We start from the raw sequence: 57671 nt of genomic DNA on the forward strand, positions 1-57671 counted from the left end.
GCAAGGTCATCGAAAAAAATCCTCCCTACTTCACCGTAGACGTATCCGGGATTGGTTTTATCGTACAAGGACCGTTTTCTATTTTTGACAAGATAATCGAGAACGAAGAAATTAATATTTACACAAAATGTCTTTTCAAAGAGGAAGAAGCATTTGTCTATGGTTTTCTCACTAAAGACCAGCTCGACATCTTTAACACACTGACCTCGGTGCCAGGATTGGGACCAAAATGTGCACTGAACCTGCTTTCCAAATTCACACCCGAGGAAATCACTCAGGCGATAGAGACCGAATCACTGGAAATGCTATCATCGGTTCCGAAGATCGGCAAGAAGCTGGCAAGCAAGATAATCCTTGAGCTGAAGGGTAAGATCACGCTGACTTCGAAACCAACTCAGTTTGACCAGGCCGTCAATGCCCTTTGTTCCCTTGGTCTCACGCGCATGGAAGCTGTACAAAGGGTAAAAGACCTGCCTAACGACCTGAGCCTCGAGGAACTGGTCAAGCGTGCATTGAGGACATGATATGCCGAAAATGACCACCAATCGATTATTGGAAGGCGAAGAAGTCTATGAGATAGCCTTAAGGCCCAAACGCATCAGTGAGTTCGTCGGACAGAAATCCATCATCGACAATCTGAAGGTATTCATCCAGGCCGCAAAGAAACGACGTGAACCTCTTGAACATATCTTGCTCTTCGGGCCGCCCGGTTTGGGGAAAACGACGCTGGCGCATATCATCGCGCGTGAAATGGATGCGAATATATATCCGACCTCCGGACCGATAATGGAGCGTCCCTTTGACCTTGCCGGTGTATTGAGCAATCTCAATGATACCGATGTCCTTTTTATCGACGAGGTGCATCGTATCAACAAAGCGGTAGAAGAATACTTGTATCCGGCCCTGGAGAGCTTCTGTCTCGATGTGATGCAGGACAAGGGTATCGGCGCTCAGGTGTTGCGGCTGAAACTCAACCGCTTCACTCTCATCGGTGCCACCACCCGATCGGGTCTCCTTACTTCGCCCTTGCGTTCAAGGTTCGGTATTACATTCCGTCTCGACTATTACCCGGCTGAGGATTTACGGCATATCGTGCTTCGCTCGGCACAACTTCTCGCGGTCAAGATCAAAGACAATGCCGCCATGGAAATAGCGGGCCGCTCTAGGGGCACCCCGCGCATCGCAAACCGTCTTCTGCGCAGGATCAGGGACTTTGCTCAGGTCGAAGGCAAGGAAGAGATCGACCTTCAGATCTGCGAATATGCACTGGAAAAGCTCGAAGTGGATAAACGGGGGCTCGATGAAATGGATAAAAAAATAATCCGGACGATAATTGAAAAATTCCAGGGCGGGCCGGTTGGTATCAGCAGTCTTTCCGTAGCTGTGGGCGAAGACTCCCAGACGATCGAAGAAGTCTTCGAACCTTTTCTTATAATGGAGGGGTTCATAAAGAGAACTTCAAGGGGACGCGAGGCAACCCAGCTCGCATACGAGCACTTCAACATAAAGCAGAACCACGGGTCACTCTTCAAATAGACGGTTACGGCATACGGTTTCGTACTTCGGTATCGAATCGTCGTTTGCCACCGACCAACGTGAAATGCTTCATTCCCGCTTGACTGAAACAATCAATCCGAATATAATCAGCCATGATTAAGAAGTTGTCGATGGTTGCTACCATGTTCCTCCTCGCTGCGAATATTGCATCGGCTAATCACACGCGTATGTCTGCGTTGATGGCCGGGGACTATATTGACGACATCATCCACATAGACCTGTATCCGCATCGTCTGCTTGCATACGCTAACAATCTCTATCTCGACATCGGACCAGATAATAGAGATTTCGGTGCTTTTGTCACGCCGAACGAGAAATACGGAGCCCTGGGTCTCTGGCAGAATCCGGTCGCGGAAAACGGTTTCAATATAGGCTATGCGGTCAGCCTGTACAAATTCGACCTCGGCTTCTCTTTTTCTCCGAACAAAGATAATCTCAGGCTGGGATTCGGCATCGGTCGTGATCTTTTCGACCAGAGCATCGAAGTTTCATTTCTAACTCTTGAGGGGACAGCCGAAGACCGGCACACCTTCCGCGTCCGCTATTCACGGCGCATGGGTGATTTCAATATCATACCAAGATATACGCTGGATTACGTGTCGGATCCACTGGATTACAAGAAACACAGGCTCGGCATAATGTTTCAACGGATGATCCTTAATGAAGGCTTTGTCTATGTGGGTGCCGAGTACGACTTTACGCGCGGCGATCTCGAAATCGACTCCACACATGTTCATGCCGGCGTCGAATTGAGACTGAATCGATATCTGGTACTCAGATGCGGCGTCGCCGAGCATTTCGAAGACGGTTTCGAAAATGGCACCTGGTACATCGAGCCGGGCATCGGTCTGCGGATACGCGATTTCAGTATCGACTTTCATCTTAACGAAGAAAGGCTCTTTGACAAAGAACAGACTTTTTTCAAATCCTTTGGATTGGATTTTTTCTTCGGGAGATTTTAACGGAGCATGTTACGACGGTCGGTTGCAAAAAATGATAAGATGTCGTAGTCGCGCGTCGTTGATAGCATCCGTTATGTTCCTGATGTATCATAGCCTGTTTTGATCATTGTGGCTTTGAAATTCGGGTTTGTTTAGTATTTCGATATTCGAATTTCGGATTTGATTCTGGCTATCGGTCATCGTAAACGGTCAGCCATTACGAATCGTACGGGGGTGTAGCTCAGGTGGGAGAGCGGTGCGTTTGCAACGCACAGGCCAGCGGTTCGAGTCCGCTCACCTCCATTTTCTTTCAGAAAATAGATTTAGAAGGATGTAGCCAGATACAAACAGATAGTGACCCGTTCATGCAGTGCACGTGTCTTCAAATTTCCAGATATGAAATTCGAATTTCTAAACAATTTCAAAATGTGAAAAATGAGACCGTCGGTTAGAGTCTTTTGAATACTCTCAGGAAATTGCCGGAGAAGATCTGCTGTATGTCTTTCTTCTTGTATCCTTTTGCCAGAAGCGCTTTTTCAATGCGTCTTATGCTTCCGGGTCCGGGGATCACCGGATCATTGATACCATCAAAATCGCTGCCTATGGCAGCATATTTGACTCCGTATTTTTCACACAGATAGTCGAGATGATCGACAATACCGAATTTACCCAAATGGTATTTGGAGAAATTCACCCCGACGACACCCCCGCATTCACATATAGCCTTTATGGCCGGGTCTGCAATGTTCCGCAGAAAAGAAGAGTTCAACGCCCTCACACAGGAATGAGATGCGATTACCAAGTTTTCACATATTTCACAGACGTCGAGCACGGTGCGCGTGGAAGCATGGGACATATCCAGGATCACATTGTACTTGCGCAAGTTCTTGATGTATGCGCGACCTTTCTTTGTCAGTCCTTTCCTGTCATACTCCAGCGCGGAATGAGCTAACCCGTTTGAATTATTCCAGGTCAATGTAAAAACCCTTACCCCTAATCCATAAAGCGCTTCCACCTGTTGGAAAATATTGTCGTAGATATGACCTCCCTCGACACCCAAAAGGATATTCGCTCGATGCGAGGACATTTCACTGTATGTTCTTACAGGATGCAGCTTTTTCCTACCCTTCAAATAATCAACCGTTGAGGCGAGCATGTTGACCGCTTCTATGAATGGATATTTCGACTTCGGGTACACAAAATGCGCGAATACTGCACCGGCATAACCTTGTTCATAGAGCCGCGAAGGCTTAATATGACGGGTTTTCTTATTTGTCAGATGATACGGCGTATCACAATGTAAATCAAAAACCGCTGATGGACTGAGCTTCATTTCCCTGCCTTCTCCTTGACCAGCATGTCAAATACCGTACCGTCGGGTTTTATTACCTGCAACGTCATTCTTATCCCGTGTATCTGAACCAAACAAAAATGATATGCTGCTTCGCCACACGCAAGCCAATCACGATCTTCGACGTCATAAAGGACAGCGCTGCCGCCGCCGCTGATCACATATATCACTCCATTGATCTCCTCAGTACGTTGATAATTGTGGTCGTGCCCGGCAAACGCAATATCCACATCATATTGTTCAAACAATGAAGACCATGCCTCCCGGATATGAGTGCGATCGCCGTACCTGCCTGCTGAGTATGCAGGGCGGTGAAAAACGACAAAGAGCCAATCAGTAGTTTCGTCTTCGCGAACCGCTGCGAGACGGCAGGCCAGCCATTCCTTCTGGAAACCATCGATATCGCTCTCTGAATTCAGGATAATGAACATGACATTACCGTATCTGACCGAATAGAAGAATTCAGAGTCGGGCAAGGCGAAAAGTGTATCATAGGGCCAGTAGGGTTTCTCATGATTACCCAGTGCCGGAATCAAGAGAGTATGCTGCAGGAGTGTATCTTCGACGTTGAAAAATGTGCGCCAGTTATTTGTGTCATCACCGTCAAGGACGAGATCACCGGTATGTACAAGAAAATCGATGTCGCGAGTAGCAATCCGGTCAATCACTGATTGATGAACTATCGAATCACCGCGCGTATCTCCGAATACGACAAAAGACACGGTGTCGGTATATTCGGGAAACGTTGCGAACTTCTTGATGTCATGATTCGGGAGGACCCGGTAAAAGTATTCGGTGCCGGCATCAAGACCGTCGAGAAGGACGTGATGATGATAACGAACTCCGTCGATTCTCACAGTATCCTCCAAAGCTGCAGTCAATCCGAATGCCACAATCGTGGATTCATAACTTTCCGTGTTCCAGTTGATGAATACCGAATTAGTTGGCGCTGCAGTCGGCGTCAAATAGGGTTTGCTATCGAACGGCTCAAAACCCCAGCCGTAAGAAAGAAATGCATATAATGCAAGTAATAATATTTGTCTCATGAAATCCATTATAGTGATATTTCCAGGAGCGTCAACGGAATCCTTTGCTCGCATTTTGTATGCTGAACTACAATCGCAACGGTGTTACGCTGTTAGTAGTCGGTTAAGTGTTGAGTCAGTCCGGTCTTCAACAGACGATTATCCCGTAGAGTACGACCAGTAGGACGAATGTCGCTATGATCCCAACTCCCACGAAGCGGAAAGGTTTTGGGTACTTCTTCTTCGGGATCAGGCGTCTTACTTTAACTTCCTGTTTTTTCTTTCTGAAATCTAACCCCATTACTTCATGTCTCCTCTTTCAGGAAGGCCCATATTGCCTCGAGCAGGTCCTCCTGTGTTCTTTCGATCTGCTTGCGAGGACACGCGAAATTGTTGAACATGATGGAAAAACAGTAGTACCGTTCATCAATGTTCAGATAACCAGATAGGCATGATACGGCATGCAATGTGCCTGTCTTCGCCCGAAGGAAACCTTTCAATCCATTGAACCGTCCTATCAAGGTGCCTTCTCCAGGACCGGGGAGCAAGTTATAGAAAGTATCGAACAGATCCGAATGGTACATGCGCCGCAATACAAGCGCAATATCGTATGGTGATATGAGGTTATGGCGGGAAAGGCCAGAACCGTCATACCATGCAACAAGACTCGTGTCCACACCGCATCGCCTCAGAAACTCCTTCAAGATTGACACCCCACCCAGAAAACTACCGTCCCGACGGTAGTGTGAACCCAACGTCTTGAGTATCGCCTCCCCAAACAGATTAACGCTCTCCGAATTCAGCTCCTTGATTATCTCTAACATGGGTGGGGACAATACCGAATCAATCACATTGTATGTGGCAACCATTCCGTGACTACTCGCTTCAGTACCCTCTATGCACCTGCCGCTGATACGTATGTTCGACGCAACCAGCCTTTCCTTCAGAAATTCGCCGAAGTACAATGTCGGATTCTTCACCGAGACTTCAATGTCACGCTTGTTCCGGAAACCAATACCGCCGTCAACGTAAATAATGTTCGCCTCGGGCCTTCGGAATATGATAATACTGTCATCACCCATCTTTGTGACCATATTGTTCACCAATTTGACGTACCGCGTGGTTGGCTCGATGGTTACATTTGCGGGCTGTCCTGGTCCTGTCGATTCAATATGGATATTTACCACATTGCGGTTGAGCGAAAGCGCGGAGACTTCGGCTGCATAGCGCGCATCGAGATAGTGCCAGGCCCAACCGACAGGTAATCTCTCATCTGTGAAATATGAATCATCCAGTATGATATTACCCTCTATTTCCGTGATGCCCCGATTCTTTAAAGCATTGACGAATTGTTCGAGATTTTCGAGAGAGAAATTCGGATCGCCGCCGCCGGAGACAAAAACATTGCCCAGCAATTTACTGCCCCGGACGTGGCCGTCTGTGCCGATACGGGTTTTGAACCGAAAATCCTGGCCCAGAAACATAAGGGCAGCTGCACTAGTAACGATCTTTGCGTTGGAAGCCGGCACGAGAAGTTTCTGAGAATTGTTTGCATAGATAACACTATCTCTTTCCAGATCAAGAACGATCATTCCTACATGAGCATGATCTAACCATTGTTGATTCAGAATGCTATCGAAAGCAAGCGACGAAAGTAGAATAAGTAGCATGCTAGCCATGAATATGCGATATCAATACCATTTCCGCATAAGTGTCATCATCAAACACTATTTGGATTATTCGTTGCATTATTTTTTTGCCGTGTCTGATTGTGGCGTGAAAAGACCGGCTTTCTTTACTTTGCAGGCACAACGTTTCAGATTCAAATTTGTGCCGCATTCCGGACATAATCCGAGACAAGCCTCCCTGCATACAGGAGTAATCGGTTGCGAAAGCAAAATCGCCTCTCTGATGCCCACACTCAAATCGATATGCGGTCCTCGATAATATACCCTATCTGCGTCATGTGGGGTCAGTTCAACATTCTCTATGTGCACGTAGGGATCATCGCCTTCAACGTAATCAAGATGCAGTGTAAAATCGAAATCGTTAGAGAATCCAGTTAAACAGCGCATACATACGTACTCTCCATGAAAGACAACGTGAAAATCTGCGTTGATGCCAATCGCGGATTTTTGCAGCGTTACTGTAGCCTGAATGTTGCTGATGTTCATCGACCGGTTGCCCTTGATGTCGAGCTCCTCAGGGTCGAGGTCATGTAATTCATAGAAACTCTCTCGGTCGAGGTCTTTTGTTTTAATGAGGAATTTTGATCTGTCTATGTCTTCAACTCCTTTTTACGGGCTGCTGGGAACAGAACGTTATTAAGTATCAACCGGTACCCGGGTGAATTTCTATGCAAGCCGAGATCGGTCGGTGGATCTCCTACAAAGTGTTGATAGTCCTCGGGATCATGACCGGCTAAATATGTGAAAGTGCCTTTTCCGTAGTCACCGTGCAGATATTTGACTTCCTCCGTGCCAACAACTTCGCCAAGGTTCAGCACGGCGACCTTTATTGTGCTCCTCCTGAATCCCGAGCACTGACCCAGGAACTCTTTGACGAGCGCAGTATGGTTCTGCACCAGCATACTCGGCACTGGATCGAACTTTGCGGAAAATTCGAATAAGGATACGTAAGTATTGGGTCCTCTACGGCTCGATTCCTGCATTACATCGATCGTCGAGTGCTCATAAACCAACGGGTCGAGCACAACCTGAAATTTCTCGAAAGCCAGGCAAAGAGAAAAATCGAGCTTCTTATTAGCCTGTTGATCGAATGGATCACCATCATAAATACCGTGACATATATCCGTTTCTGCTGCGGCCAACGCTATCTCGTAAGTGTCGCAAGCCGAGCACATGGAGAAAACAAAACCACCCTCTGATATATATGCTTTAATGGCGAGCGCTACGGCAAGTTTCATCCTGGAGACTTTGGCAAATCCAAGACGGTGACATATTTCTTCGTTCATGCGTACCTCAGCCTGGTACCATTCGGTCTGACGCTGGCTGCCATAGAACTTACCGTACTGGCCGGTAAAATCCTCATGATGCAAGTGAAGCCAATCATACTTCGGGAGCACTCCATTGAGAACATCATCATCCCACACTTGTTCATAAGGTATTCCCGCGTATTCCAGAGCCAGTGTAACCGCATCGTCCCATGGCTCGAAGTTTTCGGGTATATAAACGGCTATCCTGGGCGCCTTTTCCAGAAGCACGGTCTCCATGTTATTTTCTTCGATGGTCTGATAGATCTCCAGCACATCAGATGCCGACACATGCTCCCAACGTACACTGTTGACCGCACAATCTTTTTCTATGTTCCTGTCGTATTCCATCATGAATGAACCGCCCCTGAAATTAAGCAACCATTCAACATCAAGCCCTTTGCTTATGGCGCGGTAGGCAACTCCATATGCACGTAAATGGTCGGATTGCGATAGATCCATTGGAACCAGCAATTTGTCTGCCTGGAGCGCAGCAAAGATTGTGAATAGTAGAAGACCCCTAAGCATGAACAACTTACTCCTCGTTCTCCTTTATTATAGTCATGATTTCCTTTGGATCCTTGGCATTCCGAAGCATCTCCCTCACCGGATGCTTGCGCAGCAATCTTGAAAGTTTCGCCAAGGCCATGATGTACTCTGATTTCTGGCTCTCAGGCGAAGCAATAAGGAAGATAATATAGGAAGGCTTGCCATCGATAGAGGAAAAATCTATTCCTTTGGGCGACCTGGCAAAGGCTAGAAGCAGATCCTTGACCGCATTCGTTCTTGCATGGGGTATCGCAATACCATCACCTATACCCGTAGATTCGAGGTTTTCCCTTTTTGCCAATGCCTTTATGAATTCCTTACCGTCACTCACCAGCTTACTTTTCACCATATGCGCCACCAATTCATCTATGGCAGCAAGCTTTTCTTTGGCCTTTATCTCCATCATTATTGCCTCTGGTTTGAGATACTCAGAGATTTTTAGTTGCATCAAACCTCCTCTGATTCAATTGCGTTCACCAACACTAAGTAGAGAAACGTGACGCAAAATATCCTAATCATCATAACCCAATCACCGGTATCGTAGATGATACGAATATCTTCTTCGATTCATCTTTCCGCTTGATCAGCAATGCATCAATCTGATAAGTATCAACGTATCGCTTAGTTATGTCAAGCAGACTTCCCTCTTCAAGATGCAATGAAGTCCACACCCCGTTTTCGACCGCCTCATCTTCCACCAGGTACAGTAATTGCCATCCATTCTCTTCGGTCTTGTCGTAAACGACCTTGACCTTTTGATGAGTTAGACTCGCCAGCCGGGATATTCTGTTGGGTTCGATTACGAATAATACGAATAATTTACCGCTCAGATTTTTACACAACTGAACAGCTGCTGATAGAATCGTCTGATCCGTATCACCAGTCAACATTAACAGAAATTTCTTGAATTCCATCTTTTATAGTATATAGCGGGAAACATCTACGTTACGGACTATCTCACCTAATTTCTCATCTACATACACCCTGGTGATCTTTGCTTTCTTGGCTGTTGCAGGCGCATTATACAGAAGGTCTTCAAGAAGTTTGGTCATGACAGTATGTAGACGGCGCGCGCCAATATTCTCCGTAGTCTCATTCACCTTACTGGCGATTTGTGCAATTGTATCGATAGCATCCTCCGAGAATTCCAATTCCACACCATCGCTTGCCAGCAGCGCAATATACTGCTTGATAAGTGAGTTCTCGGGTTCGACAAGAATGCGCCGGAAATCATCCTCAGACAGCGCCGAAAGCTCAACCCGTATGGGAAATCTTCCCTGCAATTCAGGTATCAAATCGGAAGGCTTCTTATTATGAAATGCTCCTGCAGCTATGAATAGTACATGGTTCGTCTTGATCATCCCATACTTGGTCATGACATTCGAACCCTCAACGATTGGCAGCAGATCTCGCTGTACCCCTTCCCTGGAAACATCCGGACCTGCAGTCGTGCCTCCACCAGCGATCTTGTCGATCTCGTCAACAAAGATGATCCCAGAGTTCTCGGCTCTTAGTCTGGCCTCGTTTATCACTTCATCCATATCGATCAACTTCTCTGCTTCTTCACTCTGCAGGTACTTGATCGCCTCACTGACCGGCATTTTCCTCTTCTTTTTCCGCTTCGGCAACCTGCTACCGAACGCCTCTTCAACAGCCATCCCCAGTTCCTCGATACCGCCCTGACCGAAAATCTCTATGATCGGAGCAAATCCCTGCCGTGAAACTTCTATTTCGACGACACGCTCGTCGAGCTTACCGGCATGCAACATCGCACGCATCTTTTCCCTCGTATCAAGGGTCTTTTCGGGCACAGTGACAACCTTATTTGGGTCGGGTCGCGGCAGCGGGGGTATCAGGATATCAAGAACCCTTTCCTCGGCATAGAGTTTTGCCTTATCCTGAACCGACTCCGTCTTCTCCTGCCGCACTATGTTAACTGATATTTCGACAAGATCGCGGACCATTGACTCAACATCACGACCCACATAGCCGACCTCCGTAAAACGCGATGCCTCGACCTTGATAAAAGGCGCGCGTGCCAGCCCGGCTAATCTGCGTGCTATCTCTGTCTTACCTACTCCGGTCGGACCTATGAGTATTATGTTGTTGGGATAAATCTCTTCTTTTATCTTCCCTTCTACTCGTTGACGCCGCCACCTATTTCTCAGGGCAATAGCCACCGCCTTTTTAGCTTCGGATTGACCGATGATGTAGTTGTCCAGTCGGGCGACTATTTCTTCGGGAGTAGGAAAGGCATCATATTTTACTGATATCATCGAAGCCCTTTCCTCCATCAAGGTTAATTATATTGAATATCGCAAAACTGTCAAGATTGGGACAGAGAAGAAATCACGGTGCGATTGTTGACAAATGATGAGATTTTGCATACAATTTTGACATGGAACGGGGATTAAGAAAACTATTACTGTTGCTGCTTTTACTGCAAATGCTCCATGCGATCGACCCAGACGGTGTTTTTCACGACCGCAGTGACCTTTTCTATGTCAATCCACAGGCTGGCGACATCCGACTCAGGGTAACCAGAGGCGCTGTAGAAAGAGTATCTCTTCTTATAGGAGCACAATCTGTTGAGATGAATCTAGCATATCAAGACAAAGAATTTGATTATTATGCGGTTCAGTTGAATGCGTTCGGTTCGACCCTGTCGTACAAGTTCCTCCTCAGAAGCGGCAGTGATTCACTGATGCTCCCGTCCGATGGTTCAATCCGTCCATCTCCAGACGCTTTGTTGACACCGAGTTGGGCCGCCGGAAAGATATACTATTCAATAAATGTAGATGGCTTTCACAATGGTGACCCGCGGAACGATCCCGGTGAGAAAGCCGATTGGGGTACGAAACCCACAGAATGGTCATCCTACGGTGGAGATCTGAAAGGCATCGTTCAGAGAATCGATTACATAAATTCCTTAGGGCCGGACATCATCCTGCTTTCACCTCTGTTCACGGCAGCATCAAATCATAAACTGAATCCTCGCGACTACGCAACCATAGACCCGGCATATGGTGATACAATTGATCTCAAGAACCTCATCGATGCGATTCACGGTATCGGGAAGAAGGTTATTCTTAGTATCGTCTTCACCCATACCGGTAATGACTTCCCTGCCTTCACTGACATCGTTACGAAGGGGAGTGCGTCACGATATGCGGATTGGTATAGAATTCAAACCATGCCGTCAGCTCCGGGTGGTATCAAATACCGTTCATGGCGCGCCGACCCACGCTTCCCATTGTTGAATTTGAGAAATCGACAGCTGCAAAGTTATCTCATTGGCTTCATTGATTATTGGACACATTTCGGATGCGATGGATTCTATATAGGCGAAACAGAGATCGACGAGGGCTTCGCGGGCAGGTTATATGCGCAGATAAAGGAAAAGCATCCCGACTTGTTGATCATATACGGTGATCCCCGCGCCGGGAGTGCGTACGTCGCGGACGGCCATTACGACCGTGGTCTTAGCCAAGTTCTGGTTGACTACTTTGTTAATGATACGATCACTACTGCCGAATTCGATAGCATCATACATCAAATGTTATTCTTCAATCCGACCCAAATTAACCGTAACAGCATCATTGGGATTGTTAGCTACACCAAACGGATCCGGGAAGTTGCTGACAATGCGCTACTCGAACTAATGTATGCTTTTGTCTTTACGTTTTGTGGTTCCCCGCTTATCCTCTACGGCGACGAATTCGGCATGAACGAATGCGCGCCCCTTAACTGGGGCAGTTTCCCCTGGAGTGCAGACCGTCAGGATCGTCACCTCTTTGGCAAAATACAGCATTTCATCAGAATGCGCAGGGAAAATATTGAGCTGAGTAGCCGAAATTTCTTCACTCTGTATATAGACGATGTGAGCAAGGTCTATGCCTATGATCGGGGCGGATTGATCGTTGTCTTGAATTGTGGTTCTGCGCAATCATTTGTTGAACTCCCGGCATGGGATGGAACATATGTAGAGTTGCCGGGTGGCGCCAAATTGACCGCATATTCCCAAACCCTCAAGCTCTCCGTCGAGCCAATGTCTTATCGCATACTGAAGCGTGAGATTTAGACTCTTCACGACATTTAGCCCAAAAGGTGACCAACCAGAAGCAATCAGCCAGCTGACCGATGGCATCAACAAAAACCGAAAATATCAGACCCTGCTGGGCGTAACCGGTTCGGGCAAGACTTTCACGATAGCCAATGTGATAGAACAAATCCAGAGGCCGACGCTGGTGATCTCTCATAACAAAACACTTGCGGCACAGCTTTATGGCGAGTTTAAATCTTTTTTCCCGGAAAATGCAGTCGAGTATTTCATATCTTATTATGACTACTATCAGCCAGAGGCATACGTTCCAGCGAGTGATATGTATATTGAGAAAGATGCTTCAATAAATGAGGAAATCGAACGCCTCCGACTGCGGGCAACATCGTCTCTGCTGACCAGACGTGATGTGATAATCGTTGCATCGGTATCGTGTATCTACAATATCGGTTCACCCGACGAAGTTAAAGAACTCGTGCTAATGATCGATAAGGGAAAAAGAAAAGAAAGAGACGAAATACTGAACATATTAGTGTCAATCCAGTACCGGAGAAATGATGTCGACTTTGCACGCGGTACCTTCCGTGTCCGTGGCGATACGATCGATATTCATCCCGCAGATGAAGAATACGGAGTAAGAATACAAAGCGTGGATGAAGTCGTTGATAGAATCCAAATATTTGACCCCTTAACAGGACATGTCACGGACGATCTTGAGAATATCGTCATATTCCCTGCAAAGCATTTCATCACAACACAGCCACGGATCGAGGAAGCATTAACAAATATCAGAACCGAACTCGAAGAGAGACTTGATAAGTTCAAGAAAGAAAACAAGCTGCTCGAGGCACAGCGCTTGCAGCAACGAACGAATTTCGATATCGAAATGCTCCTCGAACTTGGCTATTGCCCAGGAATCGAGAATTACTCAATGCATTTATCCGGTCGTCGGCCTGGGGAGAGACCTTTTTGTTTGATCGATTACTTCCCTGATGATTTCCTTGTCGTGATCGACGAATCGCATGTCACCATACCACAGATAAACGGAATGTACGAAGGCGATCACTCCCGCAAACTCACTCTGGTCGAACACGGGTTCAGACTGCCATCAGCACTAGAAAATCGACCGCTGAGATTCGATGAATTTGAATCTCTGATCAATCAGGCGATCTGCATATCGGCTACACCCGCAGATTGGGAAATCGCGAAGTCAGGTCATCAGGTCATCGAACAGATCGTTCGTCCAACGGGAATAATAGATCCGGTTGTCAGTGTCAAGCCAGCCAGCAATCAGGTAGATGATTTGCTGAATCAAATCAAAAAGAGAGTAGCACACAAGGAGCGTGTACTGGTGACAACTCTCACAAAAAGAATGGCTGAGGATCTCACCGAGTATTTGCATGAACTGGGACTGCGGGTGCGATACATGCATTCTGAAATAGGCGCCCTGCAGCGCGTAGAAATATTGCGGGGCCTCAGACTGGGCGAGTTCGATATCCTCGTCGGCATAAACCTGCTCAGGGAAGGACTGGATCTGCCTGAAGTCGCACTCGTTGCGATACTTGACGCGGATCGGGAAGGTTTCCTCCGCAGCGAACGGTCATTGATACAAACCGCCGGCCGCGCGGCACGTAACGTGCGCAGCGAGGTCATTATGTATGCCGATGAAATAACCGGGTCGATGCGAAATGCAATAAGGGAGATGGAAAGACGGCGGAGAAAACAAGTCAGATACAATGAGGAACATAACATTACACCCAGAAGTATTGTGAAAAGCCATGATGAAATATTGAGAGCGACCTCGGTGGCTGACCGCATTAGCCAGGAAAAGCGCAGAGAGGAAGGCGGTATGGAAGAACTAGGCCGTCTCTACAAGGACATGGAAGAAGCCGCGTCGCTTCTTGAGTTCGAGCAAGCCGCAGAAATACGAGATAAAATAAAAGCGATAAAGCGTAAAATGGAGATATATGAAAAGAAAAGACGGCAAAACAAGACAGATAGATAGAGAGGCAAAGCAATTTCAGACCATTGTCAAGAGAGCATTGAGAGAGGACATCGGTCGCGGTGATATCACAACGGATGCCATTATCCCGGAAACCGACCGGGCATTGGGTATCATTTTTGCCAAAGAAGAAGGAATACTATGTGGAGTCGACATCGCTCGAACCGTCTTCGAGCAGATCGACAACACGATCGATTTCCAGAAACAGCTGAATGACGGCAGCCAGCTCTCGCCAGGAGTTACGATCGCAATCCTGATCGGCAAAGCCGCCACTTGTTTGACCGGGGAAAGGACGGCGCTGAATTTTCTGCAGCATCTTAGTGGTATTGCCACCGTCACCAGGCAATTTGTCGACCGGGCAAAAGGTACAATCAAGATCCTTGATACAAGAAAAACAACACCCGGCCTGCGCCTCATGCAGAAATATGCAGTACGTGTTGGTGGCGGTTGGAATCATCGTTTTGGTCTATACGACATGGTTATGATCAAAGATAATCATATTCAACTCGCTGGCAGCATCAGTGAAGCAGTGAAACGTGTCCGCGGCAAAAAGAGGAAACAATTCATCGAAGTCGAAGTGCAGACGATCGAAGAACTGAGGGAAGCTATCGACTCAAATGTTGATCGAATAATGCTTGACAACATGCGTGCGGTCCAAATAACCAAAGCCGTTGATCTGATCCGCAGATCTGCACCTGATACTGAAATCGAACTCAGCGGCGGGATCGACCTCCAGAGCATCGGCGAGATTGCCACATCCGGTGCTGATTTTGTCTCCGTTGGTGCGCTGACCCACTCGGCGAAAGCCCTGGACATTGCGCTCAAGATGAAACCCCTTGGCCCCAAGGCCATTTGAATAAAACCTCCCAGGATTTTCTGTATTCACTGATCGACTACGAGAAAGTAGCCGGCTATGATTATGACCTGGATGCCTACAAGGATTTTCTCACTAATTTCGGTTCGCCAGAGCGTGGGCTACACAATGTAATCCTCATCGGTGGAACAAAAGGCAAAGGTTCAACTGCGGCCATAATGAGTGCCTCTCTGCAGAGCAGCGGATACCGGGTTGGTCTGTACACTTCACCTCACCTCAAAGATATCAACGAACGCATCAAAATCAACGGACAAAGCATCGGTAATTCTGAGTTCGACCGACAGTTACGGAGAATCATGCCCGCGGTGAAGAAGAAAAGGGGAGCAAGAAGTTTTTTTGAGGTCCTCACAACAGTGGCTTTTCTGCATTTTCTGGAAAAACGGGTTGATGTCACGGTGCTCGAAGTCGGCCTGGGTGGCCGCCTCGATGCAACGAATGCAACAAACCCACTGCTGTCGGTCATAACAAGGATAGGTTATGACCATACAAATCTGCTTGGCACAAGACTCGGGCAGATCGCTCAAGAAAAAGCAGGTATCATACGCGAGAACGGCACATTGATCACAACGCACCAAAGACCAGCAGCAGCGAAGGTATTGATGAAAGCCGCGAGAGCCAACAAAAGCAGGATAATCTTTGCCCACGAGCAGCACAAAATAGAAGCACTGAGGCAATCTATGGACGGTACTAAGATACGTGTCAGTGGCAAATTAGGCAGTTTCGATTTGTTTCTCCCCCTGGCCGGATCACACCAAATAGAGAACGCCTCGCTCTCCCTGGCTGCATTGTACGAACTCCGAACGCTTGGACTTCAGCTGCATATCGATGCAGTACGCAGTGGCATAGGCAAAACGTCTCTTCATGGCAGATTCGAAGTCGTATCAAAGAATCCTCTGATAATTTTTGACTGCGCTCATAACGAAGACTCATTCAGGGCGCTCGAACAGAATCTCACGGAGTTTAAGATAAAAGATTTCTACCTCGTTTTTGGGAGCAACCGTGACAAGGGCATAAAGTACTGCCTGAAGAGCATTTTTCCAAAAGCAAGAGAAGTATTTCTGGTCAAGGCAGACAATCCACGTGCTATCGAACCAGCGGCCATATCGGCGCAGGCGGGCAAATATCAAAAGAACATAACGATCGGGACTTCGGTAAAAGATGTCCTCAGCTTACTGTCTACGCGTCAAGAAAAGCCGGTAACGATTGTTATCGCTGGCTCCTTCTATCTCTGGCAAAAAAAGTGGATATAATGAAGTCCGGATTGAAGAGAATATTACTCGAGTTCTTTCTTTATCTTATTGTATTCTTCCCTGGTTATTTCACCGCTGGCGTAGCGTTTCTTTAAGATCTCAAGAGACGACTCTTCGCCTCCCTTTTTCATCCATTTATCTCCGCGTGCGACGAAATATATCACCACGCCGATCAAGACCAGTAATAGCAGCCACATAAATACACCTCCGTAACTCCACGGCATGTGATCCCATTCGTCCATCATGTGCCACCCTCTCGGATAGTAGCATGCCGATGACGCCATTAACACAAGTAAAAAGGATATCAATAATTTCATAATTTCCTCCTCATATTTCATCGAAGGCACGCTTCAATTTCGCTTCTACCGTGTCTGCCAGATCATGCAATGCCTCGTTCTGGACTATCGCCATTGCTTCGCTCGGTTTCATTACCCCGATCCACACCTGACCGTCTTTCTCATAAACGATAACATTACACGGTAGCAGCAAACCAATATTCCATTCTGCCGAAATGGCTTCATGTGCCAGTTTGGGGTTACATGCCCCAAGTATCATATATTTCGGGAAATCAATATTCAATTTCTCTTTGAACTTTGCCTGCGCATCGATGGTTGTTAATATCTTAAATCCCTCTTTCTTTAATTCCTTTTCAACTTTTTCAAGAGCATCATCGAATGCAAGATCCGTTGCTTTTACGAAACCATACTTCATACTTGCCTCCCGTATTATTATATACCTCACCTATGCCGCGTCAATGAATTTTCGAAGTGAAACTCCGCCAGCAATGCACCTACTTTGTGCTGAGCCGACCGTCACGAATCCCGACTGTCTCATCAACTGGTGAAATAACAACGATACCATCACCTTTGTAGCCAGTACGCGCGTTCTTAATGATTATATCGCGTATGCTGTCCACCTGGTCATCACTGCATACAATTTCGAGTTTGACCATAGTCGTATAAGTACCCGCGTGCGCCGACGATATTTCAAGATGATGCGGGTCAATCTCATCCCCCATCACGCGGATATCTATTGCTGTCAAGCGCGGAGCACCGATCTCTTTCAACGCATGGATGACCTTGTCAGACATGTAGGTCCGGACATAAGCTTTTATCTGCTTCACATAACCCCCTGATCTCCCGGCACGAACCCGTTGTCAACATTCCGAATACGCGCTCAATCACAACTGCGCCAACCTGGTCATTGCGCTACCCGTCGTTCCTTAATCCACGAATAGAGAACCGGTACCAGAATCAGATTGGCAAAAGTCGCACTCATGAGGCCACCGATTATTGGCGACGCCATGGGCTTGATCACCTCGGCACCGGCAGAAGTGAAGAACATAATAGGCATGAGAGCGAGAACCGTGGTGAGTACTGTCATCAATATTGGTCTGACGCGCAACAGACCACCCTCAATGACCATACCGCGCACCTCCTCCCTATTCAAAGGTCTTTTCCCTTCAAATATGTTCCTAAAAACCGCCATCAACACCACCGCGTTATCCGTGGCAACGCCAAAAAGCGCGATAAATCCTACCCACACGGCCGTCGAGAACTTAAAACCCAGAAGGAAAAGAGGAATTACACCTCCGACAAGCGCAAACGGAAGTCCCAATGCTACGATAAAAACAGAAGACACATCTTTGAAAGCCATGTAGAGTAACAGTAATATTACAGCCAGGCAAATCGGCAGAACGACCGCCAATCTGTTTCTCGCTTCGACCTCAGATTCAAACTGACCACTCCAGCTCATGTAATATCCTGGAGGAATCTCGAGATCCCCGCTGGCGATCTTGTCTTCGACCGCCCTCTGGGCATCTCGGACAAAATCAACGAGACCAACCAAGTCCTGATCGACATTTATGAACACCCTGAAATATGGTACGGTGTTTTCTGATTGTATCATTGCCGGGCCCAGAGTTTTCCTGAAATTCACCAACAGGCCCATGGGTACGTGAGCACCACTCGGAGTCGGTATGAGAAGGTCCGCCAGACTCTCGGGGCTGTCACGAAAATCGCGCATGTACCGCACGCGTACAGGATATCTCTCTCTCCCTTCGACTGTGTGAGTGATATTCATTCCGCCGATTGCCATTGCGATAATATCCTGGACCGTGCCCAGGTTCACGCCGTAGCGCGCGATCTGCTCACGGTTTATCTCGATCTCAAAATAAGGACGATTGCCGATCCTTTCTGCATAAACGCTTGCCGCACCCTTCACCGCAGAAACTATTGCTTCAAGTTCAGTTGCAATCTGTTCAACAACTTTCAGATCAGGACCAAAGACCTTCATGCCAACCGGGGTCTGAATGCCGGTTGCCAGCATGTCGATCCGATTACGTATGGGCTGTGTCATGATCGGACTCACCCCAGGTATTCTCGTCTTCGACTGGATTTCGTTGATCAACTTTTCCCGCGTCATCCCTTTGCGCCACTGGCTTTCCGGCCTGAGATGTATTATTGTTTCGATCATCGTTATCGGTGCAGGATCGGTTGATGTTTCTGCACGGCCGAGTTTGCCTACCACCCATTCCACCTCTTCAGCAAAATCATTTTTTATTATGATATCCTGCTTGCGCATAATTTCCATAACCTGGGTAAGAGATGCCCCCGGCAACAAAACAGGCATAAATAACAAATCGCCTTCGTTCAATGGCGGCATGAATTCCTGCTTGACGAAAAATGATGTGGCCAAACCAACGGACAGGAAGATCAGAAAAAACAGCAGAACTAAACGCTTGTGCTGAAGCGACCATTTGATTACCGGATGGTAAAGTCTTCTAAGCGTTCTCGATACCACATTCTCGTCGGGCAATCGTAACCGGCCGCGTATCAGGTAATATGCGAGTGTCGGCAGAAGACAGACCGCGATCAATGCCGCTCCGACCATGGCAAATGTCTTGGTGTAGGCAAGAGGCCTGAAAAGCCTGCCCGCCTGCCCCGTCAGCACGAATACGGGGATGAAACCGATGATCGTTGTGAGGAGTGCAAAGAAAACAGGACGGCCGACTTCCTTTGCACCATCAACACATAATTCCAGACGCTCGCTCTTACTCAATGAGCTTCGCTTTTGCCGCTCAGCGACCTTCCGGTAAATATTCTCGACCAGTACCGAACCGGCATCGACCATGACGCCGATTGCTATGGCAATGCCCCCAAGCGACATGATGTTGGCATCAATGCCAAAAACGCGCATCAGAATGAACGATATCAGAACACCGAGCGGTAAGACCGCGGAGATTATCATACCCCCAAAGAAATGAAATAGGAAAACAACGATCACGAAAATTGTGATCAGGATTTCCTGCAATAGTGCATCTCTCAGCGTATTGGTTACCCTGCCGATCAGTCCAGTGCGGTCATAAAATGCAACAATGCGCACTCCAGACGGCAACCCCACACTCAACTCCTCTATCTTGTCTTTGACACCTTTGATGACCCGTACTGGATTCTGACCATGGCGCATGACCACGACGCCACCGGTGACCTCGGTGCCAGCTCGATCCAGAGCGCCCCTCCTGAAATCAGGGCCGATAGTCACCACACCAATATCTCGGACATAAACCGGTACGCCTTCATGCGCAGCTATCGCAATATTCTCTATGTCTTCAAGTTTCTTGATGAAACCAACACCCCTGATAATGAATTCGACTCCTCCCGTCTCAAATACCTTTGCTCCCACATCGATATTCGACCTTTTAACCGCATTTATGACTTCAAGTGCAGTGATATGGTAATGTGCTAGCCGGTAGGGGTCGATATCGATTTGATACTGCCTAACATATCCACCAACCGATGCTACTTCTGACACTCCGCTCACTGCGTTCAGGCCGTAGCGGACATACCAGTCTTGAATACTGCGCAATTCGCCAAGGTCATAGGTAGAACTTACCAGCTCTTTGCCATCTTGAGGGCAATGACCGGGATGTGCGTATGATTCTTGCGGATGGTCAGAACAGTAATAGCCATTCTCAACAGTGTACCAGAATATCTGACCCACTGCAGTAACATCAGGGCCAAGGGAAACCTTTGCATCAGCGGGCAGGTCGGTAGTGGCGAAATTCAATCTCTCAAGCACCCTGGTCCGTGCCCAGTAGAAATCCACGCCTTCCCTGAAAATAAGATTAACCATGCCAAAACCGAATGCCGAAGAGGACCTGATGGTCTTAACGCCCGGAGTGCCCATCAATTTTGTGGTTAATGGATACAGAACTTGATCTTCGATATCTTTCGGGCTACGCCCAGTCCATTCCGCATAAACGATGACCTGTAGATCGCCAATATCGGGGATCGCGTCTATAGGCGTGTTACGAAATGATAATACACCCCAGATGAGGATCAGTACAAATGCACCGATGACCAGAAATCTGTTTCTCAGACAAATGTCTATTAGTCTTTCTATCATCTACCCACGAACCTCAATGTTGATGACCCAGTGGTGGCCGCTCATTCTCTTCAACGCCCAGTGCACCACCATACCCGATCGCGGCCAAACCACTCAACCTGCTCTCAGAGTCAACCAGGAAATTTCCGTTGATCACAATCGTCTCATTCTCGGCCAATCCTTCGATCACTGGGTAGTAGTGAACAGGGGCATCTCCAACGTGGGCAACTGTTTTCGGTCCTAAATTTACAGCACGAGGTTGAAACTTCCCGTCGCCGAGATACGCCCACACAACCTGCCGTGTACCACTATTCAAAACGGCCTCCGCGGGTACGGCCAGCACCATTTCCGGATCGTCCGCCATATTCCCGCGGAATGGTGCATTGATCCTGGCTTCTACAAACATACCGGGGGTCAACACAGGTTCAACACGGTCCAGTCGTATTCTGATGGTTGCGGAACGCTTTCGGGAATCAAGAATTTTGCTGATTGATTCTACCCTGCCTTTCAATTCCATCCCGGGAAGCGCACTCGACACCACGACCGCCTCCTGACCTCTTCTGATCCAGGCAATATCGGACTCATATGCATCGGCGTACACCCAACTCGCTACATCCGGGAGGACTAGAGACCTGTCAATATTCCTTGTTCTTTTCAAAACCCTTATCTCATCATCATCCATACCAAGCACTTTGAGCTTATATTCAGAACCCTGGATAAGGCGGGTAGCCCGCTCCATGGCAACTGCATCACCTTCGCCGATCATTTCACTCATATGGAGGGCGTTTACATACTCCTCTTGAGCCGTCACCAACTCAGGATCGAAAGCCACCTTGCCGACCAGGTGTAGTTCACGGTGCAGGTGTTGTCGCTTCACCTGTGCCAAACTGATGCCTGCAAGCTCGATCGCGCGGTCGTCCAGGTGGAGCATGTTACCCGCATCACTTCGTTCATAGACCGGAATCAAAGCCATGCCGCAAATCGGACAAGCCCCCTCTTCATCAGACCTGACCTCCGGATGCATCGTGCATGTCCAGTATTGTACTTCAGAATCCGAGTGCGTTTCAACTTTCTGCATCTGTTCATGTGACATGTTCGTGATATATTTCTCTGGATTCTTAATGAATTGTTCGTCACAACCAGGGCAGCACATATAATACAACTCATCCTTGTATTTAATAACGGGCGTGGATTCATTTATCACGAACGAATCACCAGCCACTATACACAAGGCCTTTGTGCCTATCAGCTTTTTGTCCAACTCCACCTTCTGTGCTTTTTCACCAAAGGAAAGCACAAAAAAGGACGCGCCGACAAGTGCAACGAAGAGGATTACTGCTATGGTCTTTATTGACATGAAACCTCCTTTTTCTAATTTGAGCGTCCTATCACCTGCTCCAGCTCGGCGCTAGCCATAAATAACATCGCCTGAGCCTCTTCATAATCATATTCAGCCTGGACAAGTGATCTTTCACTCTCCAGCACGATCTGAAAATCAATTCTGTTCAGTTCATATGCGGCAAATGCCGACTTCAATGCGGTCTCGGCCTGTGGCAGGACCGAGTTTTTATAAAGATCCACGGCTCGTCGATATTTCTCAACCCGGGTTCTTGCCTCCTTCACATCCAAAAGAATTGCATTTTCGACCATCTCATAGCGTGCCCCGGCGCTGCTCACCAATGAATTTGCCTCCCGTACCATTTCTCTCTGCTTACCCAAGAACCATATGGGCACACTGAAACCTATCATGTACTTACTGTTGCGCATATTATTATCCATTAATTCCTGAGTATATCTGAACGTCAGGTCTGGGAGATAGGTCTGCCTCGCAATAGACAGTGCCAGTTGCGCTTCCTTGCGTTTCAGATCAAATGCCTTCAACCTCGGTTGGTTTTCCCTTGCCATCTCATACAATACGGGCAACGGAAGTGTATCGACTTGTTGAACAGGCTTGGCCAGTACAGGAAGGTTATTGTCGAGGTCGCGGTTGAGCAGCGTGTTCAGATATGACTCGATAATACTGAGGTCATCATTCAATGACATCAGCTGATTCTCGGCTCTTGCCAGTTCGACCTGCGAAATCAATACCTCTGCCTGGGAAGCCTCATTTATTGAATACTTCTGCCTTGCAGCGCTATAGATCTGCTGTAAGAAAGCTATGGACTTCTCCGTGGCCGAAATCCTTCCCTTGAGTAACAGAAAAGTAGCATACGATTCTTTCACACCACTTATCAAAACCTGTTCCCTGTCCTCGTAGAGTAGAGTGGAGTAATCGAATGCGAGCCTTGCCCGATCAGAACGATTGGAAATCTTCGTGGGAAATGGCATTTGCTGAGTCACGCTGAACATCGTCATATTGTCGCTGAATTCAAAAGCTAACAGAGGATCGGGCAGGTAACGCAGCCATGAAATTCCGTATCCAGCTGCCTCAAACTCCGCGCGCATCGCCCCCAGCTCCGGGTTTTCACGCTTTACCTCTTCGATAAGGTCACTCAACGTTAACAGCGAATCAACACCTGCATTTGCCGCCTGCGGCAAATAGCAAAGCGCGACAAATGTTAGGATCAACAATCTCTCCATAATATTATCGGACGTTTCAACTCTCTCCAAGTTACGTGATGCGATTTGAAGCCACGTTTGACCGGTGTGAAAATCGAAAACCGGCGCTCACCGATAGGTCAGATTAAATTTCTCTGTTTTGGTGAGCACCGGTTGGGAGGAACCATTAAGACAACTCCTATGCTTTTATCCCCCTTTGGTCTTATTATACGGACGACGGAAACGGGTAAAAGTTACGCGGAAAATGAATAGATTGGTTTTGGCGGTTTTTTAACTAGAAATGCAGGACCGGTAAGGTGATTCAGGACCCGACCGGGAGCTTGAAATTGTCAGATTCTATGTGATATCTAATACAATCGAGGCAATGACGGTGCTCCATACAACTCAGGAGCGCCTTTTCGATTTCCTCGATATTGCAGTCGCATGCGCATTCCTTCGTTCTCTCGAGCACATCCACCTGAAAGAGATTGCACTCATATATCTGGTCGATCAACCTTTCCCTGCTCTCGGGCCTCAAGTCAACAAGGTGTTCAATTGCATGATCGATCTCATGGAGCATCTCAGACAACAATGCACAATTCAGCGGTACACCGGGCTCCGCGGAAGAGGACAATTCATGTGTACGCCTACCAGCCAAAACAACGTGCAATCTTGCCATACCCTCTGAATCGATAGTAAGCAAGTGCTGGACCTCCTCGGCAAAGCGCTTGACCGGATAAAGAAAATGGCCAGGCAGGCTCTTCGCGCTCAATGATACCGTAGTCATCTCAAACACAAATAGAAAAAGAAAGATTGCTATTGCCCGCACCGGCAACGTCTTAAACGCGAAAAAACCCCGTAAATCCAAGCGTTTCTGACGCATTAAGGGTTTCTGCACTCTGCTCATTGCCGCCCGTACTGCCTCGACATCGGGTTCGGGCGTAGGAATCTCGTCTATTTTCACGGCAAGCTCAAGCAACGGCCTAAGTTCTTCCTCATATTGAGGATATTTACTCAAACAATCGCCAATCGTCTTCCCTTTACATATTTCGGCAATCAATTCATCCAGAACGTCTTCAATTCTCTGCTTCATAGACACCTCTCCTCATGAAATAATCACGTAAGGCCTTCAATGCTCTGAATTGAAGCACCTTTACGGCACCAACCGATTTATGAATAATACTGGCTATCTCACGATTGTCGTGCCCTTCAATGAATTTAAGGATCACGACCTGTCTCTGTTCTTCGGTCAAGTGCTTTAACCCCCTTTTCAACCTTTCTCTGGTCATTATCTGCTTGCTGAAATCATCCGACTTTTTCAAAGCCTGCTCCGGGATATCATTCAAGCTGATCTCAGAACGCACAGCGCGCCGACGATAGAAATCGATTAGGTGATTCCGTGCGATCTGATAGATCCAGGCATGAAAATTGCCCCGTTGTTTCTTTATCGACTGTACTATTTTCATAACAACCTCACTCGTCAAATCCTCAGCGTCTTCCGGACGATCAACTCGGTAGTAGAGGTAGGCATAAATATGGGCGTATACATACGAACATACATCGGACAAAGCCCGTTCCTCACCTCTTTTTGCCCTGCGCACAAGGTCAGCGAGTTCAGGATGACCAATATCCCTTCGTATAAATAAGGACGTATTCCTTTCCATATGGTTACAGGCAAATTATAAACACGTCCGCAAAAATGTCAATTCGTATGTTTATCTAATACATATTGACAATATCCTACTTTTTTAGTAGAATATATCATGCGTCTGACCACCATGACCACATATGCGGTCCAGGCCATGCTCGATCTGGCCGAGAAGCCGACCGGCACAGTTGTTTCATTGCGGGAAATTGCCGGGCGCCAGGGATTAAAAGTGAAATACCTTGAGCAGATATTCATGAAACTCACTCATGCCGGGCTGGTGAAGAGCAAGAAAGGCCCGGGCGGAGGTTATTCACTTCAACGTCCGGTCAACGCAATCAAGATCAGTGAAATAATGGAAGCGGTTGGTGAGTCACGGGCACCGGTGCGATGCCTGGTCCCGGACAACAACAGACATTGCTCCCGGCTTGAACACTGTGCGATCAGGCCTTACTGGAAAAGAATGAAAGAAACAATAGATCAATTCCTTGACTCTTCAACGCTCTATGATATTATTCATGAAAAAAAGAAAATGATATGAATGATTTACCCGAGATCGGCAAGATATCTGCAGAAGCCTTCAACAAACTGATTTTCCCTCATCTTGGCGCGGTCCGTCCCGAAGTGGCGGTTGGTCCCCAGCACGGGGTCGATGTCGGCATCGTTGAGATCGGAAACAGAGCCGTGGCAATAACTACTGACCCGGTTTTCATCGTACGCGAATACGGGTTGGAAAGGGCAGCCTGGTTCGCGATTCACATATTGGCCTCTGACGTGGTAACGTCAGGGTTGCCACCTGCATATCTGGCGATCGATCTTAACCTCCCGCTTTCCGTAACCGAAAAAGAACTGAGCACCATCTGGACGACAATCGATAAAGAATGCAAGAAGATGGGCATGGCAATTGTGTGCGGACATACCGCACGATACGATAACTGCAACTATCCAATGGTGGGCGGTGCCACGGTACTGGCAATTGGCGATGTCGATGATTATGTGACGCCCAGATTCTGCCGGGAGGGCGACCAGATCATCATAACGAAGGGACCGGCAATCGAAGCCGCAGGCATATTCGCGACCATGTTTCCTAAATATCTGACAAAGACTCTGGGTCCGGAATTCTCACAGAAAGCACAGGGTCTGTTCTACAAGATGTCGGTAGTGGATGATGCATTGACCGCTGTAAAGATCGGTGTCCGTGATGCCGGGATCTCGGCAATGCACGATGCAACTGAGTGCGGTGTTTATGGAGGGATATTCGAGATCGCTCAGGCTGCCGCGCTTGGCGCCCGCGTCAATGTCTCACGCATCCTTTTTGAAGACTGCGTCCAGGAGATATGTGACCTGTTCAAAATCGATCCCTACAAATCGATCAGTGAAGGAACCTTAATAATAACTTGCCGCGAGCATAAAGCCGATGCGCTCACCAATAGGCTCAACGAGTCCGGAATAAAAGCATCGATTGTTGGTGAATTAGTATCTGCAAAGCATGGCATCTCGGTAATTGAAGACAATAAAGAAAAAAAATTAGAGCATCCCCGGGTGGATCCTTTCTGGCGCGCATTCCATGATGCCCTACAGAATTACGGTAAACTGGAGAGGTAAATGAGAAATAAGGAGAGGAGGGTGTATCTCGACAACAATGCGACGACTCCCACGGATCCTCGGATCATTGAGAAGATGCTTCCTTACTTCCACGAGATATCAGCTAACCCGTCTTCGATTCACCGCGCGGGTCGTCAGGCTCGAGACGCCGTGGAAGAAGCAAGAGAAAAACTCTCACGCCTCGTGAACTGCAGAACCGAAGAAACGTATTTCACGTCAGGAGGAACCGAAGCTGACAATATGGCAATCAAAGGTACTGTTTTTGCACAAAATGAACGTAATAAGATCATCACTTCCGAGATCGAACACCACGCGGTATTAACAACCTGCGAGTACATGACAAAATTCGGCTACGAAATCATCAAGGTGCCGGTGGACAAGCATGGCATCGTTGATCTGGATTTCTTATCTCGCTCGGTTGATGAAAAAACACTACTTGTCTCTATCATGCACGCTAATAATGAAGTAGGAACGATCGAGCCGGTCAATGAAATAGCCCGGATCGCACACCGGCACGGTGCCATATTCCATACCGATGCAGTGCAGACAGTAGGCAAGATTCCTATCGATATCGACGACCTCGAGATCGACATGTTATCTCTATCCGGCCATAAATTCTATGGTCCCAAGGGAATCGGAGCTCTTATCGTCCGTAGGGGCACAAGGTTCGATCCGCTGCATCATGGCGGCCATCACGAGAGAAACAAACGCGCCGGCACCGAGAACGTGCCAGGCATTGTCGGGCTTGGAAAAGCTTGCGAAATAGCTGTAACAGAAATAACCGGTGAAGAAAAAAGACTCCAAGTACTAAGGGATAATCTATGGGCCGGTATCACTAAAGATATCAAGGAAGTCCTACTGAACGGTCACCCCGAAAAAAGACTGGCCGGCACACTTAATCTCAGCGTCAGGTATATTGAAGGCGAGTCGATGTTGCTCAACCTCGACATGCAGGGCATTTGTGCCTCAAGCGGATCAGCCTGCACTTCGGGCAGCCTCGAAGCATCACACGTGCTACTCGCAATGGGTGTGCCGCACGACCTGGCTCACGGTTCTCTGCGTTTCTCAATGGGGCGATTCAATAGGGACGAAGACATTGATTACGTGATCAAGGTATTCCCGGAGATCGTCAGAAAACTGAGGGCGATCTCTCCGCTTTACAAGAACAACCTTAGCAAGCATTAGCTGGGAGCACATATGCAATATTCACAAAAAGTCATGGACCACTTCATGAATCCACGCAATGTGGGTGAAATAGAAGACGCCGATGGTGTCGGTACGTGCGGCAATCCGGTATGCGGTGACCTCATGACATTCTATATCAAGATTCACCCGCAAACTGATGATCTTGATAAGGCACGGATATCTGAAATACGCTTCAAAACTTTTGGTTGCGGTGCAGCGATCGCGGTCGCTTCAATGGCGAGCGAAATGGCAAAAGGCAAGTCACTCTCAGAAGTCGCTGCGATGTCACGCGATGATGTCGCGAACATGCTTGATGGATTACCGCCAATCAAGATGCACTGTTCAAACATTGGAGTCCAGGCAATTCAGGAAGCAGTGAAGGATTACCTGCAGCAAATAGGCAGGGACGATCTTGCGCGCAGGATTAAGGGCTGCCCTAAGAAAGAACACTGACCTGCCCGTGCTCTTGAACAAAGTGGAATCCACAAATCTGCCCCGTGTGCATCATCATCTAAAGATGCTCCTCATCTGTTCAAGCTGGTTATACCCTGCTGTCTATCACCGGCAACAGTTAGGTCCCCTGGTATTGGTATGAAGACGCGCGGCGAGATCACCCATCTCATCGAAAAGGCGCTCGACCGCGATGAAGAAGCTTGTACAAGGATTCTCAATCTATACAAAGGAAGGATCTTCAGCTACGTGTTTCGCATGGTCCGCAATTATCACGACGCCGAGGATATAACTTTTGAAACGTTTATCAAATGTTTCAATGCTCTGGCATCTTTCGATACGTCCAAGCCTTTTACCACCTGGCTTTTCACAATCGCCCATAATCTTACCATGGACCATTTCAGGAAGCATAAAATAGAATTGGAGTATTGTGATGAGTTTCACCCAAGCAGTGACGATCTACCCAGAGAATATGAAAAAAAGCGAAAGATCGAACAGATCGATCAAGCACTCAGCCAGCTCCCGCCGCTCGACCGTGAATTGATCATCCTCTTTCACAAAGAAGAGAATACATACCAGGAAATCAGCGAGATCATGAAGATACCTGTAACGACGATCAAGACCAGGCTGCATCGGGCACGAAAGAAACTGCACGGGCTCGTCCACAAGAAACCAGAAAAACAGTGAAACTTAACACCCTTTTTTACGTATTACCTAGTGATGAGACATAAAGAGATAGAAAGACTAATCCAACAGAGACTGGACCGTGAACTGAACCCGGATGAAAGCGCCCGTCTGGATAAGCACCTGGCACGTTGTTCTGAATGCGCAGTGTTCTTCCAGGAAATGTCACAGACAGCAAGTCTTGTGCAACAGATTGATGAGATGCACCCGCAAGTTGGTTTCAATGCACGGATACTTGCCCGACTCGGAGCGAAAAGACGATTTGCCTGGTCAAAAGCAGGCATTGCTTTTGCCGGGAGCTGGGTAGCAGCATTGGTATTCTTCATCTACTCCTCGCTACCAGCGCAGATCCTGGGGCGGTTAACGACCTCGTTCCCGTCGATCGTCAGACTATCGGAAAAGGTCGAGCTGGTAATAACTTCGCTGAGCCAGGTTTTGACACCGGTATTTAAGAACGCATTGAGCAGTGCGAACCCGGCCATCGGATTGGTCTTCAGTATTCTGTTCGTATATTTCTTGGGCAAAGCCTTACAAAAGGAGGTAAAATGCAGGGCTTAACAACAATATTGCTAATAGTTACCGCAGCCGTCGGCCAATCCTTGACCGCTAACGCTGATTACATCGGCGCATTAGCGCCAGTCGAGGTGACGGCAACGCGCTACGCAAATGAAGACATGGCCTGGAGCGGCTTAATGCCCGCGGTAGAGGTCACGGCGTCCAGGTACGATAAAGAAGATGTCGCCTGGTCGGGTATGATACCGGACGTTATGTCACTCATAAAAGCATACTGCTGTGAGAACGAGAGCGAATATGGTCATCCAGATGTTGAAGCTGCTCATGCAGCGATACTGGTCAAACAGGTCGATATTCCCGATTTCGAAATGAATATTGAGGTTGCCGACCTGAAGATCTTCGGCGCAATTCCCGGTGCGATCACATTCAGCGGCGATTACCACCTGGTGGCTGGCGATACTATCGACGAGGACGTAACCGTGACCGGTGGCAATGCCAGGATCGACGGTGTCATCATCGGAGAGCTGGCCGTAATGGGTGGAACCGTTGATGTCAATGGAATGATTGATGGTGAAGTCGCAGTACTCGGAGGCAATCTTGACATCACAGGGTTAATCGATGGGGATGCTGCCGTGTTCGGCGGCAATATCAAGAACCGCGGGATCATCGATGGAGAACTACATGTTGTTGGAGGCACTGTTTACCTCGATTCAGGATCTGTGGTCACTGGCGATATCAGTATGGTTGGTGGTACGGTTGAACGTGATGAGAATGCAGTAGTAGAGGGAGACATCGAATCGGTCGAGATCAAAGCTCTGGAAAAAGTCCTGCCCCGCATTAGCCAGGCGTTCAGACTTCCGCGTATGTTACCGGGCAGAAGCGTATTTCCGAGTGCAATATTCCTTGGTATGCTGCTCGTTCTCTATCTATTCAATCTACTGGTGGCGGTGATCTTCCCCAATGCCATAGAAAAAATCGAGGCGAAGATCGAACAGAGCATTTGGGCAGCGATCGGCCTGGGACTCGCGATACAGTTGCTGTTCGTACCGCTTATCGTGCTCTTTGCCATCTCGATAATCGGCATACCGCTTATCATATTGCTCCCCCTGGCAGTTTGTCTGGCAACGCTATTCGGTCTCTCGGCACTCTCGCTCGCCGCTGGTGAGCGTGTATGCAAGGGATTCAAATGGAACGTCGAGAGCCTGCTCGGCAGGCTCAGTCTTGGCTGGCTGGCGATCATGCTCATTCCCATCATCCTCATTCTCATCGGACCACCCGCCTTCGCGATCGGCTTCGTGATCATCTACATCACGATGACCATAGGTCTGGGCGGCGTGATATACACATTGATCAGGCGAACACCCAAAGAAGCAAAGAAATAAGAATGTAACAATTCATAAGGCCGGTCTTTCCAGTGACCGGCCTTTTCTATTCAGGAAAGTGTGCATGTTGAATTGTCCTTTTTCCCGAGTATAATAGAGGATGACAAGAATTGATGATGCATTAAGGCTTGTTGCCAGCCGCAAATTCCACGAACTCGAAGACCTGTGGACCGACATGATAACGGATGCGAGCATTGAAATTGATGATTATCTGTCCATCGGCGACGCGGTTCAAAATGCTGGCGATTCTTCCAGGGCGGGCCTTCTGCTGGAGCTGCTCAGCGATTATCATGAATCGAAGAAGGAATACGAGACGGTAATCAGAATACAGAAACGTATGTTACGCTATGACCGAGAGAGCCTCCAAATACGAAACAAACTCATGGCTCTCTATAGAAAGCAATACAAAGACTCTCTCCACCTTGAGGACTATCTGGAGCTCTCGGGTTTGAGCAGCAGCGAGCCAATAATGAAGGCGATACAAAAATTTGAGGATTATATGCGCTATGACATAGGCAGGTACTTCTTCTTCGAACGCTACGGAATAGGAAAGGTCGTTGCTGTCAAACCAGAGAAAAAGGAAATAGTGGTGGATTTTGAACTGAAGAAGAAACATTTCCTGACCATCGATATAGCAAAAGGTCTGCTTACGCCAATTACGCAAACCCACTTCCTCCATGTGAAACATGAAGACATCGATAAGTTGAGATCGATGGCGGTGGAACAGCCGGCTGAGGTCGTATTAATGATCCTGCGCAGTTTCTCTGAACCCATGCCGGCATTAAGGATAAAAGGCTATTTGGAAGGCATAGTCGACAAAACGCACATAAACAAGTTCTGGGAAAGGGTACGGAAAACCCTCGAGAGACACGATAACATAAGAGTCACGGGCAAAACCTCGAAGACATATTCCTTCGTTGATTCGGTTGTCGACAAGGAAAACCAGGCGATCGAAGCATTTCATAATGCAAAGCTCAGGGACAAGTACGGAATCGCAGAGGAATATGCACACAAAATGCCCGGGGTCTTTGAACAGCTCATACCGCACCTTGTCCAGCTCGGCAGACTCGTTCAAAAAGATCATCCGGGCATTGCCCTTGATATCCTGATGCTGTTCGATGAAAAGAAGGCAGATGCCCAATTGAGTTATTCAATCGAAGACCTGTTCGAAGCGAACGCACCTGAAGACATCCTCAAAGAAACGACCAACCCCCAAAACGGTGCCAGATTCATCTCATATATCAAAGAAAAAGATCCGAACAGATGGCCTGATATCGCATCTGGCATTCTGTTTGCCATCAACGATTTCAAAATAATGGACGCAGTGAGCGAGCACATGCGCGATACGCCCGACAAGCTCGAAGATATTTATCGCAGGATACTGGCCATGCCAAAAGACTACCCCAGGCAATTTCACTGGATGCTCAAGAAGATCGAGAGCGGCGCCTTGAATGACTATTTCAGGCCTAATCTTATTCCTAAATTCATAGACAGCCTCTCTTATGTTCAGGGAGTCAAAGCAACAGTAAAGAAGATCTTGACCTTAAAGAGCTTTGACGAAGTTATCGCGCGCACTGAGCTTAACGATGCGCGACGAATCCAAGAATCGGTCAAGAGTAGCACGGTATTGAGCGAGCATGAGAAATCAGGTTACCTGAGAATTCTCGAACACTATTTTCCGGTTATGGTGGAAGTGAAAACCGACATCATCTACTCCACAGAGGCTGCGTTGATCCGTAAGAAAAAGGAACTCGAACATATCCTCACTATTGAAATCCCGGCAAATAAGAAAGAAATCAGCCGCGCCCGTGAATTCGGTGACCTCAGCGAAAACTTCGAATACAAAGCAGCAAAAGAAAAGCAGGACCAGCTCTATGCAAAGGTGAAGAACATAGAATCGGAACTAATGAATGTGCGTGTGATCGACCCCGCAAACATCGCCACCGATGCCGTTGGTGTCGGCACCGAAGTGAAACTCCAGAACACGGAAGATGAATCGACGGTCGTATACACAATAATGGGGAGGTGGGATACTGACCTTTCAAACAATATCATATCCAATGAAGCACCGCTCGCCCGGACGGTGCTGGGCAGGAAAATCAATGATATAGTAAACATCAAAGACATAGCATATCGCATCGTGGAAATCACACCCGCAATCCAGTGAGCCGGCCCGGTACTGCAAAATAGTATAAACCTTATCATATGTTAGTGCGTCCAACATAGTGAGGAGGTAAACCATGAAGACCATAATTCTATTGATGACGCTCTTTATCCCACTGTCAATGCACGGGAATGAAGATACGGTTGGATATCTCGGACTTTCCACTCAGAACCTGAGTGAAGCAATGAAGATTGCATTCGATGTTGACTATGGGCTTCTCGTCGACAGGATCTACGAGGGATCACCGGCGGAAGAAGGAGGCATGAACGTTGGTGATATAATCCAGAAGATCGATGGCAATGAAATAAGAGACTACAAAACACTCAGGAAAATCGTCCGGGAGAATCCGAGCAAGCGTGTCACCGTGTCACTGCTTCGCAAGGGCAAACAGATCTCGAAGACAGTCACGCTTGGTGCCAAAGAGAAATCAAGAATAAGCATTAACATAGATATACCGGAGATCCCCGATCTCCAGGTCATACTCGGAACGAAGGAGCTGCAGGACAATATCGCCGAGTTGAGAGTCGAACTCGACGAATTAAAGAGAGAGTTGGAGGAGATCAAGGAACAATTGAGATAGACTATTTCATTCAACTCTAAGAAAAAGACCTCAATCATAACTTGCCCCGGGATTTCTCATCCGACCCCACGGTTGACGGCAGAAGGAATGATACTATAATAAGGTCATGGAATTCAAAGTAGCCAAGTTTGACACGCCCGCGTTGATAACTACTTCTATCGTCACTTTCCTGCTTGCAGGGTTGGCAACACTGGTCTTTTTTCTGGCACCTCATGGCTGGGTTTTCAGTATTATCTCAGTATTGATCATTTCTCTTTCGTATCTCCTGAGCCCGATGAGATACAGTTTCAAAGGCTCTGATCTCATCATCCGAAAGGTCATCGGAAAAGAAATAAGCATCAAGCTCAGTGAAGTAGAAAGCTATGTGGTCGTTCCAAATTTTACGAAACTGCGGGTCGCGCGGACTTTTGGCAATGGTGGGTTATTTGGATATTACGGCACTTTTTCTACTGCAGAATACGGGCCGATAGATTGCCAACTACGCAGCCTCAAGAACGTCATTATTTTAAAAACCAAAGACAAAACCTACGCAATATCACCGGATGCAGTAGCTCAGTTCGAAGAGAAATTGACGAACGCGGTCAAAGGAGTGAAGGGCACGATCGATGTCTTGGTACCGTCAGAACCCGGGACTATGGAGCATGCAAATCCTCTGATCTTACTTCTGCCGGTATTCCTTTTCATCCTTACTGTGGTAATGGTACTCCTTGTATATCTGCAATTACCCGAACGCGTTGCGGTTCATTTCGATATGCACGGGAATCCTGATGGATGGGGTTCGCGGACATCCTATCTGATATCAGGAATCTTACCTGCTGCGGTCCTAGCTGCAATCAGCATACTCACTTTTTTCATTGTAAGAAGAGCAGCAAGAAAACCAAACCTTCCATATCTGCTGGTGATAATTTTCGCCGTAATTCAATTTTTTACCGCTTATATATCATTCGAAACATACTGGGTGAACAAACAAGGCAATCATATCATACCATTCCCGTACAACATGATTGTTTATTTCATCGCAATCGCGGTGCTACTTTTTGTTTATTATAGGAAAGTCAGGTCCAGTGCCTGATACGGCACCAACCGGCTTGTTTATTTGAATATTTTCGTGCCTTTACCAACGATTGTATTCAGTTGCTCCTTGAAATAATCCGTACTCTCTACAATGTGTTTGGGAATCTGCTGGCAGTAATAATCCCATGATCTGCGTATCTCCGGGCCCAGGAGTTCAGCGATCGTGCCATCTTTCAAGCCCTGCTCCACCCTTGCTTTGTTGTACAGCACGAGGTCCGAGGCCAGAGCCTTGGCCAAGCGGCGGGCTCTTGCATGCCATTTCTTATCTTCTTCGCTCAGTTCTCCCTCGGAGAGATGTACTTTCCTCTCAACCGATTCTTCAACCGCCTTGCGTTCCGCCTCTGCCTTTTTAGGCAAATCCATCGATGGGGGTTTTTCGACCTCGGGGGGTGGCGGTGACCCCTCACCGGCTCCCGGCTCGACCACAGGTGCCGGAGCCGTGTATGATGTCTTCTTGGGGGGAACATCGGCAACCGGCGTTGCGACCGAAGGTCTTCGTATATATATCACTCCACCACATTTCTTGCACCGAACCTTGACGCCCGCTGAAGGTATCTTCTTTTCATCGATATTGTATTTGGTCTTGCAGTGGCTGCACTCAACAATCATCTTTTATCCGCCGGTAGATTTCCTTACACTTCTTGCGCAATTCGGTCAATGTTCCGTTATTGCTAATGACAAAATCCGCCCTTCCAGACAATTCTTTCTCACTCTTCTGCATTGACCGTATCATGGAAAACACTTTCTCATCAATACCCTTCGCTTTAGCGCGAGCCGACATAATATCATCACGGGCTGTCATCAACATCGTATAGTCGGTCAATGCACAAATCTCGGGCCAATCGAATAGTAGTGCTGCATCGACAATGACGATACCGGACTTAACACAAGATATCTCCTTGATAATCTTCTTTACCAGCAAAGGATGTGATAACCGATTAAGAAAATTCAGTTTCGCACGGTCAGCAAAAACCAGATCACGGAGTTTGATTTTATCGATCTTACGCCCCTTCATTATCTCTTTTCCGAATCTCCTCTGAAGCATCAGGGATATTTCCGGCAACACCTCCCACCCTATTTTATCTGCAGAAATACAAGAAGCACCCAGATCCGCAAATACCTTTGCTGCCGTCGTCTTTCCTGTACCTACATTCCCGGCTAGCCCGATCACAACTCTTAGGCCAGGGCGCATAAGAGCACCCTCTCAAAAACGCTTGAAGCAAAGTGTTGCGTTATGTCCACCGAAACCGAGCGAATTTGACAATCCGTAATCTATCTTCACTTTCCTGGACTCGCCACGCACAATGTCCAAACCTTCACACTCGGGATCGGGATCATCGAGGTTTATCGTGGGATGCACGATCTGATCCCTGATCGAGAGGATCATAACCACAGACTCAACCGCGCCAGCGGCGCCAAGGCTATGACCAAGCATAGACTTCGTGGCGTTCAGCACCAGTGAACTGGCGTGGGCGCCGAATAAATCCTTAATAGCCCGAGCTTCGAACTTATCGTTTAACTCGGTCGACGTACCATGGGTATTTATGAAATCAATATCTTCGTTCCGGCAATTGGCTTCCTTTATCGATCTTGCCATGGACCTGCGCGCGCCTTCTCCTTCGGGTGCCGGAGCAGTTATATGATAACCGTCACCAGTGGCACCGTAACCCAAGATCTCGCAATATATCCTCGCACCCCTTGCTTCCGCGAATGCCAGTTCTTCCAGAACCAGGGTCGCCGCGCCCTCGGCAATCACGAATCCATCGCGCGCCTTATCAAATGGTCTCGACGCTTTTTGTGGCTCGTCGTTGCGCCTTGAGAGTGCCTTCATGTTGCTGAAACCTGCGACGGCAAACGGAGTGATCGGCGACTCTGCGCCACCCGTGATCACAACGTCGGCATCGCCATATTTGACCGCACGAAAAGCTTCACCGATTGCGTGAGCACCGGAAGCACAGGCTGATACAGTAGTATAATTGGGTCCTTTCAGTCCCCAGTGAATGGAAACGTATCCGGAAGTCATATCGCTGATCATCATAGGAATGAGAAATGGTGAAACACGACTCGGTCCTTGCTCGATGAATTTCCTGTGTTCTGCCTCCCAGGTCAAGAGCCCGCCGATGCCAGAACCGATTATCACTCCAATCCGGTCCGGATCGTACTTGCCGAAATCAATCTTCGAGTCTTCGACCGCCTCGACAGCCGACCACAGCGACAACTGAACACACCGGTCAAGCCTCCTTACAGTTTTGGGAGGAATCCGCTCGTCAGGACGAAAATCTTTAACCTCACCGGCGATCTTGACCACATGTTCAGTCGTATCAAAGGACGTGATATTATCGATACCACTGATTCCTTTGAGAAGCCTCTCCCAAGTCGTCTTGGCATCATTTCCCAATGGTGTAATCGCACCCAGCCCTGTAACAACGACCCTTCTCATTTCTGCTTAAGCTTCTCCTCTAAATAGGACACCGCCTTACCCACGTTGTCGAGCTTCTGCGCCTCTTCCTCTGATATCTGGAGACTGAATTTCTCCTCGAATGCCATGATCAACTCAACCGTGTCAAGGGAATCCGCACCAAGATCTTCAATGAACTTGGCATCAATTGTGACTTTCTCTGGTGGTACATGTAGCTGCTCCACGATTATATTTCTTACCTCATCAAAAAGGGCCATCTTATTCCTCCTTTCATTTTCTCTGATTCAAAGCACAATAGAACCGGTATTGCGCCACTACCTCATGACCATTCCGCCGTCCACACATATAGTCTGGCCGGTTATGTACGAAGCCTCGTCGGAGGTCAAGAAAAAAACCAAATTCGCAACATCAGTGGGTTCTCCAAAGCGACCAAGCGGTATCAAATGTAGGTAGTTCTGCCTGATATCCTCGGGAATAACTTCGGTCATCCTTGTTTCGATGAAACCGGGTGCCACCGCGTTGACATTGATGTTGCGGCTTGAGAATTCTTTTGCACATGATTTCGTGAACGCGATTATCCCAGCTTTGCTCGCGGCATAGTTTGTCTGACCAAAGTTACCCACTAGTCCTATCACCGAAGCGATATTTACTATCCTGCCATAACGTTGTTTCATCATGTGTTTCACCACGGCTCTCGTGACGAGAAAGGTACCCGTAAGATTGACCTGCAGAACGCGATCCCAATCGTCCTTGCTCATACGTATCAACAGCTTGTCGTTGGTTATACCCGCATTATTAATAAGGAAGTCTATTCTGCCGAAATCTCCAGATATTTCTTCTACGACTTCGTTTACCTGCTTTTCGTCAGCTATATCCAGTCTGTAGAATCTGGCGGACTCCCCAATCTCCGCCGCCAATTTCTCACCGTTCTCTTCATCAACATCGCAGATTACCACTTGCGTGTCTGCCTGCACGAAACGACGGACAATTGCTGCACCAATACCTGTAGCACCGCCAGTGATTAGACCAACTCTGACATCCACAGCCATTCTAAAATTCTATTCAATTTTTACATGATGTCAAGTCCATGGGCAGTAAAGCGTAAAAGAAGCCCCGCCGGTCGGCGGGGCTTCTTAGCGTTGGACGCACTAAACCTGTTGATATCCTTTCCAGCGTTGTTCCAGACCGGGGTCATTCATCGTATCCAGAATGTAATTGCAGAAATCACGTCCCGTTGCCCCAGTGGAACGCCCAGTCATCACGAGCTTTTTCTCATGTTGACCACATATATCAAGCGCCATCTCGAGTTTCCTCGCATGCTCCACATATCCGCAATGATTGAGAAGCATGGAACCTGCCCGGATGACACTGCTCGGGTCTGCGTATTTCGCCCTGCCTTCCTTTACCATACGCGGAGCGCTTCCATGAATCGCCTCGAACATGGCGTAGCGCTTGCCGATATTTGCACTGCCAGCAGTACCAACACCACCCTGGAATTCAGCAGCCTCATCCGTAAGAATATCACCATAGAGGTTCGGAAGAACCATCACCTTGAACTCACGCCGTCGTTTTTCATCAACAAGTTTCGCGGTCATAATATCAATAAACCAATCATCCGACTCAATCCCGGGATATTCCCTGGCTATTTCATAGAACGTCTTGAGAAAAAGCCCATCAGTGGTTTTGACAACATTTGCCTTCGTAACCGCGGTCACGCGATTCACCTTGTTCTTCTTGGCGTATTCGAAAGCCAGCCTGATAATACGATCACTGCCTGGTTTTGTTGTAAGCTTGAAATCGATCGCGATGTCCGGTGTTACTTCAATGCCGAAAGGTCCCAGTGCGTACACATCTTCGGTATTCTCCCGGAAGAACATCCAGTCAATACCCAGTGCAGGAACGCGCACCGGTCGCACGTTGGCAAACAAATCCAATTCCTTCCGCACTGCAACGTTAGCACTCTCGATATTCGGCCAGGGATCGCCCTTCTTCGGTGTTGTCGTCGGCCCCTTCAATGTCACGTGGCATTTCTTTATTTCGACCAGGACATCATCCGGTATCGGTTTCATGACCTCGGACCGCTTCTCAATGGTCATGCCCTCAATCACCCGGAACTCGACCTTGCCACGCGAAACTTCACCTTTGAGAATCTGCTCAAGTACCCGCTGTGCCTCGGCCGTTATGTAAGGGCCAATACCATCACCACCCAGAATTCCAATGATCAACGGATGGAGTTTTCCATATTCTATCCATTCCTGGGCTTTCTTTAGACGCCTGACTCGCTGAAGTTGGGTTTCGAGTATTCCCCCAAAATGTTGCTGGGCCCTGACGATCACAGCCGGCGTCTTGGTCTTCTTCACTATTTTCTTCTTAGCAAGCTTCTTCATCTTCTTTGTCTTCGACACTTTTTTTGATTTCATTTTCTTAGTCTTTTTCGCCAGATTTTTTTTCATCTTTTTCATCTTTTGTCTCCTTTGACTAATCTAGTTTAAAATCGCCGTGCTTCTTTATGTGCGACAGAAGTCCTCCATCATTCAGAATATTCAGCATCGCCTTTGGCAACGGATGGGCAGTGAGTTCAATGTCTTTCGTTTTGTTCTTTATTATACCGGTCGCCAGGTCAACCCAGATCTCATCACCTTGTTCGATCTTATCAGTATCGCATTCCAGGAGAGGCAGGCCAACGTTTATGGCATTACGATAGAATATCCGCGCGAAAGACTTTGCCAGTACTGCCGATACACCTGCAAGCTTTATGATTGTCGGTGCATGCTCTCGTGAACTACCCAGCCCGAAATTACCACCGGCCACGACGAAATCACCCTCTGTCATCTTCGAGGCAAATTCCTTATCAGCATCTTCGAGCACATGTTTGGCAAGCTCTGGTAGATTAGATCGCAAGTGGAAGTACCGTCCAGGACAGATCAGATCGGTTGAGATACTGTCGCCAAATTTCCATGCCTTTCCCTTAAGAATCATCACTAACCTCCTGGTCGATACGAATTAACCCTTTGACACCGCTTCTTTGACCCAACTCGTTGTTACCGACTTTGGCCTTTCAATGGCCTCACCAAGAGCTCGGCTAACGATGAGCTGTGAGCACATTCCCATGGCCCTCGATACTCCAAACAAAACCGTGTAGTACTCAAACTCGGTCAGGCCGAAATGGTACAACAGACAGCCCGAGGCCGCGTCGACATTCGGCCAGGGGTCTTTTGCCTTACCATGTTCCTTCAACACAAGGGGGATCACGTTGAAGACCTTATCAACGATCTGGAAATAAGGATCATCAGCGCAGACCCGCGCGCCGAATTCTCGGAATGCATCAAAACGCGGATCAGTTATCCTGAGCACCGCATGACCGTACCCCGGGATGACCTGCCCGGAATTCAACGTGTCCCAGGCAAACTGCTTGAGTTGATCGTCAGTCGGCACGCCACCGAACTTCTCCTTGACCATTATCACCCAGCGTAAACATTCTTGATTTGCCAAACCATGCAACGGTCCGGCCAGACCGTTCAGGCCCGCTGACACGGCGTAATAGGGATCCGAAAGCGCCGAACCAACGCAGTGGCACGTGTGGGCACTCACATTCCCGCCTTCATGATCAGAATGCAGGACCATATAGAGCCGCATGAGATCTGCGAATGATCCGGTCGAATCCTTTATGCCAAGCATATGCGCGTAGTTTGCCGCCCAATCAAGCTTTGGATCGGGTTCGATCCTCGAACCCTTGTCAAATTTCATGCGATAAATACCAGCAGCAAGATTTGGAAGTTTGCCAAGAAGATTCATGCAATCCTCAAGTGTAGCATCCCAGTAATCTTCTTTTTTCATCCCAGCAGTATACTGCTTTCTGAAAACCGACTCCTTCTCCATCGCGAGAATGCCCAGGCTGAACATCACCATGGGGTGAGAATCCCTGGGTAGTGCTTCGAGTGTTTTCCAGACGTAGTCGGGTACTTGACACCGGCTGCTCAGCTCATTCTTCAGGGATTCCAGAGCCTCTGCATCCGGCATCTCACCCGTTACCAAGAGGTAAAAAACGGCCTCGGGCAATTGATCCTTCAATTCAGCAACAGGTCGACCGCGAATGATGAGTCCTTTATCCGGAGGTACTACCGAGGTATCACACACTAAGGCTTTGACGCCCCGCATGCCACCATATAATTGTGACACCTTAACCTCTGATATGACTTTGTCAGCATTCTGTTTGACAAAACCCTTGATATCTTCCCGCAGCGCAGGAATCATTTTTGTAAGTTTTTCTTTTAGTTTGCCCATCTCGTTTCCTCCTTACTCCTCATAAATTAGGATAGATGAAATTATCTTTTCTTTCGCCGCCTTAGAGGTTTTTGTGTTTTCTCGCGACGAACTTTCAAAAAAAATTCTCTTGGATCGCTGATCTGACCCTTGATGGCCGAACAAGCAGCAGTGGCAGGTGAGGCCAGGTAAACCATACCTTCAGGATTGCCCATGCGCCCGCGGAAATTTCTGTTGGCGGTTGAGAGACAAACCTCTCCATCACCAAGAACGCCTTGATGAACGCCGACACAAGGACCGCACCCCGGCCCCATTATAATAGCGCCCGCACGGACAAATGTATCTAACAATCCCAACTTCACAGCAGCCAGATATACATCACGGGAAGCCGGGACGACAACCAATCGCGTGCGGTCCGCACGTTTCCTGCCTTTGAGTATTCTGGCGGCAATCTTCAAATCCTCCATGCGACCGTTAGTACAAGTGCCGAGGAAGACTTGGTCGACCTTGATTCCACGCGCTTCTCGTACACTCTTTGTGTTGTCCACAGTGTGGGGAAATGCAACCTGGGGTGATAGTTTCCGCGCATCGATATTGATAACGCGCTCGTATACAGCATCCCTGTCGGGCACCAATGGTCGCCAATCCTTCAAGCGTCCACGCACCTTGAGGTACTGTTTCGTCTTCTCATCCGAAGCAATCAGACCGGTCTTTGCCCCTGCCTCGACAGCCATATTGGACAGGACAAAGCGCGACTCCATCGACATTTTTCTGATCGCTGGTCCGCCAAACTCCAGGGCCTTGTAGGTGGCACCATCTGCACCGAGCAGGCCGATCAGATAGAGAATGAGATCCTTTGAATAAACGCCCGGCGGAAAATCGCCGGTTACTTCAACCCGGAATGTTTCAGGAACCTTGAACCATGTTTTTCCCATTGCCATTCCGATCGCCACGTCGGTCGACCCCATGCCAGTGGCAAAGGCACCCAGTGCTCCTGAGGTGCAGGTATGTGAATCGCCTCCGATCACGACATCACCAGGTTTTGCGTAAGACTCGACCAACCGCTGGTGGATCACACCTTCGCCTACCTCGGAAAGGACCGCCCCAGACTTGCGGCTGAATTCGCGAAGGAGCATATGGTCATTCGACAGCTCCTTGCGTGGGGAGGGTGCAGCATGGTCGAGAAAGAATATTGACTTCGGTGCCCGGACTCTATCCAAACCCATCTTCTGAAGCTGACGTACACCCAACGGCCCGGTGCCATCCTGAAAGGCAGCCACATCGACACGGGCGATTACTATGTCGCCGGAATGTGCATCCTGGCCACTCTTCTCGGATAGAATCTTTTCCGCCAAGGTCTTACCCATCATGCCTCCATTCTATGATTGAACGTGGACTCTATATTCGTTAAAGACAACTAAGGTCTATCGCATGTATGCACAACAGCTCACTATTATACAGAATTTTTCGCCGCAGTCAAGATACCGACTCTGCCCTATCGCTCCGGATATTTGAAGAGATGATGGTGAGAAAAAACTCTGTGCGCGCCGTCAATATCTGATTTCAAAAGAAGCGAACTCACCCGTCGGCTTCGCCCAGTTGACTTCAGCGTGCTCGACACGCGAGAATGAAGGACCCTTCTGACACCAGTGCACAAAATCATCCATCTTGTCGGGTGGGCCTTCGGCAAGTATCTCCACCCTCCCATCGGGCAAGTTCTTCACCCAACCGGTGAGTACCAGAGATTGCGCAACCCTTCTCGTATCCGCACGGAAGAAAACACCTTGTACAATGCCCTGTACGATGATATGCACGCGCACTGATTTATTCATCGTATTTTCGGTTTCTGTGCATCAAATCAAAACACGAATAATGCAAGATTTCAGAAGATGAGAATTCATATTTATCCTCGTGCGGCCAGCGAACCGCTCAATTGACCGCAGCCAGCTAGAATCGTCTGTCCCCGTGATTTTCTGATGACCACGGTATGATGCGATTCCAGAAGACTCGAGAAAAAAGCCTCTATGTTCTCGTCCCCGGGCCTCTTGTAGGGCAACTGAGGGTGTTCGTTATATGGTATGAGGTTTATTTTCGAAGGTATATTTCTTAGCAGTCGAATCAATTTCTGTGCGTCTTGAATGCCATCATTGATATCTCTGATCATCACATATTCAAACGTCACCATCTCTTTTTGCAGCGAGTAGATCTTGGCGAGTCTCAAGACATCCTTAAGCGGATTCTTTCGGGCGATCGGCATGAGATCCTTTCTGAGCTCTTCGTCGGCAAAATTCAGTGAGATCGCCAGCTTGACCCGGATCGAAGATTTCAATAGAGCTTCAATGCCTTCAACAATTCCAACAGTTGACACTGTAGTATGCCTCCTGCCGATGCCAAGGCCCAAAGGTGAAGACAGGATCTCCAGCGCCCCGATAACTTCATCAAAATTGAGGAACGGCTCGCCCATTCCCATGAAAACGACATTGGTGCATTTGTCTCCCCTGTTTTCCTGAATAACCCGTACCTGATCCGCGATCTCGTACGCATGGAGGCTCCGGTCGAAGCCGAGTACACCAGTTGCACAGAACTTGCAGGCAAGCGGGCACCCCACCTGACAGGAGACACATATCGTACGTCTTGTGCCTTCCCGGATGAATACCGACTCAACATGGAGGCCATCTTCCAGTTCCAGTAGATACTTCTCAGCATCTACATCTTCGCGCTGTAAATCTGCGATTCTAACCCCGGCGATCGAATATATCCCATTGAAGTAATCCCGCAATTCTTTGGAAATATTGGTCATCACCGAAAAATCACCCGCGTTCTTCTGCCAGATCCACTTGAACACCTGTTCGGCACGGTATTTCTGGAGCCCCAAATCAACCAGCTTATCCCCGGCCTGAACCAATGAATATCGCTTGAAGTTCTCCTTCATACAGAGATTATAGCCAATAGCGGACACGAATCAACGTATGCAATTATACAAAATCTTGACGTTTTGTGATATTTGTTTATAATATTTTTTGAATTTGGGTATGGCCGATCACCCGGAAAGGGACTGAACTGAGAATATGACTAAGTGTAATTACTGTAATTATTCAAACAATCCGGACTATGCACAGTTCTGCACAAATTGCGGTGTAGCGTTGAAGACTGAAGGCAGCGGGGTCGCCGAATCGGAGCGCCTCAGGCTACTGGGAGGTGAGCTCAGACTGCTTACTGTCTTCTTCGTCAATCTGACCGGCATTGAGAAACTCATCAAGAAAGATACCTACGCAACGACAAAGCAACATGTTCAAGAGTTCTTGAGTAGCATTGAAGACATCGTCGAGGAATACAACGGGACATCGAACCGTATCATCCCCGACTTCCGGATACTCGGTATTTTCGGTGCACCACATGCACACCATGACGATGCTCTCAGGGCAACGCGGTGTGCAAGTCGCATAAGAGATTGGTGGTTGAAGACAAAGCAGGAATCGAAATTCTTCAAGGATATCGATCTGCGAATCGGACTGAATACTGGAAGGGCCTTCTTTGGTTTCGTCCTCAAGGAATCGCCTTTCCTTACCGTTATCGGTGACACGATCAATATCGCTGCCCGTATCACCGAAATAAGCCAGCACAGCGAAATCCTCATGACCAGGCCCACCTATAACGCGGTGCTACGGCATATCGATGCAGAGCACATCGGCGAACAAACGGTCAGAGGGAAACAAACTAAAGTTGACATCTACCGCCTGAAGAAAATCAGGGCAACACCGCGTGTCTTTGAACCCCAGAGAATGCCGTTGTTTGGCCGGGAAGCGGAGTTGAATAAACTACTCGACCTCGCTCAGAAGTCGATCCGCCATGCACCGGTCTACTGCATCCTCAACGGACAAATGGGCATTGGAAAAACAAGGCTCAAGGAAGAATTTGAAGTGCAGTTGAATAAGAGCGACAAATGCAGTTGCTTCGAAACAAACTGCTCGGTCGATGCTCAATCGCCTTATCACCCTTTCCGAACCCTTTTGAGAAATATGCTGCAGCTGCATGAACTTGATGGTCAGGATATCACAACCAAACGCCTCGACGAGATATTCGCTCAGCAGAACTTCAATCGTTCACTGGCAAAAGGCATCAAGCACTTGCTCCTTACCGATATCGGGCGGCTGCAAAGTGACGAGATACGCATGGTCAACGAAGAGATCTATGCATCAGTGCGCGATATCATCAAGAACGAATGCCGCAACAAACCACTTGTGCTCATTTTTGAGGAATTCGGTCAAGCCGACATCATGTCAAAAGAACTCACCATATATCTGATGACCGAATTAGAGAACGAACCTGTGATGTTTCTATTGATCAATGCTCCAAATCAACACTTTGAAGCCATGTCCGTGCAACTCGAGAAGATCGACCTGAAACCTCTGCCCAAACACGACGTCCATTCTTTGATCCGACACATCCTGGGTAAGGTTGATGACGACCTTGCCGACTTCATCTACCGGGAAGCTGGCGGAAACCCGCTTTTCACGATCGAGGCGATCCGCAATACACGCCGTAACAAGATCATCAAGCAAACATCGGGTAAATGGTACCTTTCAAAGGAACAGACACTTGTTTTTCTGGACGATCTATATGGGCTCGTAATGTCCACGATCGATTCCCTGGCTTCCGACCCGCGGTTGATCGTCGATTACGCCTCGGTCATCGGCTACCGCTTCAGCCTCCGTATTCTGAGCGAACTACTCACCAGACCTGACCTGAAAGAACATCTCGATTATCTGATAGCAGAGGGGTACATCGTGCTGTCGTCGGACGGTGATGATCCGGTGTACATCTTCCGCCACAACCTGCTCAAAGATGCTGCTTACAACGTCCTGCCGGTGAGAAAGCGTAAGGAGATCCACAACAAAGTGGCCAATCTGCTTGAGCAAGTCTATTCTAACAATCTTTCATCTTTCTACGAGGAGGTAGCACGCCACTATCTTGCGTGTGACCGGTACGGACGGGCCACTAAGTATTTCAAGCTCGCAGGCGACAAAGCCAAGAATCTGTACGCAATCGACCAGGCTCTTTCATTCTACGAACAGGTGCTTGATATCAAAAAGAAATTCGGCACCGAATTACCCAAACCCGTTTACCGTGAGATAATGCTCAACTTGATAGACATATACGAGATAAAGGGCGATATCAACAAGATGGAAAAAACTGCGAGGGAGAAACTGTCCGAAGCGTTGAATGATAATGATCAGAAAAACGCCATGTTATTCGCCGAACGTCAGGCATACGGGCTCATCCTGCTCAATAGAGTTGAAGAAGCGGAAAAACTGCTCACCGCGAGCATTGAGAAGTGCGGCGACCAAATGGTGGAAATACTGCCGATACTCTATGCTGATCTGGGGATGTTATATGCCAACAAGTATGAGTACGATCAATGTCTGCTTAACTTCAATCTCAGTTGGCGCACCGCCCGTGCAAATAACATCAAAGAAGCTGAGATACTTTGCCTTCTCAATCTCTCAAAACTGCACAAGGGATTGGGTAATTACGAAAAGGCCATCGATTATCTACAACACGGCCTGGAAATTCTCGTCGACACCGAAGACATCAGAAAAAACATCGAACTTCAGTATCTGATTGCCAATATCGACTATGAAATATGGAACATCGAAAAAGCAAAAAACGTGCTAAGCGAGTGTCTCATGACAGCGGATTCGATTGGCAGCTTCGATGCATATATCAGATCCGCGCTCGATCTGGCGCGCATCTACTCACTCAACGGTGAACCGGGGCACGTCACAAAGTACTTGAAAGATGTCGATAAAAAGATATCCTTCCTTATCCGTGAGAGCTTGCTTGCCGAGATCAATCTCAAGAAAGCGCTGGTCTATTATAATAATGGAGATTGTAAGAAGGCTAATGACTACGTGATTAACAGCCTGCGCATCGCGGAGCGGTTGAATCAACATGAAATCGAGTTTGAATGCTTCGAATTGCTTTCGATGATCGACGAGAACCATAACATGGAAAATGCAAGGAGAGCTTTGCGCCTCGCCGAGGAGATGAAATTGCCACCCCTGATTGCCTCTGCACTGTACCGCATGACAATGATCTTTATGGAGAAGAACGACATCGAGCGTGCCCGGCACCATGGAAGAAAAGCGCTGCTTGTTTACGATGACATTAAATCGAGGCTGAGCGACGCAAATCGGCAACATTTCATCAAGAAACCGGAATATACAAAATTGCTGGAGATATGATATGAACTGTGACAATTGCGGCAGAGAAATCAACGAACCACTGCACTTCTGTCCGCACTGTGGTGCTGCATTGCATGAAGGGGTAACCTCTCCGTTTCAGGACCTGAAACTCACGTTTCTACGCGTTGATCTCTCTGGCTTCACTCAGATGAGCGAAGCCATGATCGCAGAGGATGTAATGGCAGTACTCAATGAGATTTTCGGGATCTTCGTACAAATCGTTGAATCGAATAAAGGAACAATATACCAGGTGATCGGTGACGAGATAGTCAGCATTTTCGGACTCGATCTCGAATCGGGATTCGCGCCCCACATGGCAATTCTGACCGCTGAGGAGATGTTCAACAGAGTATACAATTTCAACAAAAAAGGAACCCTCAAGAGTCCCATCGGGCTCAAGGTCGGTGCCGAGATCGACTCGGCCTCGATCTTTGATATGCAACAAGACCTGAGAAATGCTCTGATACTGACCAAGGGCTTCCGTAAGAGTCAGATATTGCAGAAGAATGCATCGAGCAACACGATACTGGTCGGTGAAAATCTATATAAGGTGACCAAAGGTTTCTTTTCTTACCGTGAAGTAGGTGAATTCGTCGAAGAATCGTTCGGCGTCAAGGCGTATGAATACAAATTGAAATTGAAGGCCTAATGGAAGAGCACGTTTTAGCATTATATAATGATTTGCTCAAACTTCTGAGGATGGGGATATACCTCGCCCGGACCTATCCGCACGGTCATCCGTCGATGAAGCACACGACGCAGCGCATTCGTGAACTCTTCGATGAAATCCGGATTGAGAAAAGAGTCGTTTCCATCGTCGTAATCGAAAGTGTTTTGAGGATCGAAGATGCGAGATTCGATTCAACGAAAATGTCGATAGTGAAATACCTCATAGCCCGATTTCAACAGCTGGGTGTTAAAAGCATAACATTCAACACCGAGGTATCGGAGAGCGATCTCTATGAGTTCTTTACGGTGATGGCACTGCAACCATCAGACATCGAGGATTATGGCGACGTCACCGCAGTAATGCAGACACGACACATCACCGGGATCAAAGTCAATATCTACCGCGTCGGCGTTGTTTCTTCTGATCTGGAGGCGAGGGAACTCGACTGGGAGAACTTCCTCGAATCCATAATCACTGCAGAGGTGCCCAAAACAGAAGAAGAACGTTTAAAGGAATTGGGCAATTTCCTCGGCGTGCTTGGTGTGACTGCCGATGATACGATAGAAGCCCAATCCGACAAAATCCTTGCCGGACTCGAGAAGCTTGCCCTCATGGTTGCCGACCGCTACGGCGAAGAGAGATGGAATGAATATTCACTGGTCTTTTCAAGACTATTAGCAATACTCTCTCCTTCGGTCAAGAAGAACATTGTCAGATATCGCAGCGAAAACGCGAAACTGGCAGAAATGTTCCGCAAACTTGTCCCGACAATGGATGATGAAGACATAGTTGACATCGTGATGACGATCGCCAAGAAAAAGGGCGGCAACACGGAACAAGAGATCGTCGACATACTACAGAACGTGTCCGGTAACAAACTACCCGGCATTCTGACGACGCTCGGAAACCGTGCACCCGATTATTACACGAGCGAATTTGTCGATCGGTTGATGAAACGGGTAAAAGCAGGGAAAAGTCCCGAAGCAGCAACCAAGTATGCGATCAAAAACCTTGAGATGGAGATGAAAAGCCACTTTCCATCCCTGCGTGGTGAATCTCCTGAAGAACGCGTCAGTGCCGTTGACGCCCTCGTTGAATTCGCCGACCGTCTGTTCGACGCTGGCAGTATCGAACTAGTATGTCTCATGGCAAACCGGCTTGACGCGATGGCAGAAGCGGAATCGGACCTCAACACTTTTGCCAAGGCGATCGACGCGATGAAAATTCTCTATATCAAAGCGCGCGATAAGAACAATACCGAAGTGATGGAATTCATCGCCAAGAAATTTGCCAAGTACCTGATGCGTAAAGATACGATATTTCTGGAGCGTAAACGCTTTGTCATAAAAGCAATTGGTGAAACAAGAGACCCCACCTACATACCCGAATTATTGTCTTCATTGTGGGCAGCCGGCACTTATGGCGAGGCAAGGGAATCGTTGATTGCGCTGGCCGACCAATCCGCGCCACTGTTGGTGCAAACGCTCAGGGAGACCGACGACTACTCGGTCAGGATGAAAATTCTGGATATCCTTAAGCGAATGAGCGACAAAGCTATTCCTGAAACCCTAAACCTGCTTAAGGCCGAGGAGTGGTACGCGCGCCGTAATGGCATCTTCATCCTGGGCGAGCTCAAAGCAGATTCAACGGTGGACGAGATCGGTGCGTTGATCAGAGAGGACATCGAACAGATACAGCTCGAAGTGGTGGCAAGTCTGGGCAAAATTGGCGGTTCACAGTCAAAGGAGTATCTCAAGAAAGCGCTCAACAGCAAATATCCGCAGGTCATCCTCGAAGCAATGAAATGTCTCGACGCGGATGATTTCAAAAGCAGGCTGCCTCAAGTTCTTCAATGGCTTAAAAGGAACACAAGAATACCCAACGATATCAATGAGCACTTCCGTGTTAATGTAATCCAGGCTCTTGCTAGGAGCAAAGAAGAATCAGTAGTCAACGCACTGATTGGCATTGTCAAAGAACGCGCATTGTTCAAAGGTAATATGCTACTTCCTACCAAGGCAGCCGCGCTCAATGCGCTTGCGAATATTGGCACGACAAAAGCCATGCAGACACTGCAGAAAGCGGCAAATAGCCGAAATCGGTATATTGCCATTACAGCCCAAGACGTTCTCCAGCGCATGACATCCGAATCCGAGGAAGTCGAGAGCTAGAGAGCTAACTCACAGAAGAAAAAAGTAATACCCGGCTACCGTCAGGCACAGAACAATGAGGTCAGCTTGACATCGCTGTTTTTTCTGGTATAATCACGCATGAAGCATCCCACATCCAAGAGAGATCATGCTGCGGACATCAGATTCGTTACCGACAGTAGCGCTGATTACGAAGAAAACGGGTCTTTTTCAGAACTGATCAACTGGCAGCCGTCATACAATCTCTACACCACAGATGACAGTATTATCGTGCACCTCGAACTCACCGGGGTAAGCCTTCGGGACGTCGTAATCTTCTTGCGAAGCCGATATATGCATATCGCTGGCAACAGGACAGCACCTCCGCCGATCATCGAAGAGCACTGCATATTTCATAATTTGGAGATCCCCTATGGCCGTTTCACCCGTCGGATAGACTTCCCGATGCCTGTTGAGACTCGCGGATATAAGTATGAAATGAAGAATGGCATCCTGACATTACAATTCAAAGTCGTAGAGAAAAAAATCATTCCTGTGGAAGGAGAGTAATGGCACGCCTCAATAAGATGATAAACATTCGATGGCCTATCCTGTCCAAAGATTGTGGGACAATTCATGGAATGGTGTGTATCAAATGAAAATATCTATGAGTCTGGGGCTGCAATCCACATAGTATTCAACTGCAGGCCAGAACTTCGAGGAATGAAATGACTGACACGTTGATAAAAATACCGAATGAATTGGGGATCATTCCAATAAAGGGTGGTGTAATCTTCCCCGATCAGGTAGTGCCCCTCATCATTCACACGCAAAAACTTGCCAAGCTTATCGATGAGATCCTGACGACAAATAAATTGGCGGGTGCACTTACGCAGCGAAATCCTGATATTGAAGAGCCTGAGCCGGATGAAGTATTTGACGTGGGCTGCGTGATCCAGATCACAAAAATGCTCCGTTTCCCCGATGGTACCATCCGACTGCTCATAAAAGGTCTCAGCCGGTTCAAAGTCGCTAAGTTCACCCAAAATGAACCGTACCTTAAGGCAAAGATCGAAACCATCAGACCGGCCTACAGAAAAACAGTGGCGCTCGAGGCCATGATGCGTAATGTCATAACGATGTTCCAACATCTCGTATCCCTTGCACCCTATCTGCCTGACGAATACGCCGCAGTTGTCCTTAATATGGACAACGCAGACAGCCTCGTTGATTTTGTCAGCAGCACAATCAATTTTGACTACAACGAGAAACAGGCTCTACTTGAGATCACGGAGCCGAAAGAACGGTTCTCCAGACTCATACCGATGTTGCAGAAGGAAATAAGTATTCTTGAACTGGGCGCCAAAATACGCTCCGATGTAAAGAGTGAACTCGACAAAGGTCAGCGCGAATTCTACCTGCGTGAACAGCTGAAAGCGATTCAAAAAGAACTCGGCGAGACGGACGAGCACGCACGCGAAATCGAGGAATTGAGAACCAAGATAATCAATGCAAAAATGCCTGAGCAAACCAATATGGTGGCGTTAAAAGAACTCGACCGGCTGGCAAAGATGCCTCCTCAGGCTGCAGAATATACGGTTTCACGCACATATATCGACTGGCTGATATCGCTTCCATGGGCACTGTCCACGCAAGATAATCTGAACGTGCAGAGGGCACAGAAAATTCTCGATGAGGACCACTATGACCTGGAGAAGGTAAAAACGAGAATACTCGAGTACCTGGCAGTGAAGAAACTAAAGCCGGATTCAAAAGGAACCATTCTCTGCTTTGTTGGCCCGCCCGGAGTGGGTAAAACATCACTCGGAAAATCAATCGCCCGCGCCCTCGGCAGAAAGTTCACCCGTATCTCCCTGGGTGGCATTCGTGACGAGGCAGAAATAAGAGGACATAGACGAACCTACGTTGGCGCGTTACCCGGTAGAATCATTCAGTCGATCAAGAACTGTGCCACAAATAATCCTGTTTTCATGCTTGATGAAATCGACAAAGTAGGTACCGATTTCCGCGGCGACCCTTCCTCGGCACTGCTTGAGGTACTCGATCCCGAACAGAACAACGCTTTTTCCGACCACTATCTTGAGGTGCCATTTGATCTCTCACAAGTGATGTTCATCGCTACCGGCAACGTTGTCGATCCGATTATCCCGGCCTTGAAGGACCGCATGGAAATAATCGAATTACCGGGCTACATCCTCGAGGAGAAAGTCGAAATCGCAAAAAAATTTCTGATGCCGCGTCAGATCCGCGAAACAGGACTGAAGCCCGTAAACATATCATTCGACGATGAGGCAATAAAACGTATCATCAGCAATTACACAAAAGAAGCAGGAGTCCGCAACCTCGAACGCCTGATCGGGTCGATCTGCCGCAAGGCGGCAAAGCGTTTTGCCGAGGGCAAGAAAAACAAGATCAAGATCACCGCCAAGAGTCTCTCCAGATTGCTCGGACCCCAGAAGGTTATTTCTGAAGTCGCTGCCCGCGCGGGGCAGATCGGCGTCGCCACGGGCCTCGCCTGGACTCCATATGGCGGCGAGATCCTCTTCATTGAATCGATCAGGACAAGAGGGAAAAAAGGACTGATACTTACCGGATTGCTGGGCGATGTGATGAAGGAATCGTGTCAGGCAGCACTTTCTTATCTAAAGACAAAAATATCCAAATGGGATATCCCCGAGAGTGAATTCGAAAGCCACGAATTGCATGTTCATATCCCTTCGGGAGCAATCCCAAAAGATGGTCCCTCGGCCGGGCTAGCCGTCGTAATGTCACTCGCGTCCCTGTTCAGGCATGAACCAATCGATCCAAAAATCGCTTTTTCCGGAGAAATAACCCTTTCCGGACGGGTCCTTCCCGTCGGCGGCATCAAGGAAAAAGTCATCGCAGCGAAGCGGGCGGGAATCGAGACCATAATGTTACCCAGGGACAATCAGAATGATCTACAGGAAATCCCCCAGCACGTACGAAAGGGACTTTCTTTCTTATTTGCATCCAAGATTGATCAAGCTTTGAATCGAATTTTTCACAACAATAAACAAGGAGCGCGGAAATGATCTTTCTTCTTTTCTTTCAAATCGAATATCAGGCCATCAATCGCGTCCACAGCGATTCCGTGCAGGAACTAGTGCTCTACCTGACCATACCCGCGAATAAATTGCACTATTTCGCTGCGGAGGAGGACTTCTATGCGCAATATGAGATTCAGCTCACCATTTTCGACAATACCGTCCGTCAGCTGACCGGAGATTACTGGCGTCGGCGTGCGATTCAGGACAACAAAGAAATCACGGACTCGGTGAAGATCAGGATTCCAAAAGAGAGCGACTCCTTCATTCTTAAAATTCTGGATTTGCACGGAGGCGAGATATTCCATTCCACACAGAAGCTCATACAGGTAAAAAACCTGGCGAACATCTACTGGTCAGTCAATAATGACACCCTGCACCTAACATTCACCGTTTTCAACCAGCAGGGAATGATCGACAGCGTTGCGGCAACTATTGCAGAGTCGAGAAAAATCATCCCCCTGAGAAGAGGCACTTACGGGGATTCGATCACTTTCGATGTCGCCGGGCTGCCGATCGACGATTATCAATTGAAGATAGAAATGTATGCTGAGCAGGGGAAGATCGATGAATCGGTCATTCCAATTAAGGTCTCCCGTCCCTTTCACCTGGACGACGCCACCTGGTCAGCTAAGGTAGAACAATTGCGGTACATCGGGACTCCATCCGAGATCGATGTTCTCAACAGGGCCGATGTATCAGAGAGGGATAGTCTGTGGGTCAATTTCTGGAAGAATTTTGACCCCACGCCGAATACCGTATACAACGAAAGAGAGATCGAATATTACGAAAGAATCGCGTATTCCGATGAACACTTCGCAAACGGAGATCAGGGCTGGCGCAGTGACCGGGGACGGATCTTCGTGACGTACGGTCCTCCCGATGAGATGCAATCCTACCCTTACGAACTCGACTCGTTTCCCTACGAGATATGGATTTACTACAAGAACAATCTGCGATTCATCTTTGTTGACCGATATGGATTCGGTCAATATACTCTAGTAAATAGAGACGGACTACGACCATGATCGAACTTCTTTTCTTTCTATTATCAGCCGGAGACATTGAGTTCTTCGCTGATCCTGTTGTCTACAAAATAAGCATTGAGGTAGAGGATACTACAGCTCATGTCTTATCGACTGAAGACATATACTACGCTGAATTCAACTGCGAAATACCTTATGGCGAGTTGTATTATCAATCTGCAGAAAACATTATTTTCGCATCCGCCATAATCCCGTTCAAGATTGCCAATCTTGACCGTCCGGATTCGCTGGTTGACACATTGTATCGGCAGTTCACGATACCTTCCTTTTCATACGCGGCCAAGGAACGGGTTTCATTTCTCGTTCAATTCGGCGCTTATCTCAACGAAGGCAGATACAGGTACAGTGTCGAGATGCTGTCCGGCGAAAAAAGTGGTATGGTCACGAACGTGCTCGAAATAACTGGGGATGACTACCACATGAGTGACATTATGCTCTCAAGTGAGATCACGGTTGATACTCTCGGTGACTACCTGAGAAAAGGTGACCTCAGAATAATACCTCGACCTTCTCACACATTCGACGATCGCTTCCAGAACCTGTGCTTTTACTATGAACTGTATGATGTTATCCCGGACACGGATACCCTGTCCGCCATATATACGATAACCGACGACAACAACAGAGAAATACGTAAAATATCGAGAACGATCGAGAAGATATTCCCGGCTCAAGCCGTCAACTGCGGGCTGAGCATACAAGGCATCGAAGCCGGCGATTACAGACTCGTTGTTACCATTCAAGATAAAGAAGCCACAACGATCGTCCAGAAGAGAGTTCCTTTCAGCATATCCAAGATACAGCGGCAGGAAGTAAGTTATGAAGGCATGCCTTATTATGAAGAAATCGAATACTTTCTCGACTCCCGGGACTACAAAGAATTCCTCAAATTGCCAAAAGAAGGCAAAAAGGCCTTCCTGGACAGATTCTGGCGAAATCAAGACTACTACGCAATCGTAGAGAGATTCGAGTATGTCGAAGAACATTATCGTCATGGTAATACACCGGGACGTAAAACTGACCGCGGAAGAATCTATATAAAATATGGTGTGCCGGAAGATATCGAACGGCCGTTACCCATGGAGCGCCAGGAATCGAGGCCATACGAGCACTGGCAATACCCAAACGGTGAACAATTCATATTCGTAGACTTACGAGGCGCAAACAACTACGTTCTGGTCTGGACAAATGCACTCGATGAGAGCACCCAGCCGACTCTATATAAGTATCTGCCGCCCGAGCAACAGGAACTCATACACTAATTGGGAATAGCAGATCGCGTCGCACCGTTGGGAGAAAATGTCATACTCATGTGACACGAGCCGTGTCTTCTCTGTCCGTAGGATCCGTCACGCTACACCTGTCTAACCGGCGGCCCGGTAATGATCGATTATCATATCCATACAGCTCATTCAATAGATGCTTCAGGGACGTTGACCGAATATTGTCAGATGGCACTTCAAATCGGGCTGGAAGAAATATGCTTCACCAATCACTGCGAGCTGGATCCACAGAGGAACGACTCATTCATAAGATTCAATGGAACATCTGAACCCTTATCCAATGCTGGTCTCATCAAACTCCAGAATGAGATATTCGAGTCGCGCGATCGATTCATAAAAAAAGGGCTATCAGTGAAATTCGGCATCGAAGTTGGTTATGACCCGGGCATCGAAAAGAGGCTCCACGCGATCATAGATGGACTGGAGCTCGATTTTGTCATCGGTGCGATACATTGTCTTGACCACATCTGTATCGATAGTTCACGGGAGTGTGGACGATACTTTGACGGACATGACGCTGACCAGTATGTCACCAATTATCTGAACGCCGTTTCCAGCCTGGTGAAGAGCAACCTCTTCGATTCAATTGCACATATCGACGTCTACAAGAAATATGGGCTCAATTACTACGGTCATGACATATACAACATTCCCCGCGAAGTAACGGCGGAAATCTTCAGACTAATAAAGGAAAACGGCATTGCCATGGAAATAAATACGGCCGGCATGCGTTTCATGAATGAATTCTATCCAGCACCCGCCTTAATGAGAATGGCCCGTGAACAGGGTCTCGAAGCCATCACGTTGGGTTCTGACGGCCATAAGCCAGCTGATCTTGGAAAGGATCTGAAGCCGGCTGTCGACTACCTTAAATCATTTGGCTTCGGTACTATTTACAGCTTCGAAAAAAGAAGACCTGCAGCACTAAGCATTTAGATCAGAACAATCCAATTACCTCAATATCGTACGATACTGGCTCAATTTCTATGCAGATCCCCGATTTCGAAGGCGTTAGTCATATTGACTGAGGGTATTTCCTGGATATAATACTACGATGGAGCAAAGAATAACCAACGTCTACATTGAAGATGAGATCAAAGCATCGTATCTCGACTATGCGATGAGCGTTATTGTCGGCCGGGCGCTGCCCGACGTCCGTGACGGGCTCAAACCGGTCCAGCGGCGCATCCTCTACGCCATGTCTGAAGCTGGCCTGCTCGCGAATCGTCCCTACAAGAAATCAGCCACGGTCATCGGTGATGTGCTGGGCAAATATCACCCGCATGGTGATATGGCGATCTATGATGCCCTCGTGCGTATGGCGCAGGATTTCTCCATGCGCTACGCACTGGTCGACGGGCAAGGCAATTTCGGCTCAATCGATGGTGACGCTCCGGCAGCATACCGCTACACCGAGGCTAAACTCACACCCCTGGCAGAGGAAATCCTCAAGGACCTGAGCAAGGACACGGTGAACTTCACGCCCAATTTCGACGGCCGTCTCAAAGAACCCACGGTCCTGCCTGCCAATGCGCCCAACCTGCTTTGTAACGGTGCCTCGGGCATCGCCGTCGGCATGGCGACGAATATTCCGCCTCACAATCTGGGAGAGATCGTCAAAGCGTTGATCGCGATGATCGATGATCCCAAGATCAAGGACGATGCATTGTACAAAATCGTACCGGGTCCAGACTTTCCAACCGGCGCCATCATCATCGGACGG

The 57671-nt window shown here is 48.0% G+C and carries 54 protein-coding genes and 1 tRNA gene (2 of these 55 cut by a window edge); 27 read left to right on the forward strand and 28 right to left on the reverse strand.

Features of this window, described 5'->3' with window-relative positions; translation table 11 throughout:
* The 4 genes from ruvA to OEV79_02745 all read left to right on the forward strand — a co-directional run.
* Positions 1 to 524 carry the 3' portion of a Holliday junction branch migration protein RuvA gene (ruvA, locus tag OEV79_02730; protein MDH4210345.1) on the forward strand. It extends 19 nt beyond the left edge of the window, so only the last 524 of its 543 coding nucleotides appear in the window; its start codon lies off the left edge, out of view; its stop codon occupies positions 522 to 524.
* A 1-nt stretch (position 525) separates the two neighbouring features.
* The gene (ruvB, locus tag OEV79_02735) at positions 526 to 1536 is read left to right on the forward strand and encodes a Holliday junction branch migration DNA helicase RuvB (GenBank protein MDH4210346.1); all 1011 of its coding nucleotides are present in this window, start codon (positions 526 to 528) and stop codon (positions 1534 to 1536) included.
* A 113-nt stretch (positions 1537 to 1649) separates the two neighbouring features.
* A complete protein-coding gene (locus tag OEV79_02740; GenBank protein MDH4210347.1) occupies positions 1650 to 2519 on the forward strand; it encodes a hypothetical protein in 870 nt (289 codons plus the stop codon).
* A 209-nt stretch (positions 2520 to 2728) separates the two neighbouring features.
* A tRNA-Ala gene (locus OEV79_02745) sits at positions 2729 to 2801 on the forward strand.
* A gap of 145 nt (positions 2802 to 2946) precedes the next feature.
* Here OEV79_02745 and OEV79_02750 read toward each other — a convergent pair.
* From OEV79_02750 to hslU, 9 genes are all read right to left on the reverse strand, one after another.
* Positions 2947 to 3831 carry a dipeptidase gene (locus OEV79_02750; GenBank protein ID MDH4210348.1) on the reverse strand — a complete coding sequence of 295 codons (885 nt, stop codon included), beginning with the start codon at positions 3829 to 3831 and terminating at the stop codon, positions 2947 to 2949.
* Entirely contained in the window at positions 3828 to 4895 is a 1068-nt protein-coding gene (locus OEV79_02755; protein ID MDH4210349.1) for a metallophosphoesterase family protein, read from the reverse strand. The genes OEV79_02750 and OEV79_02755 overlap by 4 nt, the downstream gene beginning before the upstream one ends.
* A gap of 127 nt (positions 4896 to 5022) precedes the next feature.
* A complete protein-coding gene (locus OEV79_02760; GenBank protein ID MDH4210350.1) occupies positions 5023 to 5175 on the reverse strand; it encodes a hypothetical protein in 153 nt (50 codons plus the stop codon).
* A 4-nt stretch (positions 5176 to 5179) separates the two neighbouring features.
* A complete protein-coding gene (gene dacB / locus OEV79_02765; GenBank protein MDH4210351.1) occupies positions 5180 to 6553 on the reverse strand; it encodes a D-alanyl-D-alanine carboxypeptidase/D-alanyl-D-alanine-endopeptidase in 1374 nt (457 codons plus the stop codon).
* Positions 6554 to 6622: 69 nt separating this feature from the next.
* Positions 6623 to 7048: a DUF177 domain-containing protein gene (locus OEV79_02770; protein MDH4210352.1), complete on the reverse strand. Its 426-nt coding sequence runs from the start codon at positions 7046 to 7048 to the stop codon at positions 6623 to 6625.
* A 104-nt stretch (positions 7049 to 7152) separates the two neighbouring features.
* A complete protein-coding gene (locus OEV79_02775; protein MDH4210353.1) occupies positions 7153 to 8394 on the reverse strand; it encodes an asparagine synthetase B in 1242 nt (413 codons plus the stop codon).
* A 7-nt stretch (positions 8395 to 8401) separates the two neighbouring features.
* Complete coding sequence (locus OEV79_02780; GenBank protein ID MDH4210354.1) at positions 8402 to 8863, reverse strand: PTS sugar transporter subunit IIA; 462 nt, start codon at positions 8861 to 8863, stop codon at positions 8402 to 8404.
* Positions 8864 to 8933: 70 nt separating this feature from the next.
* Complete coding sequence (locus OEV79_02785) at positions 8934 to 9329, reverse strand: hypothetical protein (protein ID MDH4210355.1); 396 nt, start codon at positions 9327 to 9329, stop codon at positions 8934 to 8936.
* A 3-nt stretch (positions 9330 to 9332) separates the two neighbouring features.
* On the reverse strand, positions 9333 to 10709 hold the full coding sequence (hslU, locus tag OEV79_02790) for an ATP-dependent protease ATPase subunit HslU (protein MDH4210356.1): 1377 nt from the start codon (positions 10707 to 10709) through the stop codon (positions 9333 to 9335).
* 104 nt (positions 10710 to 10813) lie between these two features.
* Here hslU and OEV79_02795 point away from each other — a divergent pair, with 104 nt between their 5' ends.
* From OEV79_02795 to OEV79_02810, 4 genes are read left to right on the forward strand one after another with little or no spacing between them, the layout of a single operon-like run.
* A complete protein-coding gene (locus OEV79_02795) occupies positions 10814 to 12496 on the forward strand; it encodes an alpha amylase N-terminal ig-like domain-containing protein (GenBank protein MDH4210357.1) in 1683 nt (560 codons plus the stop codon).
* Complete coding sequence (gene uvrB, locus OEV79_02800; protein ID MDH4210358.1) at positions 12486 to 14480, forward strand: excinuclease ABC subunit UvrB; 1995 nt, start codon at positions 12486 to 12488, stop codon at positions 14478 to 14480. The genes OEV79_02795 and uvrB overlap by 11 nt, the downstream gene beginning before the upstream one ends.
* Positions 14443 to 15333 carry a carboxylating nicotinate-nucleotide diphosphorylase gene (nadC, locus tag OEV79_02805; GenBank protein ID MDH4210359.1) on the forward strand — a complete coding sequence of 297 codons (891 nt, stop codon included), beginning with the start codon at positions 14443 to 14445 and terminating at the stop codon, positions 15331 to 15333. Before uvrB ends, nadC begins: the two co-directional genes overlap by 38 nt.
* Complete coding sequence (locus OEV79_02810; GenBank protein MDH4210360.1) at positions 15330 to 16601, forward strand: bifunctional folylpolyglutamate synthase/dihydrofolate synthase; 1272 nt, start codon at positions 15330 to 15332, stop codon at positions 16599 to 16601. The genes nadC and OEV79_02810 overlap by 4 nt, the downstream gene beginning before the upstream one ends.
* Positions 16602 to 16624: 23 nt before the next feature.
* On the opposite strand, the gene OEV79_02815 is transcribed toward OEV79_02810, so the two are convergent.
* From OEV79_02815 to OEV79_02850, 8 genes are all read right to left on the reverse strand, one after another.
* On the reverse strand, positions 16625 to 16918 hold the full coding sequence (locus OEV79_02815) for an SHOCT domain-containing protein (GenBank protein MDH4210361.1): 294 nt from the start codon (positions 16916 to 16918) through the stop codon (positions 16625 to 16627).
* Positions 16919 to 16928: 10 nt separating this feature from the next.
* On the reverse strand, positions 16929 to 17312 hold the full coding sequence (locus OEV79_02820; GenBank protein MDH4210362.1) for a DUF302 domain-containing protein: 384 nt from the start codon (positions 17310 to 17312) through the stop codon (positions 16929 to 16931).
* 79 nt (positions 17313 to 17391) lie between these two features.
* Positions 17392 to 17724: a P-II family nitrogen regulator gene (locus tag OEV79_02825; GenBank protein MDH4210363.1), complete on the reverse strand. Its 333-nt coding sequence runs from the start codon at positions 17722 to 17724 to the stop codon at positions 17392 to 17394.
* A 77-nt stretch (positions 17725 to 17801) separates the two neighbouring features.
* Positions 17802 to 21008 carry a CusA/CzcA family heavy metal efflux RND transporter gene (locus OEV79_02830; protein MDH4210364.1) on the reverse strand — a complete coding sequence of 1069 codons (3207 nt, stop codon included), beginning with the start codon at positions 21006 to 21008 and terminating at the stop codon, positions 17802 to 17804.
* A gap of 13 nt (positions 21009 to 21021) precedes the next feature.
* Positions 21022 to 22344, reverse strand: coding sequence for an efflux RND transporter periplasmic adaptor subunit (locus tag OEV79_02835; protein MDH4210365.1), 1323 nt, complete (start codon positions 22342 to 22344; stop codon positions 21022 to 21024).
* Between the two features lie 14 nt (positions 22345 to 22358).
* Positions 22359 to 23567 (reverse strand): TolC family protein, encoded by a 1209-nt coding sequence (locus OEV79_02840; GenBank protein ID MDH4210366.1) that lies wholly within the window; start codon positions 23565 to 23567, stop codon positions 22359 to 22361.
* A gap of 280 nt (positions 23568 to 23847) precedes the next feature.
* Positions 23848 to 24618 carry a DUF5667 domain-containing protein gene (locus OEV79_02845; GenBank protein MDH4210367.1) on the reverse strand — a complete coding sequence of 257 codons (771 nt, stop codon included), beginning with the start codon at positions 24616 to 24618 and terminating at the stop codon, positions 23848 to 23850.
* Positions 24602 to 25189 carry an RNA polymerase sigma factor gene (locus OEV79_02850; protein ID MDH4210368.1) on the reverse strand — a complete coding sequence of 196 codons (588 nt, stop codon included), beginning with the start codon at positions 25187 to 25189 and terminating at the stop codon, positions 24602 to 24604. The genes OEV79_02845 and OEV79_02850 overlap by 17 nt, the downstream gene beginning before the upstream one ends.
* A 99-nt stretch (positions 25190 to 25288) precedes the next feature.
* On the opposite strand from OEV79_02850, the gene OEV79_02855 reads away from it, so the two are divergent.
* The 10 genes from OEV79_02855 (at position 25289) to OEV79_02900 (ending at position 34805) form a co-directional block, all read left to right on the forward strand.
* Complete coding sequence (locus OEV79_02855) at positions 25289 to 25711, forward strand: Rrf2 family transcriptional regulator (protein ID MDH4210369.1); 423 nt, start codon at positions 25289 to 25291, stop codon at positions 25709 to 25711.
* Positions 25708 to 26775 carry an AIR synthase family protein gene (locus tag OEV79_02860; GenBank protein MDH4210370.1) on the forward strand — a complete coding sequence of 356 codons (1068 nt, stop codon included), beginning with the start codon at positions 25708 to 25710 and terminating at the stop codon, positions 26773 to 26775. The genes OEV79_02855 and OEV79_02860 overlap by 4 nt, the downstream gene beginning before the upstream one ends.
* The gene (gene nifS, locus OEV79_02865; protein MDH4210371.1) at positions 26776 to 27960 is read left to right on the forward strand and encodes a cysteine desulfurase NifS; all 1185 of its coding nucleotides are present in this window, start codon (positions 26776 to 26778) and stop codon (positions 27958 to 27960) included.
* A gap of 12 nt (positions 27961 to 27972) precedes the next feature.
* Positions 27973 to 28413 carry an iron-sulfur cluster assembly scaffold protein gene (locus OEV79_02870; GenBank protein MDH4210372.1) on the forward strand — a complete coding sequence of 147 codons (441 nt, stop codon included), beginning with the start codon at positions 27973 to 27975 and terminating at the stop codon, positions 28411 to 28413.
* Between the two features lie 138 nt (positions 28414 to 28551).
* Positions 28552 to 29097, forward strand: a complete 546-nt coding sequence (locus OEV79_02875) for an RNA polymerase sigma factor (protein MDH4210373.1) — start codon at positions 28552 to 28554, stop codon at positions 29095 to 29097.
* Positions 29098 to 29130: 33 nt separating this feature from the next.
* Positions 29131 to 29652 (forward strand): zf-HC2 domain-containing protein, encoded by a 522-nt coding sequence (locus OEV79_02880; GenBank protein MDH4210374.1) that lies wholly within the window; start codon positions 29131 to 29133, stop codon positions 29650 to 29652.
* Positions 29640 to 30989, forward strand: a complete 1350-nt coding sequence (locus OEV79_02885; protein MDH4210375.1) for a polymer-forming cytoskeletal protein — start codon at positions 29640 to 29642, stop codon at positions 30987 to 30989. Before OEV79_02880 ends, OEV79_02885 begins: the two co-directional genes overlap by 13 nt.
* A gap of 100 nt (positions 30990 to 31089) precedes the next feature.
* Complete coding sequence (locus OEV79_02890; GenBank protein MDH4210376.1) at positions 31090 to 33156, forward strand: GreA/GreB family elongation factor; 2067 nt, start codon at positions 31090 to 31092, stop codon at positions 33154 to 33156.
* A gap of 73 nt (positions 33157 to 33229) precedes the next feature.
* Positions 33230 to 33733 carry a PDZ domain-containing protein gene (locus OEV79_02895; protein ID MDH4210377.1) on the forward strand — a complete coding sequence of 168 codons (504 nt, stop codon included), beginning with the start codon at positions 33230 to 33232 and terminating at the stop codon, positions 33731 to 33733.
* A gap of 106 nt (positions 33734 to 33839) precedes the next feature.
* Complete coding sequence (locus OEV79_02900; protein MDH4210378.1) at positions 33840 to 34805, forward strand: PH domain-containing protein; 966 nt, start codon at positions 33840 to 33842, stop codon at positions 34803 to 34805.
* 20 nt (positions 34806 to 34825) lie between these two features.
* Here the strand turns inward: OEV79_02900 and OEV79_02905 are convergent, their stop codons facing one another.
* From OEV79_02905 to rlmN, 11 genes are all read right to left on the reverse strand, one after another.
* Positions 34826 to 35416, reverse strand: a complete 591-nt coding sequence (locus OEV79_02905) for a zinc-ribbon domain-containing protein (protein MDH4210379.1) — start codon at positions 35414 to 35416, stop codon at positions 34826 to 34828.
* The gene (coaE, locus tag OEV79_02910; protein ID MDH4210380.1) at positions 35406 to 35999 is read right to left on the reverse strand and encodes a dephospho-CoA kinase; all 594 of its coding nucleotides are present in this window, start codon (positions 35997 to 35999) and stop codon (positions 35406 to 35408) included. Before coaE ends, OEV79_02905 begins: the two co-directional genes overlap by 11 nt.
* Before the next feature lie 12 nt (positions 36000 to 36011).
* A complete protein-coding gene (gene fabF, locus OEV79_02915) occupies positions 36012 to 37247 on the reverse strand; it encodes a beta-ketoacyl-ACP synthase II (GenBank protein MDH4210381.1) in 1236 nt (411 codons plus the stop codon).
* Complete coding sequence (gene acpP / locus OEV79_02920; protein MDH4210382.1) at positions 37244 to 37483, reverse strand: acyl carrier protein; 240 nt, start codon at positions 37481 to 37483, stop codon at positions 37244 to 37246. The genes fabF and acpP overlap by 4 nt, the downstream gene beginning before the upstream one ends.
* A 57-nt stretch (positions 37484 to 37540) precedes the next feature.
* Complete coding sequence (gene fabG / locus OEV79_02925; protein MDH4210383.1) at positions 37541 to 38275, reverse strand: 3-oxoacyl-[acyl-carrier-protein] reductase; 735 nt, start codon at positions 38273 to 38275, stop codon at positions 37541 to 37543.
* Between the two features lie 99 nt (positions 38276 to 38374).
* Entirely contained in the window at positions 38375 to 39613 is a 1239-nt protein-coding gene (locus OEV79_02930) for an isocitrate/isopropylmalate family dehydrogenase (protein ID MDH4210384.1), read from the reverse strand.
* A gap of 91 nt (positions 39614 to 39704) precedes the next feature.
* Positions 39705 to 40205: a 3-isopropylmalate dehydratase small subunit gene (locus tag OEV79_02935; protein MDH4210385.1), complete on the reverse strand. Its 501-nt coding sequence runs from the start codon at positions 40203 to 40205 to the stop codon at positions 39705 to 39707.
* A 24-nt stretch (positions 40206 to 40229) separates the two neighbouring features.
* A complete protein-coding gene (locus OEV79_02940) occupies positions 40230 to 41510 on the reverse strand; it encodes a citrate (Si)-synthase (protein ID MDH4210386.1) in 1281 nt (426 codons plus the stop codon).
* Between the two features lie 41 nt (positions 41511 to 41551).
* Positions 41552 to 42856 carry a 3-isopropylmalate dehydratase large subunit gene (locus tag OEV79_02945; GenBank protein ID MDH4210387.1) on the reverse strand — a complete coding sequence of 435 codons (1305 nt, stop codon included), beginning with the start codon at positions 42854 to 42856 and terminating at the stop codon, positions 41552 to 41554.
* A 183-nt stretch (positions 42857 to 43039) separates the two neighbouring features.
* A complete protein-coding gene (locus tag OEV79_02950; GenBank protein MDH4210388.1) occupies positions 43040 to 43321 on the reverse strand; it encodes an acylphosphatase in 282 nt (93 codons plus the stop codon).
* Positions 43322 to 43392: 71 nt separating this feature from the next.
* Positions 43393 to 44421: a 23S rRNA (adenine(2503)-C(2))-methyltransferase RlmN gene (rlmN, locus tag OEV79_02955; GenBank protein ID MDH4210389.1), complete on the reverse strand. Its 1029-nt coding sequence runs from the start codon at positions 44419 to 44421 to the stop codon at positions 43393 to 43395.
* Between the two features lie 136 nt (positions 44422 to 44557).
* Here rlmN and OEV79_02960 point away from each other — a divergent pair, with 136 nt between their 5' ends.
* From OEV79_02960 to gyrA, 9 genes are all read left to right on the forward strand, one after another.
* Positions 44558 to 47734, forward strand: coding sequence for an AAA family ATPase (locus OEV79_02960; protein ID MDH4210390.1), 3177 nt, complete (start codon positions 44558 to 44560; stop codon positions 47732 to 47734).
* 1 nt (position 47735) lies between these two features.
* Positions 47736 to 48383 carry a hypothetical protein gene (locus OEV79_02965; GenBank protein MDH4210391.1) on the forward strand — a complete coding sequence of 216 codons (648 nt, stop codon included), beginning with the start codon at positions 47736 to 47738 and terminating at the stop codon, positions 48381 to 48383.
* Positions 48383 to 50575: a HEAT repeat domain-containing protein gene (locus tag OEV79_02970; GenBank protein MDH4210392.1), complete on the forward strand. Its 2193-nt coding sequence runs from the start codon at positions 48383 to 48385 to the stop codon at positions 50573 to 50575. Before OEV79_02965 ends, OEV79_02970 begins: the two co-directional genes overlap by 1 nt.
* Before the next feature lie 99 nt (positions 50576 to 50674).
* On the forward strand, positions 50675 to 51103 hold the full coding sequence (locus tag OEV79_02975; GenBank protein MDH4210393.1) for an Hsp20/alpha crystallin family protein: 429 nt from the start codon (positions 50675 to 50677) through the stop codon (positions 51101 to 51103).
* 158 nt (positions 51104 to 51261) lie between these two features.
* Positions 51262 to 53607, forward strand: coding sequence for an endopeptidase La (lon, locus tag OEV79_02980; protein ID MDH4210394.1), 2346 nt, complete (start codon positions 51262 to 51264; stop codon positions 53605 to 53607).
* Positions 53604 to 54647, forward strand: coding sequence for a GWxTD domain-containing protein (locus OEV79_02985; GenBank protein ID MDH4210395.1), 1044 nt, complete (start codon positions 53604 to 53606; stop codon positions 54645 to 54647). Before lon ends, OEV79_02985 begins: the two co-directional genes overlap by 4 nt.
* Entirely contained in the window at positions 54644 to 55927 is a 1284-nt protein-coding gene (locus tag OEV79_02990; GenBank protein MDH4210396.1) for a GWxTD domain-containing protein, read from the forward strand. Before OEV79_02985 ends, OEV79_02990 begins: the two co-directional genes overlap by 4 nt.
* Positions 55928 to 56047: 120 nt before the next feature.
* Positions 56048 to 56884, forward strand: a complete 837-nt coding sequence (locus OEV79_02995) for a histidinol-phosphatase HisJ family protein (GenBank protein ID MDH4210397.1) — start codon at positions 56048 to 56050, stop codon at positions 56882 to 56884.
* Positions 56885 to 57002: 118 nt separating this feature from the next.
* A protein-coding gene (gyrA, locus tag OEV79_03000) for a DNA gyrase subunit A (protein MDH4210398.1) crosses the window boundary here: on the forward strand, positions 57003 to 57671 show its 5' end (the start). The gene runs 1752 nt beyond the window's last position; the window shows 669 of its 2421 coding nt (coding positions 1-669); its start codon is at positions 57003 to 57005; its stop codon lies beyond the right edge, outside the window.

Source organism: candidate division WOR-3 bacterium, assembly GCA_029858255.1.
GTDB lineage: Bacteria > Hydrothermota > Tepidihabitantia > SM23-42 > SM23-42 > SM23-42.

Coding starts and splice junctions, on each gene's coding strand:
- ruvB (MDH4210346.1), top strand. CDS start 526: ATGCCGAAAATGACCACCAATCGATTATTGGAAGGCGAAGAAGTCTAT.
- OEV79_02740 (MDH4210347.1), top strand. CDS start 1,650: ATGATTAAGAAGTTGTCGATGGTTGCTACCATGTTCCTCCTCGCTGCG.
- OEV79_02750 (MDH4210348.1), bottom strand. CDS start 3,831: ATGAAGCTCAGTCCATCAGCGGTTTTTGATTTACATTGTGATACGCCG.
- OEV79_02755 (MDH4210349.1), bottom strand. CDS start 4,895: ATGAGACAAATATTATTACTTGCATTATATGCATTTCTTTCTTACGGC.
- OEV79_02760 (MDH4210350.1), bottom strand. CDS start 5,175: ATGGGGTTAGATTTCAGAAAGAAAAAACAGGAAGTTAAAGTAAGACGC.
- dacB (MDH4210351.1), bottom strand. CDS start 6,553: ATGGCTAGCATGCTACTTATTCTACTTTCGTCGCTTGCTTTCGATAGC.
- OEV79_02770 (MDH4210352.1), bottom strand. CDS start 7,048: ATGAACATCAGCAACATTCAGGCTACAGTAACGCTGCAAAAATCCGCG.
- OEV79_02775 (MDH4210353.1), bottom strand. CDS start 8,394: ATGCTTAGGGGTCTTCTACTATTCACAATCTTTGCTGCGCTCCAGGCA.
- OEV79_02780 (MDH4210354.1), bottom strand. CDS start 8,863: ATGCAACTAAAAATCTCTGAGTATCTCAAACCAGAGGCAATAATGATG.
- OEV79_02785 (MDH4210355.1), bottom strand. CDS start 9,329: ATGGAATTCAAGAAATTTCTGTTAATGTTGACTGGTGATACGGATCAG.
- hslU (MDH4210356.1), bottom strand. CDS start 10,709: ATGGAGGAAAGGGCTTCGATGATATCAGTAAAATATGATGCCTTTCCT.
- OEV79_02795 (MDH4210357.1), top strand. CDS start 10,814: ATGGAACGGGGATTAAGAAAACTATTACTGTTGCTGCTTTTACTGCAA.
- nadC (MDH4210359.1), top strand. CDS start 14,443: ATGAAAAGAAAAGACGGCAAAACAAGACAGATAGATAGAGAGGCAAAG.
- OEV79_02815 (MDH4210361.1), bottom strand. CDS start 16,918: ATGAAATTATTGATATCCTTTTTACTTGTGTTAATGGCGTCATCGGCA.
- OEV79_02820 (MDH4210362.1), bottom strand. CDS start 17,312: ATGAAGTATGGTTTCGTAAAAGCAACGGATCTTGCATTCGATGATGCT.
- OEV79_02830 (MDH4210364.1), bottom strand. CDS start 21,008: ATGATAGAAAGACTAATAGACATTTGTCTGAGAAACAGATTTCTGGTC.
- OEV79_02835 (MDH4210365.1), bottom strand. CDS start 22,344: ATGTCAATAAAGACCATAGCAGTAATCCTCTTCGTTGCACTTGTCGGC.
- OEV79_02840 (MDH4210366.1), bottom strand. CDS start 23,567: ATGGAGAGATTGTTGATCCTAACATTTGTCGCGCTTTGCTATTTGCCG.
- OEV79_02845 (MDH4210367.1), bottom strand. CDS start 24,618: ATGAAGCAGAGAATTGAAGACGTTCTGGATGAATTGATTGCCGAAATA.
- OEV79_02850 (MDH4210368.1), bottom strand. CDS start 25,189: ATGGAAAGGAATACGTCCTTATTTATACGAAGGGATATTGGTCATCCT.
- OEV79_02855 (MDH4210369.1), top strand. CDS start 25,289: ATGCGTCTGACCACCATGACCACATATGCGGTCCAGGCCATGCTCGAT.
- OEV79_02860 (MDH4210370.1), top strand. CDS start 25,708: ATGAATGATTTACCCGAGATCGGCAAGATATCTGCAGAAGCCTTCAAC.
- nifS (MDH4210371.1), top strand. CDS start 26,776: ATGAGAAATAAGGAGAGGAGGGTGTATCTCGACAACAATGCGACGACT.
- OEV79_02870 (MDH4210372.1), top strand. CDS start 27,973: ATGCAATATTCACAAAAAGTCATGGACCACTTCATGAATCCACGCAAT.
- OEV79_02875 (MDH4210373.1), top strand. CDS start 28,552: ATGAAGACGCGCGGCGAGATCACCCATCTCATCGAAAAGGCGCTCGAC.
- OEV79_02880 (MDH4210374.1), top strand. CDS start 29,131: ATGAGACATAAAGAGATAGAAAGACTAATCCAACAGAGACTGGACCGT.
- OEV79_02885 (MDH4210375.1), top strand. CDS start 29,640: ATGCAGGGCTTAACAACAATATTGCTAATAGTTACCGCAGCCGTCGGC.
- OEV79_02890 (MDH4210376.1), top strand. CDS start 31,090: ATGACAAGAATTGATGATGCATTAAGGCTTGTTGCCAGCCGCAAATTC.
- OEV79_02895 (MDH4210377.1), top strand. CDS start 33,230: ATGAAGACCATAATTCTATTGATGACGCTCTTTATCCCACTGTCAATG.
- OEV79_02900 (MDH4210378.1), top strand. CDS start 33,840: ATGGAATTCAAAGTAGCCAAGTTTGACACGCCCGCGTTGATAACTACT.
- OEV79_02905 (MDH4210379.1), bottom strand. CDS start 35,416: ATGATTGTTGAGTGCAGCCACTGCAAGACCAAATACAATATCGATGAA.
- coaE (MDH4210380.1), bottom strand. CDS start 35,999: ATGCGCCCTGGCCTAAGAGTTGTGATCGGGCTAGCCGGGAATGTAGGT.
- fabF (MDH4210381.1), bottom strand. CDS start 37,247: ATGAGAAGGGTCGTTGTTACAGGGCTGGGTGCGATTACACCATTGGGA.
- acpP (MDH4210382.1), bottom strand. CDS start 37,483: ATGGCCCTTTTTGATGAGGTAAGAAATATAATCGTGGAGCAGCTACAT.
- fabG (MDH4210383.1), bottom strand. CDS start 38,275: ATGGCTGTGGATGTCAGAGTTGGTCTAATCACTGGCGGTGCTACAGGT.
- OEV79_02930 (MDH4210384.1), bottom strand. CDS start 39,613: ATGAAGAAGCTTGCTAAGAAGAAAATAGTGAAGAAGACCAAGACGCCG.
- OEV79_02935 (MDH4210385.1), bottom strand. CDS start 40,205: ATGATTCTTAAGGGAAAGGCATGGAAATTTGGCGACAGTATCTCAACC.
- OEV79_02940 (MDH4210386.1), bottom strand. CDS start 41,510: ATGGGCAAACTAAAAGAAAAACTTACAAAAATGATTCCTGCGCTGCGG.
- OEV79_02945 (MDH4210387.1), bottom strand. CDS start 42,856: ATGGGTAAGACCTTGGCGGAAAAGATTCTATCCGAGAAGAGTGGCCAG.
- OEV79_02950 (MDH4210388.1), bottom strand. CDS start 43,321: ATGAATAAATCAGTGCGCGTGCATATCATCGTACAGGGCATTGTACAA.
- rlmN (MDH4210389.1), bottom strand. CDS start 44,421: ATGAAGGAGAACTTCAAGCGATATTCATTGGTTCAGGCCGGGGATAAG.
- OEV79_02960 (MDH4210390.1), top strand. CDS start 44,558: ATGACTAAGTGTAATTACTGTAATTATTCAAACAATCCGGACTATGCA.
- OEV79_02965 (MDH4210391.1), top strand. CDS start 47,736: ATGAACTGTGACAATTGCGGCAGAGAAATCAACGAACCACTGCACTTC.
- OEV79_02970 (MDH4210392.1), top strand. CDS start 48,383: ATGGAAGAGCACGTTTTAGCATTATATAATGATTTGCTCAAACTTCTG.
- OEV79_02975 (MDH4210393.1), top strand. CDS start 50,675: ATGAAGCATCCCACATCCAAGAGAGATCATGCTGCGGACATCAGATTC.
- lon (MDH4210394.1), top strand. CDS start 51,262: ATGACTGACACGTTGATAAAAATACCGAATGAATTGGGGATCATTCCA.
- OEV79_02985 (MDH4210395.1), top strand. CDS start 53,604: ATGATCTTTCTTCTTTTCTTTCAAATCGAATATCAGGCCATCAATCGC.
- OEV79_02990 (MDH4210396.1), top strand. CDS start 54,644: ATGATCGAACTTCTTTTCTTTCTATTATCAGCCGGAGACATTGAGTTC.
- OEV79_02995 (MDH4210397.1), top strand. CDS start 56,048: ATGATCGATTATCATATCCATACAGCTCATTCAATAGATGCTTCAGGG.